This is a genomic window from Streptomyces sp. NPDC047028, from assembly GCF_040644095.1.
GTDB lineage: Bacteria > Actinomycetota > Actinomycetes > Streptomycetales > Streptomycetaceae > Streptomyces.
This window is the reverse complement of sequence record NZ_JBEYVS010000021.1, coordinates 1-57,671: the sequence shown is the minus strand read 5'-3', so window position 1 is coordinate 57,671 and position 57,671 is coordinate 1. Positions and strand designations below refer to the sequence as shown.

Genomic DNA, 57,671 nt, shown 5'->3' with positions numbered 1-57,671 from the left:
GCGGCTCGCTGGCCGACCTGGAGGCCGTCCGCGCGCGCGTGGACATCCCGGTCCTGCGCAAGGACTTCGTCGTCACCTCGTACCAGCTGTGGGAGGCCCGCGCGTACGGCGCCGACCTCGTGCTGCTGATCGTCGCGGCGCTGGAGCAGCCGGCCCTGGAGTCGCTGATCGAGCGGGCCGGGTCCATCGGGCTGACCCCGCTGGTCGAGGTGCACGACGAGGACGAGGTCGAGCGCGCCGTGGACGCGGGCGCCCGGGTGATCGGGGTCAACGCGCGGAACCTGAAGACGCTGGAGGTCGACCGCGGGACGTTCGAGCGGGTCGCCCCGGAGATCCCGGACCACCTGGTGCGGGTCGCCGAGTCGGGGGTGCGGGGACCACACGACCTCATCGCGTACGCCAACGCGGGCGCCGACGCCGTACTGGTGGGCGAGTCCCTCGTCACCGGGCGCGATCCCAAGGCCGCCGTGTCCGACCTGGTCGCCGCCGGTGAGCATCCCGCGCTGCGGCACGGGCGCGGCTGAGCGTTCGGTAGGCTGTCGCCGATGAAGCTTCCGGTCACCTCCCTGGCGCCGCGGGACCCGTATGCCCGCCTCGCCCGGGGCTGCCGGCCCCGCGGCTGCCGGGCTCCCGCACGGCGGGTGCACGGGCGCCGGGTGCGGTATGTGATCGGCGACGAGCCGGGCCAGGTGAACGGGATGCGATGGCGTACGGCCGCGTGCGCGCCCCTCGTGGGGCTCCGCCCCTCGAACCCCCCGGCCTCGCCCACCCACCACCCGACTCGGTCGGCTGAGAGGGCACCGGCCCGGGTTTCCGCCCCGGTCGGCTGAAAGGGCAGCGGCCGGGCACCGCCGCGCACGCGTACCCGCAGTCCATGTTCCGTACGCCCCTGCGAGGTATCCGTATGTCCAGTGAGTTCTTCATCCCCGACCCGGAGGGTCAGGTCCCCACGCCCGAGGGCTACTTCGGCGCGTTCGGCGGCAAGTTCATCCCGGAGGCCCTCGTCGCCGCCGTGGACGAGGTCGCCGTCGAGTACGACAAGGCCAAGTCCGACCCCGAGTTCGCCCGTGAGCTGAACGAGCTGATGGTCGACTACACCGGCCGTCCCAGCGCGCTGACCGAAGTGCCGCGGTTCGCCGGGCACGCCGGCGGCGCCCGGATCTTCCTGAAGCGGGAAGACCTCAACCACACCGGCTCCCACAAGATCAACAACGTCCTCGGCCAGGCCCTGCTCACCAAGCGCATGGGCAAGACCCGGGTCATCGCCGAGACCGGCGCCGGCCAGCACGGCGTGGCGACGGCAACCGCCTGCGCGCTGTTCGGCCTCGACTGCACCATCTACATGGGCGAGATCGACACCGAGCGGCAGGCCCTCAACGTCGCCCGCATGCGCATGCTCGGCGCCGAGGTCGTCGCCGTGAAGTCCGGCAGCCGCACCCTCAAGGACGCCATCAACGAGGCGTTCCGCGACTGGGTCGCCAACGTGGACCACACGCACTACCTGTTCGGCACGGTCGCGGGCCCCCACCCCTTCCCGGCGATGGTCCGCGACTTCCACCGCGTCATCGGCGTCGAGGCGCGCCGGCAGATCCTGGAGCGCGCGGGCCGCCTCCCCGACGCCGCCGTCGCCTGCGTCGGCGGCGGCTCCAACGCCATCGGCCTCTTCCACGCCTTCATCCCCGACGCGGGCGTACGCCTCATCGGCTGCGAACCCGCCGGTCACGGCATCGAGACCGGCGAGCACGCCGCCACCCTCTCGGCCGGCGAGCCCGGCATCCTGCACGGCTCGCGGTCGTACGTCCTCCAGGACGACGAGGGCCAGATCACCGAGCCGTACTCGATCTCGGCCGGCCTGGACTACCCGGGCATCGGCCCGGAGCACTCCTACCTCAAGGACAGCGGCCGCGGCGAGTACCGCGCGGTCACCGACGACGCGGCCATGCAGGCCCTGCGCCTGCTGTCACGCACCGAGGGCATCATCCCGGCCATCGAGAGCGCCCACGCCCTCGCCGGCGCCCTGGAGGTCGGCCGGGAACTGGGACCGGACGGGCTGATCGTCGTCAACCTGTCCGGCCGCGGCGACAAGGACATGGACACAGCCGCCCGGTACTTCGGCCTCTACGACACCGACGCCGAGGTCGCGGCCGACGCGGCCGACACCGCAGAGATCGAGGGGGACGCCAAGTGAGCGGGAACATTCAACTCCTGACCGACACCCTCGCCGCCGCCAAGGCCGAGGGCCGGGCCGCGCTCATCGCCTACCTGCCCGCCGGGTTCCCGACGGTGGACGGCGGCATCGAGGCCGTCAAGGCGGCCTTCGACGGCGGCGCCGACGTCGTCGAGGTGGGCCTGCCGCACAGCGACCCGGTCCTGGACGGCCCGGTCATCCAGACTGCCGACGACATCGCGCTGCGCGGCGGCGTCAGGATCGCGGACGTCATGCGCACCGTCCGGGAGGCCCACGAGGCCACCGGCAAGCCGGTCCTGATCATGACGTACTGGAACCCCATCGACCGCTACGGCGTCGAGCGCTTCACCGCCGAACTCGCCGAGGCCGGCGGCGCCGGCTGCATCCTGCCCGACCTGCCGGTCCAGGAGTCCGCGCTGTGGCGGGAGCACGCCGACAAGCACGGCCTCGCGACCGTGTTCGTCGTCGCCCCCAGCAGCAAGGACCAGCGGCTCGCGCAGATCACCGCGGCCGGCAGCGGCTTCGTCTACGCGGCCTCCCTCATGGGCGTCACCGGCACCCGCGAGTCCGTCGGCGCGCAGGCCCAGGACCTGGTGGAACGCACCCGGGCCACCGGCACCGACGTGCCGGTCTGCGTCGGTCTCGGCGTCTCCAACGCCGCCCAGGCCGCCGAGGTGGCCGGCTTCGCCGACGGCGTGATCGTCGGCTCGGCGTTCGTGAAGCGCATGCTGGACGCCCCCGGCCACGCGGCCGGCCTCGACGCCGTCCGCGCGCTCGCCGGGGACCTGGCGAAGGGCGTGCGCGGACAGGGGTGACGGATATTCGGTCACTCGAACGGGTGGACCTTGGACCGGGGAGGCGCGCTGCGCCTCCCCGGTTCGTTCTGGGGGTGTGAGCGAGAAGAACCGTGACGGAAAGCGCACCGCCCGGGAGCGGCTGGCGGTCGAGCGCGAGAAGCAGAAGTCCGCGGAGAAGCGGCGGCGCACGCTGATCGTGGGCGCGAGCGTGGTCTGCGTCCTCGGCCTCGCGGCGGTGATCGGCGTGGTCGCCGCGAACGCCGGCAAGGACAAGGGCAGCAGCGCCGGACCGGTCGTCGCACCCTCCGGCGCGCAGGGCAAGGACAGCCTCGCGATCCCCGTCGGCAAGGACAGCGCCAAGTCCACGCTCACGGTCTGGGAGGACTTCCGCTGCCCGGCCTGCAAGGCCTTCGAGACGGCGTACCGGCCGACGCTGCACGAGCTGGCGGACTCCGGCAAGCTCAGGATCGAGTACCACCTGGTCCGGCTGATCGACGGCAACACCAACGGCAAGGGCTCCCTGCACGCGGCGAACGCGGCGGCCTGCGCCCAGGACGCCGGAAAGTTCCGCGACTACCACGACGTGCTGTACGAGAACCAGCCCGAGGAGAGCGATGACGCCTTCGCGGACGACGCCAAGCTGATCCAGCTGGCCGGCAAGGTGCCCGGCCTGGACACGCCCACGTTCCGGGCCTGCGTCAAGGACGGCAGGCACAACGCCTGGGTGAACAAGTCGCACCAGGCGTTCGAGGCCGGCAAGTTCGGCGGCACGCCCACGGTGCTGCTCGGCGACAAGAACATCTACCAGGACCAGACGATGACCCCGGCCAAGCTGAAGCAGATGGTGGAGGCGGCCGACCAGGGGTGAGGGAAATCCAGAGGATTCTCATGTCCCTGTTATGGAGCCGTAGCCGGGCTGGTTGTCGTCGCCCCCGCCCGGCACGGTAGCGTCGACCTTGCCATGGAACTTGCCTACATTCCCAGCCCGTCGCACGGGGTGCTGTACCTCGGCCCCATTCCGCTGCGCGGGTACGCCTTCTGCATCATCATCGGCGTCTTCCTCGCCGTCTGGCTCGGCAACAAGCGCTGGGTCGCCCGCGGCGGCCGGGCCGGCACGGTCGCCGACATCGCGGTCTGGGCCGTCCCCTTCGGCCTGGTCGGCGGCCGGCTGTACCACGTGATCACGGACTACGAGCTGTACTTCAGCCCCGGCCGTGACTGGGTGGACGCCTTCAAGGTCTGGCAGGGCGGCCTCGGCATCTGGGGCGCGATCGCGCTCGGCGCGCTCGGCGCGTGGATCGGGGCGCGGCGCCGGGGCATTCCGATGCCCGCGTACGCCGACGCCGTGGCGCCCGGCATCGCCTTCGCGCAGGCCTGCGGCCGCTGGGGCAACTGGTTCAACCAGGAGCTGTACGGGCGCGAGACGCACGTTCCGTGGGCGCTGCACATCACGTCCTCCGAGGGCGGCCGGGTGCCGGGCTACTACCACCCGACCTTCCTGTACGAGTCCCTGTGGTGCATCGGCGTCGGCTTCCTGGTCATCTGGGCCGACCGCCGCTTCAAGCTGGGCCACGGGCGGGCCTTCGCCCTGTACGTCGCGTCCTACTGTGTCGGCCGGGGCTGGATCGAGTACATGCGCGTCGACGACGCCCACCACATCCTCGGCCTCCGCCTGAACGACTGGACCGCGATGATCGTGTTCCTGCTCGCGGTGACGTACATCGTGGTGTCCTCGAAGCTGAGGCCGGGCCGGGAGGCCGTGGTCGAGCCGGGTGCCTCCGGCGGTTCGGCCGAGGGGGCGGATGTCGCCGGCGGTGAGTCCGAGGGTGACTCCGTCGGAAAGGCCGGTGAGGAGCCCGAGTCCGAGTCTGGCTCCGAACCCGAGTCGGAGTCCGATTCGGCAGAGGCCAAGGACGAGGCCGCTTCGGCGCCGAAGAAGAGCTGAGCGCTACTGCTTGCACGACGCTGAGGGCGCCCCGGGTCATCCGGGGCGCCCTCAGCGTTCGCGAGGGGGTGCCGCCGGGTCCGGCACCGCAGGTCCACGCCGCCGTGGCGTGATGAAGGTGGGCGGGGTCGAGGGGGAGGCGGGCGGGGCCGGCCCGGGGGAGAGGGCGCAGGGCGTGGGTCGGCGTGGCGGCTGGGCGGCGCGGTGGGGGAAGCCGGCCGCTCATGATCTGGTGGCCAGGGAGAGGGTGCGGTGGGCTGTGGCCACTACTGCCGCGTCGATGAAGCGGCCGTCGGGGAGGGCTTGGGCGCCCTCGGTTGTCGTCGCCGCCTTGATGATCTCTTCCGCCTGTTCGATCTCGGCAGGGCCGGGGAGGTAGGCCCGGCGGATCACCGGCAGTTGGCGGGGGTGGATCGCCGCCCGGCCCAGGAAGCCGAGGGCGCGGCCGTGGGCGCAGCCGGCGGCGAGGCCGTCGAGGTCGCGGATGTCGGGGTGGACCGACTGGGACGGCGGGGCCAGGCCCGCCGCGCGGGCGGCGACGACCACGCGGGAGCGCGGCCAGTCCAGGCCCGCGTCACCCCGGACGCCCAGGTCGGCCCGCAGGTCGGCCTCGCCGAGCGCGATGCCCCGCACGGCCGGATGGGCGGTGGCGATCGCGTACGCCCGTTCGACGCCGAGGGCCGTCTCCAGCAGCGCGTACAGCGGGAGCGGGGTGGCCACGGCGACCCGCAGCACCTCCTCCGGGGACGTCACCTTCGGCAGCCGTAGCCCGGACACGCCCCGCAGGGACGTCAGGGTGGCCAGTTCCGCCTCGGCCCACGGTGTGCCCAGGGCGTTGAGCCGGACGTGGACCGGGACCTGCTGGGCCTCGCCGAGCAGCTCGGCGGTGGCGGCGCGGGCGTACTCCTTGCGGTCGGGGGCGACAGCGTCCTCCAGGTCGATCACCACCACGTCCGCGCCCGCCGCCAGCGCCTTGGCCACGACGTGCGGGCGGTCGCCGGGGGCGTAGAGCCAGGTCAGCGGGAACGGGGTCACAGGGCGCCCTCCTCGCGCAGGGCGCACAGGTCCGCCGGGGTCAGGCCCAGCTCGCCGAGCACGGCGTCGGTGTCGGCACCGTGCGGCCGGCCGGCCCAGCGGATCGTGCCGGGTGTCGACGACAGCCGGAACAGGACGTTCTGCATGCGCAGCGGGCCCAGCTCGGGGTCGTCGACGGTGGTGACCGTGTGCAGCGCCTGGTACTGCGGGTCGGTCATGACCTCGCGGACGTCCTGGACGGGCGCCACCGCCGCCTCCGCCTTCTCGAACGCCGCCAGCACCTCGGTGCGGGGCCGGGCGGAGACCCACGCGCCGACCGCCTCGTCCAGGACGTCGGCGTGCGCGGCCCGTTCGGCCCCGGTGGCGAACCACGGCTCGTCGATCAGCTCGGGACGCCCCACCAGTCGTAGCACCCGTTCCGCCACCGACTGCGCGGAGGTGGACACGGCGACCCAGTGACCGTCGGCCGTGCGGTAGGTGTTGCGCGGGGCGTTGTTCGCGGACCGGTTGCCGGTGCGTTCCTGGACGTAGCCGAGCTGGTCGTACCAGGTCGGCTGCGGTCCCAGCACGGCGAGGATCGGCTCGATGATCGCCATGTCCACGACCTGTCCCTCGCCGGTGCGCTCCCGGGCGGCCAGCGCGGTCAGCACCGCGTACGCCGTCGCCAGGCCCGCGACGGAGTCGGCGAGACCGAACGGCGGAAGCGTGGGCGGGGCGTCCGGCTCGCCGGTCACCGCCGCGAAGCCGCTCATCGCCTCGGCGAGGGTCCCGAAACCGGGCCGGTGTGCGTAGGGGCCGAACTGGCCGAAGGCCGTGACCCGGGTCAGGACCAGCCGCGGGTTGGCCGCGGACAGCACCTCCCAGCCCAGGTCCCACTTCTCCAGCGTGCCGGGGCGGAAGTTCTCGACGATCACGTCTGCGGTGGCGGCGAGGCGCAGCAGGGTGGCACGGCCGCCCCGCTTCGACAGGTCGAGGGTGATCGCGCGCTTGTTGCGGCCCAGCACCTTCCACCACAGGCCGACACCGTCCTTCGCCGGCCCGTGCCCGCGGGACGGATCCGGCCGCCCCGGATGCTCGACCTTGATCACCTCGGCGCCGAAGTCACCGAGCAGGGTGGCGGCCATCGGCCCGGCGAACAGGGTCGCCAGGTCCAGGACGCGCAGGCCGTCGAGGGGGAGGGGAGCGGATGTGGTCGCGCTCATGCGGTGTACTGCGCCTCGATCTCGGGGCGGTACGGCATCGACGCCGACGCGCCTTCCCGCTGCACGGAGAGAGCCGCCGCGGCCGCCGCCCAGGTCAGCGCCTCCCGCACCGGCTTCTCCTCGGCGAGGGCGACGGCGAGCGCGCCGGCGAAGGTGTCGCCCGCGCCCGTCGAGTCGACGGCGGTCACCTGCCGCGCGGGCACCACCAGCGGCTCCGTTCCCCGGGCCAGGTACAGGCTGCCGGCCTCGCCCAGGGTGACCACCACCTCCGGTACGAGGTCGAGCAGGGCGGCGGCCGCGGCGCGCGGGTCGGTGAGTCCGGTGAGGGTGACCGCCTCGTACTGGTTGGGCACCAACAGATCGGTCACCGCGAGCAGTTCGGGTGGCAGCGGCTGGGTGGGGGCCGGGGTGAGGACCGTACGGACCCCGTGCCGGTGGGCCGCCTGGGCCCCGGCGACGACGGCGGCGAGCGGGATCTCCAGTTGCAGCAGCAGTGCGTCGGCGGACGCGAGGACACCCTCGTCGCCGGGGGAGAGGTGGTCGACCGTGCCGTTCGCGCCGGGGATGACGACGATGGAGTTGCCACCCTCGTCGTCCACCACGATGTGCGCGGTGCCGGACGGGCCCTCGACCGTGCGCAGGAAGTCCGTGTCCACGCCGGAGTGTTCGAGAGTGGCGCGCAGCCGCACGCCGAACGCGTCGTTGCCGACCGCGCCGATCATCGAGACGGTGGCACCGGCGCGGGCGGCGGCGATCGCCTGGTTGGCGCCCTTGCCGCCGGGGACCGTGCGGAACTCCCGTCCCGTCACGGTCTCGCCGCGCTGCGGGGCCTTGGCGACATAGGTGACCAGGTCCATGTTCGTGCTGCCGAGGACGGCGATGTGGGTCATGTGCGGGTCGCCTCCAGGTGGGTGAGGTGGGCGAGGGTGTCGAAGCCGGTGCCGTCGAAGTCGGCGACGGTGGTGGCGAGACGGTTCTTCAGCGGGGTCCGCCAGCGGTCGGGGAGCGCGGTTGGAGTGCCCGCGAGGAGGCCGGCGATACTGCCGGCGGTCGCTCCGTTGGAGTCCGTGTCCCAGCCGCCGGACACCGCACGGCAGATGGAGCCGGTGAAGTCGCCGTTCGCGTGGGTGAGGGCGGCGGTGATCAGGGCGGTGTTGGGGAGGGCGTGCACCCAGTGGTGGGTGCGCGCGTAGGTGGCGTGGAGTGCGTCCACGACGTCGTCGAAGTCGGCCTGACGCTCGGCGAGTCCTACGGCGTGGTCGATCGCCCGCGCCAGCCGGGAGCGGGGCGGGACCACCGCGCGGCCCGCACGGAGGCAGGCGTGGACGTCGTGGGTGCCGGCGGCGGCCGTGGCGATGGTGGCCGCGATGAACATGGCCGCGTAGACGCCGTTGGCGGTGTGGGTGAGGGTGGCGTCCCGGTGCGCCTGCTCGGCGGCGGCCGCCGGGTCGCCCGGGTTCGTCCAGCCGTGCAGGTCGGCGCGGATGAGGGCGCCGATCCACTCCCGGAAGGGGTTGTGGTGGCGGGCGGTGTGCGGGGGTTCGACACCGCTGAGGAGGTTGCGCAGGGCCAGGCGTTCGGCGGTGAAGGTACGGCCGGGCGGGAGTTCGTCGAGCCACAGCGTGGCCACGTCGGTGGTGGTGAACGTCCTTCCGTGGCGCTGGAGGAGGAGAAGGTTGACGAGGGGGTAGTTGAGGTCGTCGTCCTCGGGCATGCCGTCGATGTTCTCGGCGAGGGAGGTGGGGGCCGAGCGGCGGTTCCAGGGGTGGGCGGTGAGGAGTTCGGCGGGGACGCCCCTTGCGGTGAAGTAGGTGGCCAGGGGCCAGTTGCCGGTGGCCTGTGCGAGGGTGCGGATGGCGTGGAGGGGGAGTTTCTCTACCGGTTTGCCGAGGAGGCAGCCGATGGCTCGGCCCAGCCAGGCGGCTTCCAGGGCGGGTTCCGGGGCGGCCGGGGCGGGGGTTGGGCGGGGTGCCGGTTCACTTGCCCGCGCTGGCGGGGTGCCTCCCCCACTCTCGGCTTCGCTCGAGCGGGGGGACCCCCACCGCCCACCCGTGCCGCCCGTTGCGGCACGCCTGCCCGCGGCTGCGGCGGCGGGCCAGTGCGGGCAGGCAGCCCTGATGGTGGGGAGGTCGGTGGGTTCGGATTCCGCCAGTGTGCTGGGGAGGTCGGCCAGTTCGTCCAGGAGGTCTTCCGCGAGTTGGCGGAGGTAGCGGGAGGCCCGGGTGGGGGAGGCGCCCGCTGCGGGTGGGGCGTCGGTGCCGCCTGCCGCTCGCCAGCGCGCCTCGATCCGGGACGGTTCGCGGCCGTCCAGGCGGGCCTGGTTCAGTTCGTGGCCGAGGAGGTCCTCCGGCTGGACCCAGGTCAGTCGGAGCATCTCGGGTCCCCGAGCCGGGCGAACGCCTCCTCGTGGGCGCGGCGCCGTCGTACGTCCCGTGCGAAGATCTCGGCCGTGACCTCGGTCAGGACCCGCGCCGGTTCCCACAGGTCCAGGCGGCTCGCCTCGGCCACCGGCTTCGACCACTCCTCGGGGACGGGCGAGCCCAGGGCTCCCGCGAGGGCACCGGCCATGGTGGCGATGGAGTCGCAGTCGCGACCGTAGTTGACGGCGCCGAGCACCGCGTGCCGGAAGTCGCCGCCGGAGACCAGCAACAGGCCCAGCGCGACGGGGAGTTCCTCGATGGAGTGGAGGCGGGAGGGGCGGCGGGCGCCGAGGGAGGGGGCGCGGTAGTCCGCGCCGACCGTGTCGTAGGGGGTCACCGCCTCGCGCAGCGGGACGAGCGCCGACTCGAAGTCGCCGTGCCGCGCGGCCACTTCGCAGGCCCTCTCGATCGCTGTGCGCGTCCCGTCCTTCGCGAGGGAGAGCGCGGCGGTCACGACCGAGTCCGGGGTCGCGCCGGGTGCCGTGGCCGCCGCGACCGCCGCCGCGAGGACACCGGCCGCCTCCCGGCCGTACGACGACTGGTGCGCGCCGGCGACGTCCAGCGCCTCGGCGTACGCGGCGGGCGGGTTGGCCGCGTTGACCAGGCCGACCGGGGCCATGTACATCGCCGCGCCGCAGTTGACGATGTTGCCGACGCCCGCTTCCCGGGGGTCCACATGCCCGTAGTGCAGCCGGGCCACCAGCCACTTCTCGGCGAGGAAGACGCGGTGCAGGGGGAGCGCCTCGGCCTCCAGTTCGGGGATCCAGCGCGGGTCGGTCATCAGGTCCGGGACGAGATGGTCGGCCACGGCGTAGGCGTCGAGGTGGTCGCGGACGCGGGCGTAGACCCGTACCAGCGCGTGGGTCATCAAGGTGTCGTCGGTGACGTGGCCGTCGCCCTTGTGGTACGGCGCGAGAGGGCGGGCGGTGCGCCAGTCCGCGCCGTGCCAGGGGCCGACGATTCCGTACACCCGGCCCCCGTGGCGTTCGAGGATCTGGTCCGGGGAGTAGCCCTCCACGGGGCCGCCGAGCGCGTCGCCGACGGCGGCTCCGACCAGGGCACCGGTGATCCGTTCGTCGAGCGTGCTCGACGGCAGCGAACCACCGCCACCGGGTCCGCTGTTTTCATCTCTTTTAGGCGTCATGCCCGGAATCATCCTCCCGGTCGGGCCGGTTGTGCGGCTTCCAGGAGTTCGGCGAGTTCCACCAGGTCGGTGCCGGTGAGGCGGGGCAGGGTGCAGCCGGGCAGGGTGCGGCAGGCGTCCCGCCAGCTCTCCGGAATCGCGGCGCCGCCGCCCAGGGCGCCGGTGAGGGCACCGGCCAGGGCGGGGGCGGAGTCGGCGACCCGGGAGAGGCAGGCGGCGGCCGGCACGGCCTCGGCGATGCGGCCCCGCGCGGCCGTGGTCAGGGCGAGGGCCACGGGGACGGTTTCGGCGGCGGCGATGCCGTAGCTGTAGACGTGGTCGACGATCTGGTGTTCCAGGAGGGGGACGAGGGCGAAGGGGGAGGGGCTGTCCTGGGCCAGGGCCATCGCGTTGCGGGCGTTGCGGCCGATCTCCGTCTCCAGGGGGAGTTCGGCGAGCGCCGCGAACACGCAGGCGTCCGTGTCCGCGCCGGAGAGGGCGAGTGCCAGGGCCGCCGCCATCGCCCGGGCGCCGTGGACGCCGTCGCCGTCCTGGGTGTAGCGGGCGTCGAACTCGGCGAGGTCGGCGGCGCGGGCGGGGTCTCCGGGGTGGGCGACGGCGAGGGCGCAGGCGCGGACGCAGGCGGCGTCGTCGAAGTAGTGCGGGTTGTCGTGGCCGGTGGCGGGCGGGCGCAGTCCGGTGGCGAGGTTGCCGAGTCCGGCGCGGACGGAGATGCGGGCGCGCAGCGGGAGGACGGCCGACTCGATCTCGGGGGCGCGGTCCGCCGCCGCGGCGACTTCCGAGGCGACGGCGGTCCAGGTCAGGTCGATGGCGGCGCGCATACGGCGATCCCGGCCGAGGTCGCCGAGGATGCCGTCGTCGCCGGCCCGCAGGACCGCTTCCGCGGCGAAGGCGGCCCATTCGGCGTCGTCGGAGGGGCCGAGGCGGAGGGGTTCCGGGGGCTGGTTGAGGGCGATCGGCACGGGGAGGGTGGTGGTCGCGTTCTGCTCGGCGAAGGTGTCCAGTTCGCGGGTGAGGCGGCGGGTCCACTCGGGCATGCGGGCGGCGCGGTGGCGGGCGGCGGGCCAGCCGGCGGCGTCGCCCGCGGCGAGGCCGAGGAGCAGCCCCTCGATACGACGCGAGCGACCCGGACCGCCGGTCACGACGCCCCCTCACTGTCCCCGTGCCCGGCGTTCCCGGCCCCCACCAGGGGGCTCCGCCCCGCCCGCCCATCACCCGACTCGTTGGGCTGAGAGGTGGGCGCCAGGGGTTCGGTGGGTTGGGAGGCGGCCGTCAGGAACTCGGTCGGCTGGGAAGTGGCGGGCTGCGGCTCGGTGGGATGGGCGGCGGGGGCATCGGAAGCGAGGACGAGGAACTCGCCGGGCTGGGTCCCGGGCGGCAGGAGTCTCGCAGGGGGAGTGGCCGAGGGCCGGGGACCGGTGGGGGAAGCGGCTGAGGGTAGGGGGCCGGTGGGCGGAGTAGCGGGGAACAGGGGGCCGCTGGCGGGAAGAAGGTCGCTGGGCAGCATGGCCCCGGTCGACGAAGCGACGGAAGGGTGGGAGACCGGGGGTGGGGCGGGGGTGGCTGCTGTCCACTTGTCACCCTCCTCCGGGACCAGGAGTTCGGCCACGTCCAGGATGTGGTGGCCGGACATGGAGGGGAGGCAGCGGCCGCGGGCCGGGCCGATCGCGGCGGACCAGTCGGGCGGGATCGCGGACTCGCCCCGGGTCGCGCCGGACAGGGCGCCCGCCACCGCGGCCGTCGTATCGGCGTCGCGGCCCATGTTGACGGCCGTCAGCACCGCTTGCCGGAAGTCGCCGTCGGCCGCCGCGTACGCGCCGAAGGCGAGGGCGACCGCCTCGGGGGCCAGATCGGTCCACGGATAGCCGCCGATGACCACCGCGGAGCGGACCGCGCGTTCGCCGCGGTGGGCGACCGCGGCGGCCCGGCGCAGCGAGCGGGCCGTCCAGGAGTCCTCGGGGATCGCGGCCAGCGCCGAGGCGATCACCACCGGCGGCGGCGCGCCCGTCATCGCCGCCGCCACGCCCGCCGCGACCGCCTGGCCGCCGTAGATGCCCTCGCCCTCGTGGCTGACCGAACCGTCGATCGCCACCAGCCGGGCCGCCTCTCCGGGGCGGCCCGCCGCGAAGACGCCGAACGGCGCCGCCCGCATCGCCAGTCCGTCGCTCCAGGCGTGCCGGTGCTGCGCCGAGATCGGCGCGGCGAGCCCCCGGCGGAGGTTCTCCAGCGTGCCGCGCTCGCTGAAGCCCGCCCCGCGGAACGGCCCCTCCGCCCGGTCGGCGATCCACTCGTGCCACGCGGCCTCCACATGGGCCGGCGTCAGCGCCGAGCCGTGCCGGGCCAGCAGCAGACCCGAGAAGATCGCGTACTCCGTGTCGTCCGTGCCCGACGGCCGCTCGGCGACGTACCCGGTGATGCGCCCCCAGCGCGCCCGGATCTCGGAGGGCTTGAGGTTCTCCGCCGGAGCGCCGAGGGCGTCGCCGACGGCCAGGCCGAGCAGTGCGCCGCGGGCCCGTTCGCGGAGTCCGGCGGCGTCCCCGGGTGCCGGAACCGGGGGGATGCAGGCGATCGATGCCATGGCGGCCTCTCCTTCAGGGCTCCACGACCCTTTGCGGATGTGTCCCACGGCGGCGGGCGCCCCAGCCCGCGCGCCCCCAGCGTCACCCGGTCGGCATCTGAGCATCCATGATCACGTATGAGCATCCAGCGCCCCGGGAGAGGTAAAAGCGCAGGTTAGTGGAGCCTTTCCTTGGTGGCGGCGCACGGATTATCGGCGTAAGTTCAGTGGAGTCGAAAAGTAGAACTCGTCCAAAGTTAGCTTTGGCTAAGCTTCCTGGGGGGGCCGCATGGCCATCATCGAAACCGAGGCCGCGCTCCACGAAGCGCATCGTGACAACCACACGCACCGCGACGTGAACGGCGGCTGGCTGCGCCCCGCCGTGTTCGGCGCCATGGACGGCCTGGTCTCCAACCTCGCCCTGATGACCGGCGTGGCCGGCGGCTCCGTGAGCCAGCAGACCCTTGTCATCACCGGCCTGGCCGGCCTCGCCGCCGGCGCCTTCTCCATGGCCGCCGGCGAGTACACCTCCGTCGCCTCGCAGCGCGAACTCGTGGAGGCCGAACTCGACGTCGAGCGCCGCGAGCTGCGCAAGCACCCGCAGGACGAGGAGGACGAGCTGGCCGCACTCTACGTGTCCCGCGGCGTCGAGCCCGCCCTGGCCCGGGAAGTGGCCCGGCAGCTGTCCCGGGACCCCGAGCAGGCGCTGGAGATACACGCCCGCGAGGAGCTGGGCATCGACCCCGGCGATCTGCCCTCCCCGCTGGTCGCGGCCGTCTCCTCCTTCGGCTCGTTCGCCCTGGGCGCCCTGCTCCCCGTCCTGCCGTTCCTGCTGGGCGCCACCGTCCTGTGGCCGGCCCTGCTCCTCGCCCTCGCCGGACTGTTCGGCTGCGGTGCGGTGGTGGCCAAGGTGACCGCGCGGAGCTGGTGGTTCAGCGGCCTGAGGCAGCTCGCGCTGGGCGGCGCCGCGGCCGGTGTGACGTACGCCCTGGGCACGCTGTTCGGAACGGCCGTAGGATGACGCGACCGGAACCTATGCGTGGAGTCGTATAAGTTCCCATTCCAACGGCTCATTACTCGCTGGTTTCGACTGCGTGACCACCGGGCATGAGCTGTAAGCGCAGTGGGCAATGACGCCTGCCGCGCTCCCCCTGGGGTGAGCGACGACGCTCCTCCCGGCCCTCCTTCCCGGGCCGACGGACACCGATCCGACCGATCTCGTCCGGACCGGTCCACCACATACTTTCCGCCACCGCGCGGAGCCATCGCGCGGAAGCCGCCGTGCGCGCACTACCCCGCACGCACCGTCGCGGCACCCGGCCGCACCCCCGTGCGATGTCCGCATGCTGGAACGGAGTATCCGATTCCCGAGATCCGCTCCATCATGTAACCTGCACCAAATTTCGCACTTCACGCAGAGGGCCAACGTCGTCCCTCGGCACCAGCACATGCCACATGACGACGACGGGAGAGCCGATGCGTACGCCGCGCCAGCCGTCCCAGCACTCCGTGAACGACCGCCCGAGCTGGTCTTTCATGGATGCTCGCCCTGCCGCGCAGGGTATGTACGACCCCCGCGACGAGCACGACGCCTGCGGCGTCGGCTTCGTGGCCACCCTCACCGGTGAGGCGAGCCACGCGCTGGTCGAGCAGGCGCTGACTGTTCTGCGCAACCTCGAACACCGCGGTGCCACGGGCTCCGAGCCCGACTCCGGCGACGGCGCCGGCATCCTCTCCCAGGTCCCCGACGCTTTCTTCCGCGAGGTGGCCGGATTCGAGCTGCCCGTGGCCGGTGCGTACGCCGTCGGTATCGCCTTCCTCCCGGAGGACGGCACCCAGGACGCCATCTCGAAGATCGAGACGATCGCGGCCGAGGAGAACCTCACCGTCCTCGGCTGGCGCGAGGTCCCCGTCGCCCCCGAACTGCTCGGTGCCACCGCCCGCTCCACCATGCCGGCCTTCCGGCAGGTGTTCGTCGGCGACGGTGGGAGCGAGGGCATCGCCCTGGACCGCAAGGCGTTCGTGCTGCGCAAGCGCGCCGAGCGCGAGGCCGGCGTGTACTTCCCGTCGCTCTCCGCCCGCACGATCGTCTACAAGGGCATGCTGACCACCGGCCAGCTGGAGCCCTTCTTCCCGGACCTGTCCGACCGCCGCTTCGGCTCGGCGATCGCGCTCGTGCACTCCCGGTTCTCCACGAACACCTTCCCGTCGTGGCCGCTCGCGCACCCGTACCGGTTCGTCGCGCACAACGGTGAGATCAACACCGTCAAGGGCAACCGCAACTGGATGCGCGCCCGCGAGTCCCAGCTGGTCTCCGACCTGTTCGGCGACAAGAACCTGGACCGCGTCTTCCCGGTCTGCACCCCGGACGCCTCCGACTCCGCCTCCTTCGACGAGGTCCTGGAGCTGCTCCACCTCGGCGGCCGCTCGCTGCCGCACTCCGTGCTGATGATGATCCCGGAGGCGTGGGAGAGCCACCGCTCCCTGGACCCGGCCCGGCGCGCCTTCTACCAGTTCCACTCCACGATGATGGAGCCCTGGGACGGCCCCGCCTGCGTCACCTTCACCGACGGCACCCAGGTCGGCGCCGTCCTCGACCGCAACGGTCTGCGCCCCGGCCGCTACTGGGTCACCGACGACGGCCTCGTCGTCCTCGGCTCCGAGGTCGGCGTCCTGGACATCGACCCCGCCAAGGTCGTCCGCAAGGGCCGCCTGCAGCCCGGCCGCATGTTCCTCGTGGACACCGCCGAGCACCGCATCATCGAGGACGACGAGATCAAGGCCGCCCTCGCCGCCGAGCAGCCGTACGCCGAGTGGCTGGAGGCCGGCGAGATCGAGCTGGGCGACCTGCCCGAGCGCGAGCACATCGTCCACACCCACGCCTCGGTCACCCGCCGCCAGCAGACCTTCGGCTACACCGAGGAGGAACTCCGCGTCCTCCTCGCCCCGATGGCCAAGGCCGGCGCCGAGCCGATCGGCTCCATGGGCACCGACTCGCCGATCGCCGCGCTGTCCGAGCGCCCGCGCCTGCTCTTCGACTACTTCACCCAGCTGTTCGCGCAGGTCACCAACCCGCCGCTGGACGCCATCCGCGAGGAACTGGTCACCTCGCTGCGCTCGTCGCTGGGCCCGCAGGGCAACCTGCTCGACCCGACCGCCGCCTCCTGCCGGTCCGTCGTGCTGCCCTTCCCGGTCATCGACAACGACGAGCTGGCCAAGCTCATCCACATCAACGCCGACGGCGACATGCCTGGCATGAAGGCCGCGACCCTGTCCGGCCTGTACCGGGTCTCCGGCGGCGGCGAGTCGCTGGCCGCGCGCATCGACGAGATCTGCGCCGAGGCCGACGCCGCCATAGAGAACGGCGCCCGCCTCATCGTCCTCTCGGACCGGCACTCCGACGCCGAGCACGCGCCGATCCCCTCGCTGCTGCTCACCGCCGCCGTCCACCACCACCTCATCCGCACCAAGCAGCGCACCCACGTGGGCCTGCTGGTCGAGGCCGGCGACGTCCGCGAGGTCCACCACGTCGCCCTGCTCATCGGCTTCGGCGCCGCCGCCGTCAACCCGTACCTGGCGATGGAGTCCGCCGAGGACCTGCTGCGCGCCGGCACCTTCATCGACGGCATCGAGCCCGAGCAGGCCATCCGGAACCTCATCTACGCCCTCGGTAAGGGCGTCCTGAAGGTCATGTCCAAGATGGGCATCTCCACCGTCGCCTCCTACCGCGGCGCCCAGGTCTTCGAGGCCGTCGGCCTCGACGAGGCCTTCGTCGAGAAGTACTTCAACGGCACCGCCACCAAGATCGGCGGCGTCGGCATCGACGTCATCGCCGAGGAGGTCGCCGCCCGCCACGCCAAGGCCTACCCGGCCTCCGGCATCGCTCCCGCGCACCGCGCGCTGGAGATCGGCGGCGAGTACCAGTGGCGCCGCGAGGGCGAACCGCACCTGTTCGACCCGGACACGGTGTTCCGCCTCCAGCACTCCACGCGCACCGGCCGGTACGACATCTTCAAGAAGTACACCGACCGCGTGAACGAGCAGTCCGAGCGTCTGATGACGCTGCGCGGCCTGTTCGGCTTCACCTCGGACCGCCCCTCTATCCCCGTCGACGAGGTCGAGCCGGTCTCCGAGATCGTCAAGCGCTTCTCCACCGGCGCCATGTCGTACGGCTCCATCTCCCGCGAGGCGCACGAGACCCTCGCCATCGCCATGAACCAGCTGGGCGGCAAGTCCAACACCGGTGAGGGCGGCGAGGACCCGGAGCGCCTCTACGACCCGGCCCGGCGCAGCGCCATCAAGCAGGTCGCCTCCGGCCGCTTCGGCGTCACGTCCGAGTACCTGGTCAACGCGGACGACATCCAGATCAAGATGGCCCAGGGCGCCAAGCCCGGCGAGGGCGGCCAGCTGCCCGGCCACAAGGTGTACCCGTGGGTCGCCAAGACCCGGCACTCGACGCCGGGCGTGGGCCTGATCTCCCCGCCGCCGCACCACGACATCTACTCCATCGAGGACCTGGCCCAGCTGATCCACGACTTGAAGAACGCCAACCCCAAGGCGCGCATTCACGTCAAGCTGGTCTCAGAGGTCGGCGTCGGCACGGTCGCGGCCGGTGTGTCCAAGGCGCACGCGGACGTGGTCCTGATCTCCGGCCACGACGGCGGTACGGGCGCCTCGCCGCTCACCTCGCTGAAGCACGCCGGTGGTCCCTGGGAGCTCGGCCTCGCCGAGACCCAGCAGACCCTGCTGCTCAACGGGCTGCGCGACCGCATCGTCGTCCAGACCGACGGCCAGCTGAAGACCGGCCGCGACGTCGTCATCGCCGCGCTGCTCGGCGCCGAGGAGTTCGGTTTCGCGACCGCGCCGCTCGTCGTCTCCGGCTGCGTCATGATGCGCGTCTGCCACCTCGACACCTGCCCCGTCGGTATCGCCACCCAGAACCCGGTCCTGCGCGACCGCTTCTCCGGCAAGGCCGAATACGTGGTGAACTTCTTCAAGTTCATCGCGGAAGAGGTCCGCGAGCTCCTCGCCGAGCTGGGTTTCCGCTCCATCGAGGAGGCCGTCGGCCACGCCGAGGTGCTGGACGTCGAGCGCGCGGTGAACCACTGGAAGGCGCAGGGCCTGGACCTCAAGCCCCTCTTCCACGTGCCGGACCTGCCCGACGGCGCCGTCCGTCACCAGCTGATCACCCAGGACCACGGCCTGGAGAAGGCCCTGGACAACGAGCTGATCAAGCTCGCCGCCGACGCGCTGGCCGCCTCGGACGCCACCGACGCCCAGCCGGTGCGCGCCCAGGTCGCCATCCGCAACATCAACCGCACCGTCGGCACGATGCTCGGCCACGAGGTGACGAAGAAGTTCGGCGGCGCGGGCCTGCCCGACGACACCATCGACGTCACCTTCACCGGCTCCGCCGGCCAGTCCTTCGGCGCGTTCCTGCCGCGCGGCGTCACGCTGCGCCTGGAGGGTGACGCCAACGACTACGTCGGCAAGGGCCTGTCCGGCGGCCGGATCGTCGTCCGCCCCGACCGGGGCGCCGACCACCTCGCCGAGTACTCGACCATCGCGGGCAACACCATCGGCTACGGCGCCACCGGCGGCGAGCTGTTCCTGCGCGGCCGTACCGGTGAGCGGTTCTGCGTCCGCAACTCCGGCGCCCTGGTCGTCTCCGAGGGCGTGGGCGACCACGGCTGCGAGTACATGACCGGCGGCCACGCCGTCGTCCTCGGCGCGACCGGCCGCAACTTCGCGGCGGGCATGTCCGGCGGTGTCGCCTACGTCGTCGACCTGGACCGCGACAACGTCAACATCGGCAACGTGGACGCCGTCGAGGCGCTGGACGACACGGACAGGCAGTGGCTGCGCGACGTGGTGCGCCGCCACGCCGAGGAGACCGGCTCGACGGTCGCCGAGAAGCTGCTCGCCGACTGGGACACGGCCGTGGAACGGTTCAGCAAGATCATCCCCAGCACGTACAAGGCAGTGCTCGCCGCCAAGGACGCCGCCGAGCGAGCCGGTCTCACCGAGACCGAGATCACCGAGAAGATGATGGAGGCGGCGATCAATGGCTGACCCGAAGGGCTTCCTGAACCACGGCCGTGAGGTCGCCAAGACCCGCCCCGTCGAGAACCGCGTCAAGGACTGGAACGAGGTCTACGTCCCCGGCTCCCTGCTGCCGATCATCAGCAAGCAGGCCAGCCGCTGCATGGACTGCGGCATCCCGTTCTGCCACAACGGCTGCCCGCTCGGGAACCTGATCCCGGAGTGGAACGACTACGCCTACCGTGAGGACTGGTCGGCGGCGCAGGAGCGCCTGCACGCCACCAACAACTTCCCGGAGTTCACCGGTCGTCTCTGCCCGGCCCCCTGCGAGTCGGCGTGTGTGCTCGGCATCAACCAGCAGCCGGTCACCATCAAGAACGTCGAGGTCTCGATCATCGACAAGGCGTGGGAGACCGGGGACGTCGCCCCGCAGATCCCGGAGCGCCTGTCCGGCAAGACCGTCGCCGTCATCGGCTCCGGCCCGGCCGGCCTGGCCGCCGCCCAGCAGCTCACCCGGGCCGGTCACACGGTCGCCGTCTACGAGCGCGCGGACCGCATCGGAGGCCTCCTCCGGTACGGCATCCCCGAGTTCAAGATGGAAAAGCGGCACATCAACCGCCGTATCGAGCAGATGCGCGCGGAGGGCACCCGCTTCCGCACGGGCGTCGAGATCGGCCGGGACCTGTTGGCCACGGACCTGAAGAAGCGGTACGACGCGGTCGTCATCGCCGCCGGTGCCACGACGGCGCGTGACCTGCCGGCGCCGGGCCGCGAGCTCAAGGGCATCTACCAGGCCATGGAGTACCTGCCGTTGTCCAACAAGGTCCAGGAGGGCGACTACGTCGTGTCGCCCATCTCGGCCGAGGGCAAGCACGTCGTCGTCATCGGCGGCGGCGACACCGGCGCGGACTGCGTGGGCACCGCCCACCGCCAGGGCGCGGCCTCGGTCACCCAGCTGGAGATCATGCCCCGCCCCGACGAGGAGCGGCACCCGACGAACCAGCCCTGGCCGACCTTCCCGATCCTGTACAAGGTCACCTCGGCCCACGAGGAGGGCGGCGAGCGGATCTACTCCGCCTCCACCACCCACTTCGAGGGCGACGAGGACGGCAACGTGCAGTGGCTGCACCTGGCCGAGGTGGAGTTCGTCGACGGCAAGCTGACCTCCAAGCCGGGCACCGAGCGCAAGATCCCGGCCCAGCTGGTGACGCTGGCCATGGGCTTCACCGGCACCGACCGCGAGAACGGTCTGGTGGAGCAGTTCGGTCTGGACCTGGACGAGCGCGGTAACATCGCCCGCGACGCCGACTTCCAGACCAACGTGCCGGGTGTGTTCGTCGCCGGTGACGCCGGCCGCGGCCAGTCCCTCATCGTGTGGGCGATCGCGGAGGGCCGCTCGGCCGCCCGTGGAGTCGACCGCCTGCTCGCGGGCGCCAGCGACCTGCCGGCCCCGATCCGCCCGACGGACCGCTCCCTGATGGTCTGACGGCCCCAGATACGTCCCGTACAACGGCGTACGGAACAAAGACGGCGCCTGCCCAACCGTCCCCGACCGGACAACAGGGCAGGCGTCGTCGCATGTCTACGGTGCCCGCGGCGAGGCCCCTCAGGAGCGTGACCCCCAGGCCGACCCGCCCGTCAGCCCCGTCACCTTCATCCAGGCCAGCACCAGCATCACCGCCAGGAGGGCCACGCACACGCCCGCCTGGACGAGGGTGCGGCGGCCGTCCCGGGGCGCGTACGCGTACGCCAGCGTGACCACGCCACCCGCCAGCAGCCCGCCGAGGTGGCCCTGCCAGGACGTCGCCCACGCGGAGAGCACCAGCCACAGCAGCAGACCCGTCATGTACTGGTTGACCGCCCGCATGTCGTAGCCCAGGCGGCGGCCCATCACCCAGTACGCGGCGCCCAGCCCGAAGATGGCACCGGAGGCGCCGACGGCCCGCCCGTCCGGCGAGATCAGCAGCAGCAGGACCGATCCGCCCAGTGCCGACAGCAGGTACAGCGCGAGATAGCGGGCCCGGCCCAGCTGCGCCTCCACGATCCGGCCGACGCCCCACAGCGAGACCATGTTCATCACGATGTGCAGCACACCGATGCCCTGGTCCGGCGGCAGGTGCAGGAACGCGCTGGTCAGCATCCGCTCCCACTGGCCGCCGGCCACGCCCTCGACGTGCATCGACGCGGGATACACGGACTGGTACACGTAGTGCGCGCCGTCCGCCCCCTTGAGCCCGACGCCCTGCATCCCGAACCGGTCCACGATGGACGGCCGGGCCAACTCGGCCAGGTAGACGAGCACGTTGAGCCCGATCAGCACGTACGTCACCAGCGGCACCGCGCTGACCCGCCCGCCGAACGCGGTCCGTGCCTGACGCACGGTCCGGGCCTGCTCCTTCACGCATTCCACGCACTGGTGGCCGACGGCGGCCTCCCGCATGCAGGACGGGCAGATGTACCGGTCGCAACGGGTGCAGCGGACGTGCGACTCCACTCTCGGATGGCGGTAGCAGGTGGTCACGGCGGACTCGGCGGTCACGGCCGGCTCCTCGGGACGTTCGGGGACAGGACGAGCCGGTGGGGACGGCGCCGATCAACATAGCCAACGCCTGTGACAGGAGGGGATGCTGGGGCCTGATCACGTACGCTCGGCCGGGACAGGGGAACGTGGGGGAGGGGCAGGGGCATGGCCGCGATCAGTCTCAGCAAGGTGGAGGAGACAGCGCCCGCGCTCGCCGGCGCCTACCGGTCGGCGGGGATCTCCCTGCGCAAGCACGGCCTGGACGGGCTGCGCGCCGCCGTCTACCTCGTCGTCGACTACTCCGGCTCCATGAAGCCCTACTACCAGGACGGCAGCGTCCAGGCCCTCGCCGACCGGGTGCTGGGCCTGTCCGCGCACCTGGACGACGACGGCCGGGTGCCGGTGGTGTTCTTCTCCACGGACATCGATGCCGTCACCGACATCGAACTCGCCGACCACCAGGGCCGTATCGACCGGATCGTGGCCGGGCTCGGGCACATGGGCAAGACCAGCTACCACCTGGCGATGGACGCCGTCATCGACCACTACCTGGACAGCGGCTCCACCGCGCCCGCGCTGGTCGTCTTCCAGACCGACGGCGGCCCGATCAACAAGCTCGCCGCGGAACGCTACCTGTGCAAGGCGGCGAAGCTCCCGCTGTTCTGGCAGTTCGTCGGCTTCGGCGACCGGCGCAGCAAGCAGTTCGACTTCCTGCGCAAACTGGACGAACTGGCCGTGCCCGGCAAGCGGATCGTGGACAACGCCGGGTTCTTCCACGCGGGCCACGAGCCGCGCCGCCTCTCCGACACCGAGTTGTACGACCGTCTCGTCGGCGAGTTCCCGAGCTGGCTCGCGTCGGCCCGCGCCGCCGGGATCGTCCCGTTCACCGGGAGCTGAGCCCGTCCGCCAGGACCAGGTCCCGGCACTCCTCGGGCGTGCCCCACGCCGCGAGCAGCGCGCGGGCTTTCGTCAGCCACAGCGACAGGCCGTACTCCGCCGTGTACCCGATCGCGCCGTGCAGATGAAGCGCCGTGCGGGCGGTGGTGTACGCCGCCTCGCAGGCCGTCAGCTTGGCGGCGGCCACGTCGGCGGGGCGCATCGTCAGGGCCGCCCCGAAGAGCAGGGGCCGGGCGAACTCCAGCGCGATCTTCGCGTCGGCCAGCCGGTGCTTGACCGCCTGGAACGAGCCGACGGGGACGCCGAACTGGGTGCGCTGCCCGACGTACGCCACGGTCCGGTCGAGGAGGGCGAGCCCCACGCCGAGGGCCTGCGCGGCGGTGGCGAGGCGTATCCAGGTGAGGGCGCGACCGACCGCGGGTGCGGGGGTGAGGAGTTCGCCGCCGGGGGCGAGCGGGGCCAGGCGGCGGGCGGGGTCGAGGGATGCGCGGACCGGGCCGGCACCGGGGGACAGGCGCAGGCCCTCCGCGGTCAGGGACAGCCGCAGGTCCGCCGAGTCGCCGTCCAGGGCGTCCGTGCCGGAAGCCGCCACCGTCGCCAGGGTCCCGCCGGCGGCCAGGCCCGGCAGGAACCGCTTGGCCAGGGCGGGTTCACCGAGCAGCAGCGCGGCGCCGACCGTCTCCGCCAGCGGCCCGGGTACGGCGTGCCGGCCCAGCTCGACGAAGGCGACGGCCACTTCGACGGGCCGGGCGCCCACCCCGCCGTACTCCTCCGGCACCGCGAGCGCGAACACGCCCGCGCCGGCGATACGGCGCCACAGGGCCCGCCCGGGTCCGCGCTCGCCACGGGCCCAAGTCCGGACGACCGGCTCGGTCCGCGCCGCGGTGAGCATGGCGCCGAGCGAGTCCGCGAAGGCGCGCTGCTCGGCATCGAGGAGGAAGCGCATCAGCGGCGTCCCTTCGGCAGGCCGAGGAGGCGCTCGGCGATGATGTCGCGCTGGATCTCGTTGGTGCCGGCGTAGACCGGACCGGCGAGGGAGAACACGTAACCCTCCGCCCAGGGGTTCTCGGCGAGTTCGCCCTCGGTGCCCAGGATGTCGAGCGCCGTCTCGTGCAGCGCCAGGTCGTACTCGGACCAGAACACCTTGTTCATGCTGGACTCCGGACCGAGCGAGGCGCCCTCCAGGACGCGGGAGGCGGCGGCGTAGGTGAACACCTGGTAGGCGCGGGCGCCGATCAGCGCGTCGGCCACCCGCGCGCGGGCGTCCGCCGGGCCGCCCCGCTCCCGCCACAGCTCGTGCAGCCTCGCGGCGGAGGCGAGGAATCGGCCGGGGGAGCGCAGGGTGAGCCCGCGTTCGTCGCCCGCCGTGGCCATCGCGATGCGCCAGCCCTGCCCCGGCTCACCGATCACGTCCGCGTCCGGCACGAACACCTCGTCCAGGAACAGCTCCGCGAACGCCGGCTTGCCGTCGAGGCGGCCGATGGGGCGCACGGTGACGCCGGGCGCCCGCAGGTCGAACATCAGGTACGTCAGGCCCTGATGGGGTCTCGGCGTGTCCGGGTCGCTGCGGAACAGGCCGAAGGCCCGGTCGGCGAAGGCGGCCCGGGAGGACCAGGTCTTCTGGCCGCTCAGGCGCCAGCCGCCGTCCGTCCGCACCGCCCGGGAGGTGAGCGAGGCCAGGTCGGAGCCCGCCTCCGGTTCGGACCAGGCCTGCGCCCAGACCACCTCGCCGCGGGCCATCGGCGGCAGCACCCGCGCACGTTGCTCCGCCGTGCCGTGGGCGAACAGGGTCGGCGCGAGCAGGCTGATCCCGTTCTGCCCGACCCGGCCGGGCGCGCCCGCCGCCCAGTACTCCTCCTCGAAGACCAGCCATGCCAGGAGAGAGGCCGCCCGGCCCCCGAACTCCTCCGGCCAGGACACCACCGACCAGCGGTCCGCGGCCAGTTCGGCCTCCCACGCGCGGTGGGCCGCGAAGCCCTCCTCGGTCTCCAGGGAGGGCAGGGGGGTGCGGGGCACGTGCGCCGCGAGCCAGGCGCGGGCGTCGGCACGGAACTCCTCGTCGGCCCCGGAGTGCAGCAGGTCCACGGTCGCGGTCACCGTCCTTCCCTCTTCACGTCACCGACTTCCCTAACAAGTGTTTGGTAGGTTAGCGTGGCCCTATGACAGGCGTCGAGAGTCCGGCGTACGAGCCCGGACACGGGCTGCTGAAGGGGCGCACCGCCGTCATCACCGCGGCGGCCGGCGCGGGTATCGGCGGGGCGACCGCTAGCCGCTTCCTGGAGGAGGGCGCGCGGGTGCTGATCAGCGACGCCCACACCCGCCGCCTCCGTGAGCACGAGACCGAGCTGGCCCGGCGGTTCCCCGGCGCGGTCACCGCGCTGCCCTGCGACGTCACCGACGAGACCCAGGTACGGGCCCTCTTCGACACAGCAGTTCGGGAGCACGGCCGGCTGGACATCGTGGTCAACAACGCCGGCCTGGGCGGCACCGCCGACCTCGTCGACATGACCGACGACCAGTGGTCCCGGGTCCTGGACGTGACCCTGGGCGGCACCTTCCGCTGCACCCGGGCCGCGCTGCGCGCCCTGCGCCGCACCGGCGGCGGAGTGATCGTCAACAACGCCTCCGTCGTCGGCTGGCGCGCCCAGGCCGGGCAGGCCCACTACGCCGCCGCCAAGGCCGGGGTGATGGCGCTCACCCGCTGCGCGGCCGTAGAGGCCGCCGCCTACGGCGTCCGCGTCAACGCCGTGGCGCCCAGCCTCGCCATGCACCCGCACCTGGCCAAGGTCACCTCCGCCGAACTCCTGGACGAACTGACCGAACGGGAAGCCTTCGGCCGGTACGCCGAGCCCTGGGAGGTGGCCAACGTCATCGTGTTCCTGGCATCCGGCTACTCCTCCTACATGACCGGCGAGGTCGTCGCCGTCAGCAGCCAGCGCGCCTGAGGACGGGCAGACCACAATGGACCCGTGCCGACCAAGAAGAAGCCCCTGGTGACCGCCGCCGCGGAGCGCCGCGGTGAACTCCTCCACACCGCCGCCGAGGTGTTCGCCGAGCAGGGCTACAACGCCACCACCGTCCGGAAGATCGCCGACCAGGCCGGGATGCTCGCGGGCAGCCTCTACTACCACTTCGACTCCAAGGAATCGATGCTGGAGGAGATCCTGCGCACCTTCCTCGACGAACTGTGGAGCGGCTACGACACCGTCCTCGCCGCCGGACTCGGGCCCCGCGAGACGCTGCGGGCCCTCGTCACCGAGTCCTTCCGGGAGATCGACCGGCACCGCGCCGCCGTCGCGATCTACCAGAAGGAGTCCAAACAGCTCGTCGCCCAGGACCGGTTCGCGTTCCTCGCCGAGTCCCAGCGCCGCTTCGAGACGGCGTGGCTGTCCACGCTGGAACGCGGCGTCACCGAGCAGGTCTTCCGTGCCGACCTCGATGTCCGCCTCACCTACCGGTTCGTGCGCGACACCGTGTGGGTCGCCGCTTCCTGGTACCGGCCCGGTGGACAGCACAGCCCGGAGGAGATCGCCCGCCAGTACCTGTCGATGGTGCTGGACGGGATCGCCGTACGCACCTGACCGCATGTCCGGATCCACCCCTTTTCCGTCGAGGGAGTCGCCATGGCCGAGGCCTACATCGTCGAAGCGGTCCGCACACCCGTCGGGCGGCGCGGGGGAGGGCTCGGCGGCGTCCACCCGGCCGACCTCGGCGCGCACGTCCTCACCGCGCTGGTCGAGCGGACCGGCATCGACCCGGCCGCCGTGGAGGACGTCGTCTTCGGCTGCCTGGACGCCGTGGGACCGCAGGCCGGTGACATCGCCCGCACCTGCTGGCTGGCCGCCGGACTGCCCGAGGAGGTGCCGGGCGTGACCGTCGACCGGCAGTGCGGCTCCTCCCAGCAGGCGGTGCACTTCGCCGCCCAGGCCGTCCTCTCCGGCACCCAGGACCTCGTGGTCGCCGGCGGGGTGCAGAACATGTCCCAGATCCCCATCGCCTTCGCCTCCCGGCAGGCCGCCGAACCCCTGGGCCTCACCGACGGACCCTTCCTCGGCAGCACCGGCTGGCGCGCCCGCTACGGCGACCGGCCCGTCAACCAGTTCGCCGGCGCCGAGATGATCGCCGCCAAGTGGGGCATCAGCCGCGAGGACCAGGAACGCTTCGCCCTGCGCTCCCACCAGCGGGCCGTACGCGCCCAGGACGAGGGCCGCTTCAGCCGCGAGACCGTCCCCTACGGCGACGTCACCGCCGACGAGGGCCCGCGCCGCGACACCACCCTTGAGAAGATGGCCGCCCTCAAACCGGTCCTGGACGGCGGCACCGTCACCGCCGCCTGCTCCTCCCAGGTCTCCGACGGCGCAGCAGCCCTCCTCCTCGCTTCCGAACGGGCCGTCCGCGACCACGGGCTCCGCCCGCGCGCCCGTGTCCACCACCTGTCCGTACGCGGCGAGGACCCCATCCGCATGCTGTCCGCGCCCATCCCGGCCACGGCGCACGCCCTGAAGAAGACCGGCCTCACCATCGACGCCATCGACCTCGTCGAGATCAACGAGGCCTTCGCCCCGGTCGTCCTCGCCTGGCTGAAGGAGACCGGCGCCGACCCGGACAAGGTCAACGTCAACGGCGGCGCCATCGCCCTCGGCCACCCCCTCGGCGCGACCGGCGTCCGCCTGATGACGACACTTCTGCACGAACTGGAACGCACCGCCGGCCACTACGGCCTCCAGACGATGTGCGAGGGCGGCGGCCAGGCCAACGTGACGATCATCGAACGCCTGTGAGGTCTGCTCCCGGGGCCGGCATCACCCGGTCCCCGCGGCTCACCCCAGCGCCCGCATCACCTCCTCCGCCTCCTTCACGATCCGGTCCACCAGTTCCGCGCACGACGGCAGGTCGTCGATCAGTCCGGCGACCTGTCCCGAGGCCATCACCCCCGCGTCCGTACGGCCGTCCACCATCGCCGACTTCAGCAGCATCGGCGTGTTCGCGGCCAGCAGGACCTGGCTCCACGACAGGTCCTTGCCGTGCCGCATCGCCAGTCCGTCCCGCACCATCCGTGGCCAGGTGAGCCCCGACAGCCGCCGGAACCTCGCCGCCCGCCGGACCGCGTGGGCCAGCGCCCGGGTCCGCCCCGACCGCTCCAGCGCCGTCACCAGCTCCGAGCGCAGCATCCGGTGCGGCAGCCCGTCGACCGCCCGGGTGACCGTGACGTCCCGGACCGTCGCCGCCAGGTACCGGGCCTTCACCGCGTCCGGCACCGTCGAGTCCGAGGTGAGCAGGAACCGCGTGCCCATCGCCACCCCGGCCGCCCCGTAGGCCAGCGCCGCGACCAGCCCCCGCCCGTCGAAGAAGCCGCCCGCCGCCACGACCGGTATCCGCACCGCGTCCACCACCTGCGGCAGGAGCACCGTCGACGCCACCTCACCGGTGTGCCCGCCGCCCTCACCGCCCTGCACGACGACCGCGTCCGCGCCCCACGCCGCGACCTTCTCCGCGTGCCGCCGCGCCCCGACCGACGGGATCACGACCACCCCGCCCTCCTTCAGCCGGGAGATCAGCTCGGGCGAGGGCGCCAGCGCGAAGGACGCCACCCGCACACCCTCGTCGAGCATGATCTGCACCCTGTCGCCCGCGTCCCCCGCGTCGGCGCGCAGGTTCACCCCGAACGGCGCGTCGGTACGGGACCGCACCTCCCGTATCGCCTCGCGCAGCCGGTCCGGGCTCATCGTCGCCGAGGCCAGGATGCCGAGCGCGCCCGCGTTCGCCGCCGCCGACACCAGCCGGGGGCCGGCCACCCACCCCATCCCGGTCTGCACGATCGGATGGCGGACCCCCACCAGCCGGGTGAGCGCCGTCTCCCTCATCCCCGCACCCCCTCGGGCACCTCACGGGCGCGCGCCCCCGCGGGGTCCAGCACCTCGCGGACCAGCCGCAGTTCCTCCCCGGTGGGCTCCCGGGTGCGCGGCACCTCGTCCGGCACGGCGAGCGCGAAGCCCGTCGCCTCCCGCAGTTGCTCCGCGGACACCCCGGGATGCAGCGAGGCCACCCGCATCGAGTGGTCCGGGGTCGCGAAGTCGAAGACGCCGAGGTCCGAGACGACCAGGGGGATGCGGTGGAAGCGTGCCGTGACGCCGAGGCCGGCCGCCCGGTCGTAGCCCACCCCGCACACCATGTCGACCCGCTCCACGAACACCCGCCGGGAGTGTCTGGGGATCCAGTAACTCGTCGGGTTGTTCAGCGTGTTCAGGGGCGCACCCCGCACCCCCAGCAGTTGCCGGCGCGGCGCGGACCAGTCGCCGATGCACGAGATGTTCTGGTTGCCGTACCGGTCGATCTGGCTCGCGCCCATCATCACGTGCCGGCGCCCTCCCGCCACGAGCGCCAGGTGCTGCCGGTAGGGCAGCCAGCCCTCGGGGGTGCCGTCCGGGCGGACCAGCAGCGCCTCCCCGTCGGTCAGCAGCAGGTCGGGCGCGAAGGTGAGCCGGGCCAGCCGCGCCCCCAGCGACGGGATCAGCCCCATCGGACTCGCCAGGATCTCCCCGGCCCCCCGCCAGGCCTCGGCGCAGGCGATCACGCAATACTCGGCGCGGGTGACCCCACTCGCCCCGCAGGCCCCGTCAGCCGTCCCCTGAGACATCCGTGCCCTCCTTCCGCCCCGCCTGGACCGCTTCCCGGTACGCCTCCTCGTCCCCGTCCAGGAACCGCGCCGCGAACTCGGGCCACGGCGTGGACGCGTACATCCGCTGGAACTCCTCGTCCCGGCCGTAGTCCGGTGCGCAGGAGGTGAAGTGCGCGCCGTTCGGCGCCTCGACCACTCCGGTCACCGCCAGCCGTTTCACCAGCAGGGACTGCGGGGCCGCCGCCTTCGTCAACTCGGCCGTGTCGACGAGCCGTTCGCAAGAGACGTAGGCCGCGTCCGCCGCCTCGCAGAACAGGTCGTCGAAGTACGGGTCGGGGCCCAGATACTGGCCGTTGCCCAGCCGGTCGGCGCGGTTGACGTGCACCAGGGCCGCGTCCAGCCGCAGGGCCGGCATGGCCGCGAACGTCTCCCCGTCCTCGTACGGTGAGGTGACCGTCCGCAGGCCGGGGTTCACCCGCAGCACGTCCGAGCCGAGTCCCGCCCGCACCGGCAGGAACGGCAGCCGGTCCGCCGCCGCGCGCAGCCCCGCCATGAACATCCCCTCGTCCACCTCCGTCAGTTCGAACGCGCCACGCTCGCGGGCCGCCCGGTAGTGCGGCTCCAGCGGGACCGAGTCGAGCGTGACGAAGGCCGTGACCAGTCTGCGGATCCGGCCGGCCGCCGCCAGCATCCCGACGTCCGGGCCGCCGTACGAGACGACCGTGAGGTCTCCGATGTCCGACCTCAGCAGTGCTCTGACCAGGGTCATCGGTTTGCGGCGCGAACCCCAGCCGCCGATCCCGAGGGTCATGCCGCTCGCCAGACGGGAGACCACCTCGTCGGCGGTCATCGACTTGTCGCCCACCTACGCGCCCTCCTTCCCGAACGTGTCCCGGACCCGGTCGGCCAGCCCGCTGAGGTTGGCCTCGAACGTGAAGCCCTGTTCGAAGCGGTAACTGCGGCGCACGTCGACCGGATCGATGCCGTTGATCGCGGACTTGGCCATGCGCAGCAGCTGTCCGTCCTTGGCGGCGATCTCCCGGGCCAGTTCCAGCGCGGCCGCCCGTAACTCACCGCCCGGCACCACCCGCCACACCGAACCGTGCGCGTGCAACTCGGCGGCGCTCGCCGTGCGCCCCGTGTAGTACAGGGCGCGCATCAGGTGCTGCGGGACCAGCCGCGCCAGATGCGTGGCGGCACCCAGCGCGCCCCGGTCCAGTTCGGGCAGCCCGAACCTGGCGTCCTCGCTCGCCACGATCGCGTCCGCGTTGCCCGCCAGCCCTATGCCGCCGCCGAGACAGAACCCCTGCACCGCGGCGACCACGGGGGTCTCGCACTCGTACACCGCCGCGAACGCCTCCGCGCAGCCCCGGTTGGCGCCGATCAGCGCCTCCTGCCCGCACGCCTGTATCTCCTTGATGTCCACGCCCGCGTTGAACCCGCGCCCCTCGGCGGCCAGCACGACGCACCGGACCCGCGGGTCCCGGCCCGCGGAGCGCACGGCCCCCGCCAGTGCGAACCAGCCGTCCACCGGCAGGGCGTTCACCGGCGGGACGTCGATCGTGACGAGCGCGATCCCCTTTTCCGGGATCGAGGTGGAGACACCCATGGAGACATCAGCTACCTTTCCACCAAACATTTGTTAGGTGTGACGCTTCGAAGCTAGCAGCCGCCACGGACAAGCGGGAGGCCCTGTGGACAACTCGGCGGACCAGGCCAACGACCCTGTGGAAAACTCACTGCGGGACCCCTGGCAGGGCTTACCGCGGCACTCCCTGCGCGGCAGGACCGTCGTCGTCACCGGCGGTACCCGCGGGGTCGGCGCGGGCATCACCAGAGCCTTCGCCGAGGCCGGCGCGCACGTCCTCATCTGCGCCCGCCGGCCCCCCGAACACCCGCTGCCCGGCGTCGAGTTCACCCCCCTCGACCTGCGCGACCCGCCAGCCGTCCGGGCCTGGTTCGACGCGCTGCCCGGCCTTGACGTCCTCGTCAACAACGCGGGCGGCACCCCGTACCGGCTCCTCGCAGGGACGTCCGCCGAGCGGCACGCCCGGGTCATCGAGCTGAACCTCGTCACCCCGCTCACCGCGTCCCTCGCCGCCTACGAGCACCTCCGTCGCGCGCGCGGCTCCATCGTCATGATCGGCAGCGTCAGCGGTAGCCGGCCGTCGCCGGGCTCGGCCGCCTACGGAGCCGCCAAGGCCGGCCTCGCCGGCCTCGCCGCCTCCATGGCCGTCGAATGGGCGCCCGAGGTCCGCGTCAACACCCTCGTGGTCGGCATGGTCCGCACCGAACTGTCCGCCCTCCACTACGGGGGCCCCGAAGGCATCGCCGCCGTGGGACGCACGGTCCCGCTCGGCCGGCTCGCCACCCCCTCCGACATCGGTGACGCCGCCGTCTTCCTCGCCTCCGACGCCGCCCGCTACATCAGCGGGGCGAGCCTCCTTGTGCACGGCGGCGGCGAACGGCCCGCCTTCCTGGACGCCGCGACCGTGAACAAGGAGAGCCCCGACCAAGGAGAGCTGACGTGAACGGACTCTGCGCGGGACGCGTCGTGGTCGTCACCGGCGCCGGACGGGGCCTGGGCCGCGCCCACGCCCTCGCCTTCGCCGCCGAGGGCGCCCGGCTCGTCGTCAACGACCTCGGGGTCGGCCTGAACGGGACACCGGACGACGACAGCCCGGCCGCGGCCGTCGCGGCGGAGATCCGGGCCACCGGCGGCGACGCCGTCGCGCACGGCGGCGACATCGCCACCACCGAGGGCGCCGCCTCCCTGATCCGGACCGCCGTCGAGACGTACGGCCGCCTCGACACCCTCGTCAACAACGCGGGCTTCCTGCGCGACCGCATGCTGGTCAACCTCGACGAGGACGACTGGGACGCCGTGATCCGGGTCCACCTCAAGGGCCACTTCCTGCCGCTGCGGCACGCCGCCGCGCACTGGCGGGCCGAGGCCAAGGCCGGACGCGCCCCGGCCGCCCGGATCGTCAACACCAGCAGCGGAGCCGGACTCCTGGGCTCCCTCGGGCAGGGGAACTACAGCGCCGCCAAGGCCGGCATCGTCGGGCTCACGCTGGTCGCGGCGGCCGAACTGGCCCGCTACGGCGTCCAGGTCAACGCCGTCGCGCCCGCCGCGCGGACCCGTATGACCGAACGGAGCTTCGCCGACACCATGGCGGCACCGGCCACCGGATTCGACGCCATGGCCCCCGAGAACGTCTCCCCGCTGGTGGTCTGGCTCGGCTCCGAAGCCAGCGCCGGAGTCACCGGCCGGGTGTTCGAGACGGAGGGCGGCCGGATCACCGTCATGGAGGGCTGGCGCCCGGGCCCCACCGCCGACAGCGGCACCCGCCGCACCCCGTCCGAGGCAGGCGCCACGGCCCTGAAACTCCTGTCCGAAGCGGAGCCCCCGGGCGCGGTGTACGGGGCCTGAGCGACCACCGTGAGCCACCTGAGCCCACCCAGTGCCCCGCTCCCGGGCGGGCGGGCGCGAGGGCCGCGCGGAATCCGCCCGGGGCCCGTTTCCCGGGCAGGATGGACGCCGTGGGCCGCACGGAGTCCGTCTGTGACCCGTTGCCCGGGCGGGGGGCGTGCGGGCCGAGTCCGTCTTGTGACCCGTTGCCCGTGCGGGCGGGCGTGGGGCGAGTTCGCGCTGGGTCCCCTGCCCCGGCCGCGCGGACGTGCAGGCCGCACCTCTCCCGCGCGGCACCCGCCCGCGGGCCCGCTCCTGGGCAGGGCGGCCGTACCGGGCGGGCCGTGCGACCCGGACTCGTTCTCCGGGCGCGGCGGGTGCGGTGGGCCGCCCCAGGATCGCCTGTCCCGACCGGCAGGTGCGGCCTACGTGTCGCACTCCAGCACCGTCCGGCACAGCCCGCACCGCGCCCGGACCCGGCCCCGCACCGGGACCCTGATCCGCTGGTGGCAGGTCGGGCACGGGAAGGACACCCGCAGCGTGCCGTCGCTGTCGGCGCTGAACTCGTAGGGCCCGCCCGGCTGCCCGGCCGGGGCGTGCCGTCGGTCGTGGGCGTAACGGCGCCGGCCCGCCCAGCCCGCCGCCGACAGCGGCGGCTGCCGCTCGTCCTGCCGGGCCAGTGCCATGCCCTTTCCGTACGCGGTGTACGCCTGCGGGCTGGTGAACCACACCGAGGGGTCCTCCTGGAAGAGCAGCGCCCGCTTGGCGAGGACGTAACCGAACTCCTCCGGAGTGAGGTACCCCAGCTTCTGGGAGGAGACCGCGTCCTCCCGGTAGGCGTCCAGCAGCAGCCAGCCCGCGCCGAGGTACGTCGTCACCGTGTCCGTGAGGATCTCGTTGTCCGGCGTCCCCCGGAAGGCCAGGCCGAGGCGGTGCAGATAGACGTGCGCGACCTCGTGGGCGAGCGCCGCGCCGATGTCCCGGCGGTGCGTGCGGAAGCGGTCGTTCAACTCGACGAAGTACTCCGGGCCCGCCGCCAGTTCGACGTTCGCCGCGTGCGTCATCTCCCGGAAGCCGACGATCAGCCGGGCGTCCGGCAGCCGGAAGTGCCGCACCATCTCGTGGGCCACCCGCTGGGCGCCCAGATGCAGGTCGTCGGTGTCGCAGAAGGCCACGTCGGCGGGGGCCACGCTGGTCGAGAAGGTCAGGACGGTGTCGTACGACAGCCGTCTGTACAGCGCGGTGAGGGCCGCCCGCACCGTCTCCAGATGCGGGAAGCCGTGCTGGACCGGTCCGCCGTTCGCCACGTCCGACCCCCAGAAGACGCCGGGAACACCACCCCCACTGTAGGCGCGGCCGCACCCGGATTCCGCCGCCCGGCACTCCCCGCCCGCTCTCCGGGCCTCCCCGTCACCCGGGCGGCAGCGACCGGCACCTCGTTCTCCCCCTCCCGCAGCAGCGGCCCCGGAACATACAGCGACCCCTGCGGCCCCATCGACCAGTAGCGGCCCAGGCAGAACCCATTGACCCAGGCCAACCCGCGCGGCCGGCCCGGAAGTTCGAGCCGCGCGTCACCCGCCCCGCGCACCGCCCCCACACCCCGGTCCCCGGGCGGACGATCGCCCACACCCCGGCCCCGCCGGACCGCGTCCAGGAACCCGCCGTGCCCCACTCCTCCTCGCGCACCCCAAAGGAGCGCAGCGCCCCCGCCGGCAGCCGTACCGGCCGCCCGCCGGCGGGAAGCAAGCCCGGTCCCCCCACCGCCAACTCGCTCATGCGGCCCGGCCCCACCCCTGGCGGCCCCGCGCGCCATGGACGAAGATCGGCGCTGCCTGGACTCCGAACAGCCCGACAGCAGGACCGGGAGCAGCGCCGATGTACCACACCTGGATGCGGTTCTTCAGCCCCGGACCCGCCCACCACCGCCTCGGCCTGGTCTGCCTCGGCGTCGGACTCCAGTACGGCACCCTGCCCACCGTCGGCCCCCGCACCCTCGACCACCACGTGGCCGTCGTGATCGGCACCGGCCGCGGCTGGTACCAGGGCGCCGACGGCCGCCGTACGACCGTCACCGCGCCCGCCCTGCTCTGGCTCACCCCCGGCACACCGCACCACTACGGGCCCGACCCGGACACCGGCTGGGACGAGGGCTTCGTCGACTTCACCGGGCCCGCCACCGCCACCTACACCGACCTCGGCTACATCGAGCCCCACCGGCCCGTCGTCGCCCTCTCCGACGCCTCCGGCCCCCGCGCCGTCGTCGCCCGCATCGCCCGCGCCGCCCGCCGCGGCAACCCCCTGCTGGAGGTGGAGACCGCCGCCGCCGTCCACGAACTCCTCGTCGCCCTGCGCCGCGCCCGCGCCGACCTCGCCCCCGACGGCGACCAGGTCCTCCAGGCCCTGGCCCGCGACGCCTGCACCCCCATGAGCGTCGCCGACCACGCCGTCCGGCACGGCATGACCCCCGCCGAACTGCGCACCGCCGTCCGCCGCGCCGCCGGATGCAGTCCCAAGGACTACCTCCTCGGCATCCGCCTGGGCCGCGCCAAGGACCTCCTCGCCACCACCGACCTGCCCGTCGCCGCCGTCGCCCGCCGCGTCGGCTACGACGACCCCGCCTACTTCTCCCGCCTCTTCACCCGCCGCGTCGGCCTCGCCCCCGTCCGCTTCCGCGCCCAGCAGGGCCGTACCGTCCCCGGCGGCTGGAGCGACCGCGTCCCCGACCCCGACGACCCCCCGATGATCCACTCCCCGGACACACCAGGAGGACCACGCCCCTGACCCCCTAAGGTGGGCGCCCATGACCACCAGCAACACCGGTACCGGTGACGTCGACCCCGCGGTCCGCGAGGAACTGGAGCGGCTGCGCGACAGCATCGACAACATCGACGCGGCCGTCGTCCACATGCTCGCCGAACGCTTCAAGTGCACCCAGCGGGTCGGCCGGCTCAAGGCCCACCACCGGCTCCCGCCCGCCGACCAGGCGCGCGAGGCCCGTCAGATCACCCGGCTGCGCGCCCTCGCCGAGAACGCCAAGCTCGACCCCGCGTTCGCCGAGAAGTTCCTGAACTTCATCATCGCCGAGGTGATCCGGCACCACGAGCGCATCGCCGAGGACACCGTCGGCGGGCGCACGGCCACCCCGGAGCACTGAGGCGCGGCACGCGCGAAGGAGAGGAGACGGGGCGGGAGCGCGGGGAGACGGGGGCGGGGACGCGGGGGAGACGGGGGCGGGGACGCGGGAACGGACATAAGCCGTGTACCGATCCGCCCCTGTCCGCTGTCGGTCCCATCGGGCAGCATGGCCTGCATGTCCGTACTCAGGCGCGACGAAGCGCAGCTCCGAGCAGAGATCCTCGACGTCCACCGCTACACGATCGAACTGGACCTCACCACCGGGGAGGAGACCTTCGACTCCCGCACCGTGATCCGGTTCACCGCACGGTCCGACGGGGACACGTTCGTCGAGCTGAAGCCCGCGAGCCTGCGCACCGTCACGCTCGACGGACAGCCCCTCGACCCCGAGACCCTCGACGGCAACCGGCTCGCCCTGAAGAGCCTCACCGCCGGCGAGCACGAACTCCGCGTCGACGCCGCCATGCGCTACTCCCGCACCGGCGAGGGCATGCACCGCTTCACCGACCCCACCGACGGCGAGACCTACACCTACACCCAGCTGTTCATGGAAGACGTCCAGCGCGTCTTCGCCGCCTTCGACCAGCCCGACCTGAAGGCCGTCTTCGAACTGACGGTGACCGCCCCCGAGGGCTGGACCGTCCTCGCCAACGGCATCACCGAACACGTCGGCGGGGGCCGCTGGCAGGCCGCTCCCACCCCCCTGATCTCCACGTACCTCGTCGCCGTCGCCGCCGGACCCTGGCACTCCGTGCGCACCGAACACCGCGGCCTGCCCTTCGGCATCCACTGCCGCCGCTCCCTCGCCCCCCACCTCGACGCCGACGCCGAGGAGATCCTCACCGTCACGCGCGCGTGCTACGACCGCTACCACGAGAAGTTCGAGGAGCCCTACCCCTTCGACTCCTACGACCAGGCGTTCGTCCCGGAGTTCAACGCCGGCGCCATGGAGAACCCCGGACTCGTCACCTTCCGCGACGACTTCGTCTACCGCTCCGCCGTCACCGACACCGAACGCCAGACCCGCGCCATGGTCATCTCCCACGAGATGGCCCACATGTGGTTCGGCGACCTCGTCACCCTCAAGTGGTGGGACGACATCTGGCTGAACGAGTCCTTCGCCGAGTACATGGGCTACCAGACCTGCGCCGAAGCCACCCGCTTCACCGACACCTGGACCGAGTTCGGCGTCTCCCGCAAGGCCTGGGGCTACGACGCCGACCTGCGCCCCTCCACCCACCCCGTCGCCCCCGAAGCCGTCGACGACACCGCCGCCGCGCTCCTCAACTTCGACGGCATCTCCTACGCCAAGGGCGCCTCCGCCCTGCGCCAGCTCGTCGCCTGGCTCGGCGAGAAGGACTTCCTCGCCGGCATCAACATCCACTTCCAGCGGCACAAGTTCGCCAACGCCACCCTCGCCGACTTCATCGACTCCCTCGCCGCCGCCACCGAACGCGACGTCCACGCGTGGGCCGACGCCTGGCTGCGCACCACCGGCGTCGACACGCTCACCGCGTCCACCGACACCCGCCCCGGCCAGTGGACCCTCACCCTCGACCGCGACGGCCACCGCCCCCACCGCGTCACCGTCGGCGTCTACGACCGCGACCTCGCCGACGGCCGTACCCTGACCCTGCGCGAGCGGTACGAGACCGACGTACCCCAGGACGGCGCCGCCGAGCCGCGCCCCGGCATCCGCCCCGCCCTGGTGGTGCCCAACGACCTCGACCTCACCTACGCCAAGATCCGCCTCGACGAGACCTCCCTCGAGACCGTCCTGCGCGGCCTGTCCGGCATCCCCGACGCGATCACCCGCGCGGTTCTCTGGAACACCCTGCGCGACATGGTCCGCGACGGCGACCTCGCCCCCGGCGACTACCTGGAGACCGTCGCGGCCCACCTGCCCGAGGAGACCGACCTCGCCCTCGTCCAGGGCGTCCTGACCTTCGCCGGCGCCCAGGTCGCCGACCGGTACCTCCACCCCGACCGGCGGCCCGCCGCCCTCAGCACACTCACCGCCCTGTGCCGCGACCTCCTGCGCCGCACCGAGGACGGCGACAACCCGGGCCTGCGCCTGACGGCCGTACGGCACTGCATCGACAGCGCCGCGCACCCCGACACCATCGCCGCCTGGCTCGCCGACGGCACCGTGCCCGGCGGCCCGGAACTCGACCCCGAGCTGCGCTGGCGCATCCTCGGCCGGCTCGCCGTCCTCGACGCCACCGACGAGAGCGCCATCGCCGCCGAACTGGAACGCGACCCCAGCGCCACCGGCCAGGAGGGCGCCGCCCGCTGCCGCGCCGCGCTGCCCGACGCCGACGCCAAACGCACCGCCTGGGACGCGATGTTCGCCGGCGACGAGCTGTCCAACTACCTGTTCACCGCCACCGCCCAGGGCTTCTGGCAGCCCGAACAGGCCGACCTCCTCGCCGACTACGTCCCGCGCTACTACGAGGCCGCGATCGCCCTCGCCGCCCGGCGCGGCCCCGCCATCGCCGAGGCGGCCGGCCGGTGGGCCTTCCCCGCCCACGCCATCGACGCGGACCACCTGCGCCTCGGCGAGGCGTGCCTGCGCGACGGCGACGTACTCCCCGCCCTGCACCGCAAACTCGCCGACCAGCTCGACGATCTGGCCCGCGCCCTGCGCGTCCGCGAGGCGTAGAAACCCCCTTCACGGCCCGCGCCCCGGGTGCGCTTTCGGGTGCGGGCCGGTGGGGCTTCTCGCGCAGTTCCCCGCGCCCCTGAAGGGCGTTGCCCCCACGGCGCCGTGTTCGGGTGCGGGCTCGTCGTGGTCGCGCGGGAGGGGGCGTATACCTGCTGTGCGCGCACACCGCGCCTCTGCCGACGGCACGGCGGCGCAGACACCCCTCTCGCGCACGCGTGGCACTCACCGTCCGCCCGAGCGGCGAGCCGCGGCAGCGCCGTTCCCATTGGGTTTTCCCCGCGCGCATTACCCCCTTTCGGGTGCGATCGTTGGGCTTTTCGGCCGTGTGGCCGCACGTCGGGACAAGCTGGAAGTCTCCCTGGACGTCCCGCCGGTCCGCGCCCCGACAGGAGAGCCCATGAGCACGCCGCACCTCGCCTCAGGACCCGACGGCGCCGGCGCGCTGCGGCCGCTCCTCGACACCGTCCTCGACGCCCTCACCACCGGCGCCCGCGCGCGCGGCGGCCCGCTGCCCGCCGGCGGCCCCGACGCCGTCGCCGCCCGCGTCACCGCCGCCCTCGGCGACGTCCTGCCCGACCACGGCGAGCCCGACGCCCTGCGCACCCTCGTGCACGCCCTCGCCGAAGGCGCCGCCGACCCCGCGGACCCCCGCTGCGCCGCCCACCTGCACTGCCCGCCCCTCGCCGTCGCCACCGCCGCCGACCTGGCCGTCAGCGCCCTCAACCCGTCCCTGGACTCCTGGGACCAGGCCCCCGCCGCCTCCGTCCTGGAAGCCGAGGTCACCCGCGCCCTCGCCCACGAGATCGGCCTCGCCGACGCCCTCGTCACCACCGGCGGCACCGAGGCCAACGAACTCGCCGTCCTCCTCGCCCGCGAGACCCACGGCGCGGGTCTCCGACTCGTGTGCGGCGCCAACGCCCACCACTCCCTGTCCCGCGCCGCCTGGCTGCTCGGCCTGCCCGACCCCGTCGTCGTCCCCACCCCCGGCGGCACCCTCGACCCCGCCGCCCTCCACCGGGCCCTCACCCCGCTCACCGGCCCTCTGCTGGTCGCCGCCACCGCCGGCACCACCGACGCCGGCCTCATCGACCCCCTCCCCGAGATCGCCGGGCTGTGCACCGCCCACGGCGCCCGCCTGCACATCGACGCCGCCTACGGCGCCGCCCTCACCTTCAGCGACCGGCACCGCGACAAACTCGCCGGACTCCAGGCCGCCCACACGGTCACCGTCGACCTGCACAAACTCGGCTGGCAGCCGATCGCCGCCGGCCTCCTCACCGTCGCCCGCCCCCGCGAACTCACCGCCCTCCACCATCGCGCCGACTACCTCAACGCCGCCGACGACACCGACACCGGCCTGCCCGACCTGCTCGGCCGCTCCCTGCGCACCACCCGCCGCCCCGACATCCTCAAGATCGCCGTCACCCTCAAGTCCCTCGGCCGCACCGGCCTCGGCGCCCTCGTCGACCAGGTCTGCGCCCACGCGCGTGACCTCGCCGCACTCGTCCACAACCATCCCGGCTTCGAGCTGTACGGCCGCCCCGTCATCAGCACCGTCCTGTTCCGGCCGGCCCACGCCACCGACGCCGACGTAGCCGCCGTACGACGGCAGTTGCTGCACGACGGCCGCGCCGTCCTCGGCCGGGCCCTCGCCGACGGCCGCCTCTGGCTCAAGGCGACCCTCCTCAACCCCCACACCCGGCCCGAACACCTGGCCGGCCTGCTGAAACTCGTGGAAGGAACCACCCCCCGATGAACCCGACGCCCCTGCCCCCACGCCACGAACCCGACACCCCTCGCGACCTCGTCGGCATCGGCATCGGGCCCTGCAACCTCTCCCTCGCCGCCCTCGCCCACCCCCTCACCGAACTCGACGCCGTCTTCTACGAACAGCGCCCCGCCTTCCAGTGGCACCCCGGACTGCTCATCGACGGCGCCACCATCCAGGTCCCCTTCCTCGCCGACCTGGTCACCCTCGCCGACCCCACCAACCCCTGGAGCTTCCTCAACCACCTCAGAACCCGCGGCCGGCTCTTCCCCTTCTACTTCGCCGAGCACTTCCACATCCAGCGCGCCGAATACGACGCCTACTGCCGCTGGGTCGCCGAGAACCTGCCCGGGCTCCGCTTCAGCCACCAGGTCGACGCCGTCCGCTGGAACCCCGAACGGGACGTCTTCGAAGTCGACTTCACCCAACTCGACAGCGACGGCGAGGCCGAAGCCCTCGGCCGCACCCACACCCGCAACATCGCCCTCGGCATCGGCACCGCCCCTCACGTCCCCGAGCCCCTCAAACCCCTCGCCGACGCACCCGGCGTCGCCGTCCACCACGCCGCCGACTACCTCACCCACCGCGAGGCCCTCCTGAGCGCCGGGCACGTCACCGTCGTCGGCTCCGGACAGTCCGGCGCCGAGATCTTCCTCGACCTGCTCCGCCACCGCCCCGCCGGCCAGGAGAAGCTCCACTGGATCGGCCGCACCGAGGCCTTCGCGCCCATGGAGTACTCCAAGCTCGGCCTCGAACACTTCACCCCCGACTACACCCGCTACTTCCACGCGCTCGCCGAACCCGCCCGCGACCGGCTCGTCGCGGCCCAGTGGCAACTCCACAAGGGCATCGACGCCGGCACCCTCGCCGCCATCCACGACGAGCTGTACCGCCGCACCCTCGACGGCGGCTGGCCCGACGCCGTCCTCACCCCCGGCGTCCGCGTCCGCACCGCCGGCCGGCTCGCCACCACCCGCATCGAACTCCACCTGGAGCACCTCCAGCAGGGCACCCGGTCCCGCCTCAGCACCGACGCCGTCGTCCTCGCCACCGGCTACCGCGACCGCCCCCTCGACCGCCTCCTCGCCGGACTCGACCCCTACCTGCGGCGCGACAGCGGCGAACGCCCCCGCATCGACGAGGACTTCCGGCTCGTCCTCGACCCCTCGGTCACCGGCGCCGTCCACGTCCAGAACGCCGAACTCCACACCCACGGCGTCGGCGCCCCCGACCTCGGCCTCGCCGCCTGGCGCAGCGCCACCATCCTCAACTCCGTCACCGGCAAGGAGCCGTATCCGCTGCCCGCCCGGACCGCCTTCACCACCTTCGGCCTCAACACACCCGAACGCGTGCTGCCCCAGACCCGGCAGACGAGCCGCCTCACCCCGCTGGCCGACACCACCCACTAGAACGCGCCCGCCGCCAACTCCCGCCGCTCAGCCGCAACGCCGTGCCACAGTGGGGCGCATGACCTCACCGTCGACCCCCGCCCACGGCACCCCCGACGCCCCCCTCCTCACGGTCCACGGCGAGGCCGAACTCGACGCCGAGCCCGACACCGCGAGCATCGCCCTCACCCTCACCGCCCGGGGCCGCGACCGCCGCACCACCCTCGACGACCTCACCCACCGCAACACCACCGCCCTCGGCCTTCTCACCTCCTACGGCGACGCCGTCCAGAACCTGTCCACCGGCGCCTTCTCCCTCACCCCCGAACTCACCGAACGCGGCCGCGGCGAACGTGTCCGCAACTACCGGGGCCACGTCCGTATCAGCGCCGAATTCACCGACTTCACCCTCCTCGGTGAACTCACCACCCGGCTGGCCGACCTCGACCTCACCCGGGTCGACGGCCCCTGGTGGACCCTGCGCCCCGACGCGCCCGTCCACGCGGAGGCCCGGCGGCAGGCGGTCCGCGACGCCGTCGGACGGGCCCGGGAGTACGCCGAGGCGCTCGGCACCACCCTCGCCGCCCTCGTCGAACTCGCCGACACAGGCACTGAACCGCCCCGACCCGGCCGGGCGGCCTTCGAACGCGGCGGCCGGCGCATGTCCTTCGCCGGCGCCGGCGAACCCCCCGAACCTTTCGACCTCGAACCACCCCGGCTGCGCGTCACCGCACAGGTGACCGCCCACTTCACCATGGGCCCACCACGGCTGTGAAACAGCTCAAAGGAGCGACCTGCCGCACACTTCAACACTTGTCAATAACGCTTTACGGAAAGGCGGTTGGGCAGTAATCAAGAGCCCCTGTCTACCCACCGGTAAGCCCTAGGCTCGTTGCATGCGCCGAGCAAAGATCGTCTGTACCCTGGGGCCCGCCACCGACTCGTACGACCAGATCAAGGCACTCGTCGAGGCCGGAATGGACGTCGCCCGATTCAACCTCAGCCACGGCAGCCACGCCGAGCACGAGGAGCGCTACCACCGGGTACGGAAGGCCTCCGACGAGACCGGCCGCAGCGTGGGGATCCTCGCCGACCTTCAAGGCCCGAAGATCCGGCTCGGCCACTTCGGCGAAGGCCCCGTACTCCTTGAACGCGGCGACTCCTTCACCCTCACCGTCGAGGACGGCGTCGAAGGCGACCGGCACCGGTGCGGCACCACCTACGCCGGCCTCGCCGCGGACGTCACCCCGGGCGAACGCGTCCTCGTCGACGACGGCAAGGTCTGCCTCGAAGTCACCGCCGTCGACGGCCCCCTCGTCCACACCCGCGTCATCGAGGGCGGGATGGTCTCCGACCACAAGGGCCTCAACCTCCCCGGTGTCGCCGTCTCCGTCCCCGCGCTCTCCGACAAGGACGAGGACGACCTGCGCTGGGCCCTGCGCACCGGCTTCGACGTCATCGCCCTGTCCTTCGTCCGCAGCGGCAAGGACGCCGAGGACGTGCACCGCATCATGGACGAAGAGGACCGGCGCCTCCCCGTCATCGCCAAGGTGGAGAAGCCGCAGGCCGTCGAGAACATCGAGGAGGTCGTGGACGCCTTCGACGGCATCATGGTCGCCCGCGGCGACCTCGGCGTCGAAATGCCCCTGGAACAGGTCCCCATCGTCCAGAAGCGGGCCGTCAAACTCGCCAAGCGCAACGCCAAACCCGTCATCGTGGCGACCCAGATGCTCGAGTCCATGATCGACAACTCCCGCCCGACCCGCGCCGAGGCCTCCGACGTGGCCAACGCCGTCATCGACGGCACGGACGCCGTGATGCTGTCCGGTGAGACGAGCGTGGGCAAGCACCCCGTCGAGACGGTGCGCACGATGGCCCGCATCGTCGAGGCGGCGGAGGAGGACATCCTCGCCAAGGGCCTGCCGCCCCTGACCGAGCGCAACAAGCCCCGCACCCAGGGCGGCGCCGTCGCCCGGGCCGCCGCGGAGACCGGGGACTTCCTCGGTGCCCGGTTCCTGGTCGCCTTCACCCAGTCCGGCGACACCGCCCGCCGCCTCTCCCGCTACCGCTCCCCGATCCCGCTCCTCGCCTTCACCCCCCAACCGGCCACCCGCTCGCAGCTCAGCCTCACCTGGGGCGCCGAGACCTTCCTCGGCCCCTCGGTGGCCTCCACCGACGCGATGGTCGACCAGGTCGACGAACTGCTCCTGAAGTACGGCCGCTGCGACAAGGGCGACGTCGTGATCATCACGGCGGGCTCCCCACCCGGCGTCTCCGGCTCCACGAACATGGTCCGCGTCCACCGCATCGGCGAGGACGACGCCCCGGAGTAGCCGGTCGGCACGGCGCCGGGTACGCCGAAAGGCGGAGGACCACGCGAACGTGTTCCTCCGCCTTTCTCGGTACCGGGTGCGGGATTCGAACCCGCAAGCCCTCACGGGCAGAGGTGTTTGAGACCTCCGTGTATACCGTTCCACCAACCCGGCAGGACTGGCTGGTCGGAAGCATACCGGGTCACCGCGGCCGCCCGCGTCTAGGTAGGCTGCATAAGCAGCAGAACCTGCCCGGCCCGCACCAAGGAGCCCCCGTGACCTCCCCCGAGTCGCCCCAGCCCGTTGACGTGCCTGATGAGGACAAGTCGCACGTGCCTCCGCTGACGACCCGCGTCGTCATCGCCGAGGACGAGGCGCTGATCCGGCTCGACCTGAAAGAGATGCTGGAGGAGGAGGGCTACACGGTCGTCGGTGAGGCCGGGGACGGTGAGCGGGCCGTGGAGCTGGCCCGGGAGCACCGGCCGGACCTGGTGATCCTGGACGTGAAGATGCCCAAGCTGGACGGCATCTCCGCGGCCGAGAAGATCGCCGAGGAGTCCATCGCCCCGGTGCTGATGCTGACCGCCTTCTCGCAGCGCGACCTCGTCGAGCGGGCGCGGGACGCCGGTGCCATGGCGTACCTGGTGAAGCCGTTCAGCAAGAGCGATGTCGTCCCGGCGATCGAGATGGCCGTCTCGCGGTTCACGGAGCTGAAGGAGCTGGAGAAGGAGGTCGCCGACCTCACCCTGCGGCTGGAGACCCGCAAGCTCGTGGACCGAGCGAAGTCGGTCCTGCAGACCGAGTACGGGCTGACCGAGCCGGCCGCGTTCCGCTGGATCCAGAAGACCTCGATGGACCGCCGCATGTCCATGCAGCAGGTCGCCGAGGCGGTCATCGCGGACAGCGAGGAGAAGAAGGCCGCCAAGAAGGACTGAGCCCGGCACGGATGAGGCCCGCACGAGGCCCGCACGGATGAGGCCCGCGCCCCGGAGAAGGGGGCGCGGGCCTCGTCGTGTGCGGCGGGGGTGTTCAGTCCTCGCCGAGGTACGCCTTGCGTACCGATTCGTCGTGCAGCAGGTCCTGGCCGCTGCCCGACAGAACGATGTTGCCGACCTCCATGACATGGCCCTGGTCGGCGAGTGAGAGGGCCGCCTGGGCGTTCTGCTCGACCAGGAGGATGGTCGTGCCCTGGGACTTCAGCTCGGCGATGGTGGACATGATCTTCTGCATCATGATCGGTGACAGACCCATGGAGGGCTCGTCGAGCATGAGCAGTTTGGGCTGGGACATCAGGGCGCGGCCCATGGCGAGCATCTGCTGTTCGCCGCCGGAGAGGGTGCCGGCGGCCTGCTTGCGCCTCTCACCCAGGATGGGGAAGAGGTCGTAGGCGCGCTGGATGTCCTTCTCGATGCCGTCCTTGTCCTTGCGGAGGAAGGCCCCGAGCTGGAGGTTCTCGGCGATGGTCAGCCGCGGGAAGATGTGCCGGCCTTCGGGGGAGTGCGCGAGTCCGAGGGCGACGATCTTGTGCGCGGGGATGCTGGTCAGGGGCTTGCCGTCGAAGACGATCTTCCCCGAGGTGGGCTTGAGGAGGCCCGAGAGGGTGCGCAGGGTGGTCGTCTTGCCGGCGCCGTTGGTGCCGATGAGGGTGACGACCTGGCCGGCCTCGACGCTGAACGAGATGCCCTTGACGGCCTCGATCTTGCCGTAGGCGACCCTGAGGTCCTCGACCTCCAGCAGTGCGGTCACTGGGGCTCTCCCTTGGTGGTGCTGGTGCTCTCCTCGGCGGCCGTCTCGCTCTCGGCGGTGGGCGCGCTGTCGTCGTCGCCGTCGCTGTCGTCGTCACCGTCGGCTTCGGGAGCCGCTGCTTCGGAAGCAGCCTCCGCCTCCGCCGCCTCGACCTCCGCCACCTCCGCCTGCCCGGGCTCGCCCTCGAAGGGCTCGCCGAGGTAGGCGGCGACGACGCGCTCGTCGGCCTGGACGACGTCGGAGGTGCCCTCGATGAGCTTTTCGCCCTGGACGAGGACGGCGACCCGGTCGCACAGGTTGAAGATGAACCGCATGTCGTGCTCGATGACGAGGACGGCGATGCCGCGGTCCCGGATGGCGAAGACGAGTTCCTCGGTGGTCCGGGTCTCCTGCGGGTTCATGCCCGCGGTCGGCTCGTCGAGGAGCAGCAGGCCGGGCTCGGAGGCCAGCGCCCGCGCGATCTCCAGTTTGCGCTGCTCGCCGTAGGGGAGGTTGCGCGCGAGGTGGTCGCGTTTGGCGTCGAGGCCGACGAACTCCAGGAGCTCCATGGCGCGTGCCTCGGAGTCCTTCTCGGCCCTGCGGAAGCCGGGGCCGCGCACGAGTGCGGACCACAGGCCTTCCTTGGTGCGGGTGTGCCGGCCGACGAGGACGTTCTCCAGAACGGTCATGTTGGCGAACAGCCTGATGTTCTGGAAGGTACGGGCGATGCCGGCCTGGGTCACCAGGTGCGGCTTGGGCGGCAGGACCTTGCCCTCGTAGGCGACCGTGCCCTCGGTGGGGACGTACAGGCCGGTGAGGCAGTTGAAGAAGGTCGTCTTTCCGGCGCCGTTGGGGCCGATCAGGCCGACGATCTCGCCGCTGTTGACCGTGAAGTCGACGGATTTGACGGCGGTGAGGCCGCCGAAGCGCATCGTGACGTCACGGGCTTGGAGTACAGGTGTCGTCATGGTTCGTTACGCCCCTGCCTTGGTGCCGGCGGGTTCGTCGGTCAGGGTTTTCTGGTCGGGTACGTCGAGTTGGCCGATCTCGTGGAACTCCAACTGGCGGCGGCGGTTGGCGATGATGCCCTCCGGCCGGAACCGCATGAGCAGGACGAGGGCGAGACCGAAGGCGAGCAGCTCGTAGTTCTGCAGGAACTGGAGCTTCTCGGGGACCAGGTAGAGCACGGCGGCGCCGAGCAGCGGACCGCTGACGGTGCCCATGCCGCCGAGGACGACCGCGGCGAGCAGGAACGCGGAGTTGGGCGGGGCGGCGCCGGCGAACTGGTAGGGCTGCGGGTTGACGCTGAAGTTGACGTGCGCCATGACGGTGCCGGCGAGGCCGGCGAGGGAGGCGCCGAGGGCGAAGGCGACCAGCTTGACGCGGAAGCCGTTGATGCCCATGGCGGTCGCCGCGGTCTCGTCCTCGCGGATGGCGATCCAGGAGCGGCCGATCCGGGAGTCGGCGGCGCGGGTGAAGACGAGGACGACGATCGCGGTGACGATCAGCATCAGGAACAGGTAGTTGGCGAACCGGCCGAGGTGGAATCCGGCGAAGTCGTGGGCGTTGCCGAGCTGGAACCCGAAGATCTCCAGGTCGGGGATCTGGGTGATGCCGTTGGGGCCGCGGGTGACGTTCGGACCGGAGGTGCCGTCGAGGTTGTTGACGGTGATACGGAAGATCTCTCCGAAACCGAGGGTCACGATGGCCAGGTAGTCGCCGCGCAGTCGCAGGGTCGGTGCGCCGATGAGGACACCGAAGACCAGCGAGGCGGCCATGCCGGTGAGCGCGGCGGCCCAGAAGGGGAAGTGCACGCCGGAGACCGGGGAGTACTCGGAGCCGGAGACGATCGCGGCCGCGTAGGCGCCCACGCCGAGGAAGGCGACGTATCCGAGGTCGAGGAGGCCGGTGAGGCCGACGACGATGTTCAGGCCGAGGGCGACGGTCGCGAAGATGAGGATGTTGACGCCGACGTTGGCGTTGTGGTCCTCGCTCTGGGTGAACGGGAAGATCACGGCGGCGACGAAGCCGAGGGTGGCGGCGAAGCCCTTGTGCCGCGCGCACAGGGTGGAGTACCGCTCCAGGAGCCCGGCGTGGGCCAGGGCCCAGGCGCCGAGGCCGATGGCGATGAGGTAGCCGATGAACGTCTCGCTGGCCTGGTTGTCGATGCCGATGCCGTAGGTGAAGACGATCAGCCCGATCCCGGTGCCGACGGTGATGATGATTCGTTCCACCGCGGTCTTGGCGCGGGGCGTGCGGGGGAGCGCGGGTTTGGCTAGCCGCAGGAAGCGGAGCGCGTGGTGGAACACGCCGAGGAGGCGTCGCTGCGCCCAGGACGGCTTGGTGAGGGAGTCCTCGGTCTTGCGGTCGAGGGGGAGGCCGAGCGCGCCGACGGCGAGGAGGAGGGAGCCCACGGCTGCGACGAAACCGCCCGGGTCCACGTTGACCAGGCCGTTCAGGTCGACGGCGATCGCGATGACCGTGTACCAGACGACACCGAAGGTGCCGAGCGCGAAGAGGGCCGGCGTGTTGTTGCTGCCGCTGGGGTTGATGCGCTCCAGTCCGCGGATGTTGTAGCCGGCGAGCGTGTAGGCCAGGGCGATCAGCGCGCTGACCAGGGTGATCACCTGGAGGCCCGCGGGGTAGCCGTAGACGGTCAGGTCACCGGGGAAGTCGGAGGTCCAGGTCCACGACATGAACGTGGACGCGATGGTGACCAGGGCGCCGGCCGCGGCCAGCGGGCGCGCGAGCGCGGACGGCAGCGGGACGACGGGGGTCTTCTCGGTGTCGTTCATGCCGCTCACGCCCTGTCCGCGACGCGTTCGCCCAGCAGACCCTGTGGTCTGAAGAGGAGGACGAGGATGAGGAGGACGAAGGCCCACACCGGCGCCCAGCCCTGGCCGCCGAGCTGGTCCATGCCGGGGATGTTGGAGATGTAGGCGGTGGCCATGGCCTCGGCGATACCGAGGACGAGACCGCCGAGCATGGCGCCGTAGACGTTGCCGATGCCGCCCAGAACGGCCGCGGTGAAGGCCTTCAGACCGGCGATGAAGCCCATGTCGTAGGAGACGGACCCGTACTTGAGGCCGTACGACACACCCGCGACCGCCGCGAAAAGACCGCCGATGGCGAACGCGATGACGATGATGCGGTTGGTGTCGATGCCCATCAGCTGCGCGGTGTCGGGGTCCTGCGAGGTGGCCTGCATGGCGCGGCCGGTGCGGGAGAGCCGGACGAAGAGGGCCAGGATGGCCATGGAGATCGGGGCGGCGATGATCAGGAAGACGTCACCGCTCTGCACGGTGACGGACCCGACGTGGAACGGCCCGAACGGCAGCTGCGGGAAGACCCGGGCGCTCTTGGCGTGCGGGTACCAGTTGAAGACGGCCTGCTGCAGGGCGAGGGAGAGGCCGATGGCGGTGATGAGTGGCGCGAGGCGTGGCGCGCCGCGCAGGGGGCGGTAGGCGAAGCGTTCGGCACCGACGGCGATGAGGACGGAGACGAGTGCGCCGCCGAGGAGCATCGCCGGCAGGGCTATCCACATGGATATGCCGTGCGGGAGGGCGAGGTAGACCGTGAGGGCGCCGAAGCCTCCGGTCATGAAGATCTCGCCGTGGGCGAAGTTGATGAGCTGGACGATGCCGTACACCATCGTGTAGCCGATGGCGATCAGACCGTACATCGAGCCGAGGAACAGCCCGTTGGCCAGCTGCTGCGGCAGGGTGTTCACCGCATGGCCTCCATGTGGTGGGGAGAGTCAAGGGGGTAGAAGGCGGGCCGCGCGGTGACGGTGGTCTGCGCCGCGCGGCCCAAGGTGTTGCGGGTGTTCCGGTGGGTCTACTTCGGGTTGGCGACGCCGCTCTTGACGGACTTCCACTCGCCCTTCGTGACCTGGTAGACGGTCAGCTGCTTGTTCGTCGTGTCGCCGAACTGGTCGAACGAGATCTTGCCGGAGATGCCGTCGAAGGAGGTCTTCTGGACGGCGTCCACGATCTGGGAGCGGGCGTCGGAGGGGACCTTGCCGTCCTTCACGACCTGGCCGACGGCCTTGATGATCGCGGTGGTGGCGTCGTAGGCGTAGGAGCCGTAGGTGCCGTAGTCACCGGGGTACTTCTTGGCCTTGTAGGTGGCCACGAAGTCCTTGGCGGCGGGCAGGGTGTCGACCGGGACGCCGATCGAGGTGGCGAGGTCGCCCTCGGAGGCCTTGCCGGCGGTCTTGATGTAGGTCGGGGTGAACATGCCGTCACCGCCGAACAGCGGGATCTTGGCGCCGGCGTCCTTGAGCTGCTTGGTCAGCACCTGGGACTCGTCGTACTGGCCGCCGTAGTAGAGGATGTCGGCGCCGGAGTTCTTGATCTTGGTGACGAGGGTGGAGAAGTCACGGTCGCCGACGTTGACGTGGTCGGTGCCGATGACCTTGCCGCCCTGCTTGGCGAACTGCTCCTTGAAGATCTTGGAGAGGCCCGCGCCGTAGGTCTGCTTGTCGTCGACGACGAAGGCCTTCTTCTTCTTGAGGCCGTTGTAGGCGTAGTCGGCGGCGAAGGCGCCCTGCAGGGCGTCCGTGGTCGACGTACGGAAGTACGTCTTGAACGGCCGCTTCTTGTCCGTCTGCCAGTCCTTGCCCTGGGTCAGCTCCGGGGCGGTGTTGGACGGGGAGATCTCCACCATGTTGGCGGTGGCGAAGACCTGCTGCATCTGGGTGGCCACACCGGAGTTGAGGGGGCCGACGACACCGAGGACGTCCTTCTCGGCGACGAACTGGCTGGCGTTGGACTGGCCGGTGGCCGGGATGGCCTTGTCGTCCAGGGCCTGGATCTTGAAGGTGACGCCGGGGACGGTCTTGTTCTTGTTGGCGTCGTCGACGGCTATCTGCGCGCCGTACTGGATGCCGAGGCCCGTGGCCGAGTTCTGGCCGGTCAGAGGGGCGTCGACGCCGATCGTGACCGTCACGTTGCCGCTGTCGCCGCTCTTGCTGTCCTTGTCACGGGAGCCGCAGGCGGTGAGAGTCAGAGCTCCGGTGGTCAGCACGGAGGTAAGAATCACCAGAGAACGCTTACGCACAATCGATCCTTTCCGCAGGCACTCCCACCCCGTACGGGGTGCGACGGGTGCCGCGCCGGTACCGAACTCCCGATGGAGCGGTGACTGGCCGTGACTCTAAGCCCGGGGTGGAGGCCTGGGCATCGCTGTGCGCTGGCTTGTGACTTTCTTGTTATGACGACACGGATCACCGACTTCCGGACAGAGGGCTCTCAGCCGTTTTGGCGGAATTTCCGATCGGTCCACATTTTGAGAACCCGCACTTCCGGTCGGCCGTGGGGCCCGAACGGTGCTCTGCCCGGCCGCGGGGCCCGCGAGGGGGCCCGGAAAGGGTCTGGAGGGACTCCAGGGTGGCGGTGGAAACGCCGGTGGTGTATCACGCGTGCGTCACTGAGTGTTACACCCGTAAAGGGAGGGTCGTATTCGCCAATACCGGGCGGTCAGTTTCCGGGAATCCGGTGGGCGTCATCAATGATCGATCATTGCCGGTTTAGGGGTGACGCTGCGCGGACGATGGAATTCCGTTTGTCGGGAAATGCCGTCCGCGGCCCCGGGGCGGACGGCAGGCGGGGAACGCATGGTGAGGGTGCGGCACAACCACCGCTGCTACCAGGGGAGTTGGGCGGCTGTCCGTGGAACAGGGCGGCCCGGGGCCCGGCTTCGGTCCTCGTCTCTCGTTGTCGGGACGACGCCGGCGGACCGGTGCGGCGGTGCCGGGCCGCGCCGGCCCGCGCGAAATCGCCGGGGGCTGACGCGCGGCCGGGGCGGCCAGGTGTGGTGCAGTGACTGCGGGGCAGGACCCAACAGGCAACGCAGAGTCAGGAGTTGGCGTTTCCGCCGGCCTGGGCGCCGTCCGACGCGTTGAGGTCCCGAAGGAGACAGGTCAGCCGGGCGGTGCACACGCGCCGGCCCTCCTCGTCGCTGATCACGATCTCGTACGTCGCGGTCGACCGCCCCCGGTGCACGGGCGTGGCCACACCGGTCACCAGACCGGAGCGGACGCCCCGGTGGTGCGTGCAGTTCAGGTCCACGCCGACCGCGATCTTCGAACTGCCGCCGTGCAGCATGGAGCCGACCGAGCCCAGGGTCTCGGCGAGGACGGCCGAGGCGCCGCCGTGCAGCAGGCCGTAGGGCTGGGTGTTGCCCTCGACGGGCATCGTGCCGACGACCCGGTCCGCGGCGGCCTCCACGATCTGCACGCCCATCCGCGTGCCGAGATGGCCGGCGGAGAACAGGGCGGGGAGGTCGACACCGAGCGCGGCGTACTCGTCGATGACCTCCTGCGGGAACGTCACTTGCTGCTGTTCACCCATGGCCCGGCTCCGTTCGTCGTGCGGCCGGCTGCCGGCCGCCCGTCAGCTGTCTCTGTGCTGAGCAAACGCTCAGTCGGTCGCCGATTGTTCCAGACGGTCTCCCAAACGGCCTTCGAGGCGGACCACGACGGACTTGCTGGCCGGGGTGTTGCTGGTGTCGGCGGTGGCGTCCAGCGGGACGAGCACGTTCGTCTCCGGGTAGTACGCCGCCGCGCAACCGCGGGCCGTCGGATAGTGCACGACACGGAAGCCGGGCGCCCGCCGCTCCACGCCGTCCTTCCACTCGCTCACCAGATCGACGTACGACCCCTCGGCGATCCCCAGTGCCCGCGCGTCCTGCGGGTTGACCAGCACCACCCGGCGGCCGTTGGTGATGCCCCGGTAGCGGTCGTCGAGCCCGTAGATCGTGGTGTTGTACTGGTCGTGCGAACGCAGGGTCTGCAGCAGCAGCCGGCCCTCGGGCAGCTCCGGGTACTCCACCGGCGCGGCCGTGAAGTTGGCCTTGCCCGTGCCCGTCGGGAAGCGCCGCTCGTCGCGCGGGGCGTGGGGGAGCGAGAAACCGCCGGGGCGGGCCACGCGCGCGTTGAAGTCCTCGAAGCCGGGGACCACGCGGGCGATCCGGTCCCGGATGGTCGCGTAGTCCTTCTCGAACTCCTCCCACGGCACCGCGCTGCCCTCGCCGAGCACCCGGCGCGCCAGTCGGCACACGATCGCCGGCTCCGACAGCAGGTGCGGGCTCGCGGGCCGCAGCCGGCCGCGGGAGGCGTGCACCATGCCCATGGAGTCCTCGACGGTGACGAACTGCTCACCGCTGCCCTGCAGATCCCGCTCGGTCCGGCCGAGGGTGGGCAGGATCAGGGCGCGCGCGCCCGTGACGGCGTGCGAACGGTTCAGCTTCGTCGACACGTGCACGGTCAGCCGCGCGCGCCGCATGGCCGCCTCGGTGACGTCGGTGTCGGGGGAGGCGGAGACGAAGTTGCCGCCCATGGCGAAGAAGACCTTCGCCTCGCCGTCGCGCAGCGCGCGGATGGCCCGCACGACGTCGTAGCCGTGCTCGCGCGGGGGCGCGAACCCGAACTCCTTCTCCAGGGCGTCCAGGAAGGCGGGCGCGGGCCGCTCGAAGATGCCCATGGTGCGGTCGCCCTGCACGTTCGAGTGGCCGCGCACCGGGCACACGCCCGCGCCGGGGCGGCCGATGTTGCCCCGCAGCAGGAGGAAGTTGACGACCTCGCGGATGGTCGGGACGGAGTGCTTGTGCTGGGTGAGGCCCATGGCCCAGCAGACGATGGTCCGCTCGGAGGCGAGGACCATCCGCAGCGCCTGCTCGATCTCCGCGCGCGTGAGCCCCGTCGCGGCCAGCGTCTCGTCCCAGCCGGCGGCGCGGGCGGCGGTGACGAACTCGTCGTAGCCGTGAGTGTGTTCGCGGACGAACTCCTCGTCGACGGCGCCTTCCGTGTCCAGGACCAGCTTGTTAAGGAGGCGGAAGAGGGCCTGGTCGCCGCCGATGCGGATCTGCAGGAACAGGTCGGTGAGGGCGGCGCCCTTGAGCATGCCCTGCGGGGTCTGCGGGTTCTTGAACCGCTCCAGGCCGGCCTCGGGCAGCGGGTTGACGCTGATGATCTTCGCGCCGTTGGCCTTGGCCTTCTCCAGCGCGGAGAGCATCCGGGGGTGGTTGGTGCCGGGGTTCTGGCCCGCGACGATGATCAGGTCGGCCTGGTACAGGTCGTCCAGCAGGACGCTGCCCTTGCCGATGCCGATGGTCTCGGAGAGCGCGGAGCCCGAGGACTCGTGGCACATGTTCGAGCAGTCCGGCAGGTTGTTGGTGCCCAGCTCGCGCGCGAACAGCTGGTACAGGAACGCGGCCTCGTTGCCGGTGCGGCCGGAGGTGTAGAAGACGGCCTCGTCCGGCGAGGCGAGGGCGGTGATCTCCTCGGCGATGATGTCGAAGGCCCGCTCCCAGGTCACCGGCTCGTAGTGCTCCCCGCCCTCGGGCAGGTACATGGGGTGCGTGAGCCGGCCCTGCTGGCCCAGCCAGTACCCGCTCCGGGTGGCCAGGTCGGCGACGGGATGCGCGGCGAAGAACTCGGGGGTGACCCGGCGCAGGGTGGCCTCCTCGGCCACCGCCTTGGCGCCGTTCTCGCAGAACTCGGCCTTGTGCCGGTGGTCCGGCTCGGGCCAGGCACAGCCGGGGCAGTCGAAGCCGTCCTTCTGGTTCACCCGCAGCAGGGTCAGCGCGGTGCGCTTCACGCCCATCTGCTGCCTCGCGATGCGCAGGGTGTGCCCGATGGCGGGCAGCCCGGCCGCGGCGTGCTGCGGCTCCGCGACCTGCGGCGCGTCCTGGACCGGATCCCCCTTGGGCGGCTTCGTCGCCATCCCGTGCTCCCCTCCGCCGAGGCATGAAAAGTACGAGACCGATCCTCGCACGGGGCACTGACAGCCAGGCCCGCCGGGCCGCTGTCCGGCCCGTTCCGGGCCCGGCGGGGGAGCCGCCGGTGCCGCCGCGTGTGCTGGGCCGGACACCGTCGCGAGGCCGGCCGGGGCCTGCCGGCCGCGCCGCGCCCGGCCCGCAAGCCGCCCCCCTCTGGTCCGCAAGCCGCCCCGTGCCCGGCCCGTCCGCTGCCCTGCGGCAGACCCGCCGGCCGCCCCGCGCCGGGTCCGGTCGACGAGTGGTCCGGGCCGGAGTGTCAGTGGGCCGTGGCAGGATCGGGGGCGTGGCAGAGACAGCACCGAAGCAGACCGACCAGACCCCCGGCGGGTCCCGTCCCCGGCTGATGCTCATGGACGGGCACTCGCTGGCCTACCGCGCGTTCTTCGCGCTGCCCGCGGAGAACTTCACGACCGCGACGGGCCAGCCGACGAACGCGATCTACGGCTTCGCGTCGATGCTGGCCAACACCCTGCGTGACGAGGCGCCCACGCACTTCGCGGTGGCCTTCGACGTCTCCCGCAAGACCTGGCGCTCCGAGCGCTTCACCGAGTACAAGGCGAACCGCTCCAAGACCCCGGACGAGTTCAAGGGCCAGGTCCAGCTGATCGGTGAGCTGCTCGACGCGATGGGGGCCCAGCGCTTCGCGGTCGACGGCTTCGAGGCGGACGACGTCATCGCCACGCTCGCCACCCAGGCCGAGGCCGCCGGTTTCGAGGTGCTGATCGTCACCGGCGACCGCGACTCCTTCCAGCTGATCACCGACAGCATCACGGTGCTGTACCCGACGAAGGGCGTCTCGGAGCTGACCCGGTTCACCCCGGAGAAGGTTTTCGAGAAGTACGGCTTGACGCCCGCCCAGTACCCGGACTTCGCGGCCCTGCGCGGCGACCCGTCCGACAACCTGCCGGGCATCCCCGGTGTCGGTGAGAAGACCGCCGCGAAGTGGATCAACCAGTTCGGTTCGTTCGCGGAGCTGGTCGAGCGCGCCGAGGAGGTCAAGGGCAAGGCCGGCCAGAACCTCCGGGACCACCTGGAGTCGGTCAAGCTCAACCGTGTGCTGACCGAGCTGGAGCGCGAGGTCGAGCTGCCGAGGACGGTCGCCGACCTGGAGCGCGCGGCGTACGACCGCAAGGCCGTCGCGCTGGTCCTGGACACCCTGGAGATCCGCAACCCGTCCCTGCGGGAGCGCCTCTTCGCCGTCGACCCCGGCGCCGAGGAGGCCGAGGCCACCCCGGTCGTCGCGGAGGGGGTGGAGTTGGACGGCACGGTGCTCGGCACCGGCGAGCTGGCCCCCTGGCTGGCCGAGCACGGCACGGGGACGCTGGGCGTGGCCACCGTCGACACCTGGGCGCTGGGCACCGGCTCGGTCGCCGAGGTCGCGCTCGCCGCCGCCGGGGGAGCGGCCGCCTGGTTCGACCCCGCCGAGCTGGACGAGGCCGACGAGAACGCGTTCTCGGCATGGCTGGCGGACGCCGGCCGGCCCAAGGTGTTCCACAACGCCAAGGGTGCGATGCGGGTCTTCGCGGAGCACCGCTGGAGCATCGACGGCGTCGGCATGGACACCGCGCTCGCCGCCTACCTGGTCAAGCCGGGCCGCCGCTCCTTCGACCTGGACGCACTGTCCCTGGAGTACCTGCACCGCGAGCTGGCCCCCGCCGCCGCGGCCGACGGGCAGCTGGCCTTCGGTGCGGACGACGGCGCCGAGGCCGAGGCGCTGATGATCCAGGCCCGCGCCGTCCTCGACCTGGGCGAGGCCTTCGGCATCCGCCTCCAGGAAGTGGGCGCCGCCGACCTGCTGCGCGACGTGGAGCTGCCCACCTCCGCGCTGCTCGCCCGCCTGGAGCGGTCCGGCATCGCTGCCGACCGCGCCCACCTCGAAGCGATGGAACAGATGTTCGCGGGTGCGGTGCAGCAGGCCGTGAAGGAGGCGCACGCGGCTGCCGGGCACGAATTCAACCTGGGCTCGCCCAAGCAGCTCCAGGAGGTCCTCTTCGGTGAGCTGGCCCTGCCGAAGACGAAGAAGACCAAGACCGGCTACACCACCGACGCGGACGCCCTGGCCTGGCTCGCCACCCAGACGGACAACGAACTGCCTGTGATCATGCTCCGGCACCGGGAGCAGGCCAAGCTCCGCGTCACCGTCGAGGGCCTGATCAAGACCATCGCCGGTGACGGCCGTATCCACACCACCTTCAACCAGACCGTGGCGGCGACCGGACGGCTCTCCTCCACCGACCCGAACCTGCAGAACATCCCGGTCCGCACGGACGAGGGCCGGGCGATCCGCCGCGGGTTCGTGGTCGGTGAGGGCTTCGAATCCCTGATGACCGCCGACTACAGCCAGATCGAGCTGCGCGTGATGGCCCACCTCTCCGAGGACGCCGGCCTGATCGAGGCGTTCACCTCCGGGGAGGACCTGCACACCACGGTCGCCTCGCAGGTGTTCTCCGTCGAGCGGGACGCCGTGGACGCGGAGATGCGCCGCAAGATCAAGGCGATGTCGTACGGCCTGGCCTACGGCCTCTCCGCGTTCGGCCTCTCCCAGCAGCTGAACATCGAGGCGGCCGAGGCACGTGCCCTTATGGACACCTACTTCGAGCGGTTCGGCGGGGTGCGGGACTATCTGCGCCGCGCGGTCGACGAGGCGAGGGCGACCGGGTACACCGCCACCCTCTTCGGGCGCCGGCGCTACCTGCCCGACCTCAACAGCGACAACCGCCAGCGCCGTGAGGCGGCCGAGCGCATGGCCCTGAACGCGCCGATCCAGGGCACGGCGGCCGACATCGTCAAGATCGCCATGCTCAACGTGGACCGCGCCCTGCGCGAGGCGGGTCTCAAGTCCCGCATGCTCCTCCAGGTCCACGACGAAATCGTCCTGGAGATCGCCCCGGGCGAGCGCACCGCCACGGAGGAGATCGTCCGCCGAGAAATGTCCACCGCAGTCCGACTCCGCGCCCCCCTGGACGTCTCGGTAGGCGCAGGCCCCGACTGGGAGTCCGCAGCCCACTGACACAGGCCCCGCGCCCCAAAGGGGCCCGGCAGCAGCTCCGCGGTCTCGCCGTCCAGCTCGCGCATGTCCATGCTCATGTTCGTCTCTCTTTCGGTGTGGTGGTGGTGC

Annotated in this window: 45 protein-coding genes, 1 tRNA gene and 2 pseudogenes (1 of these 48 running past the window's edge); 24 read left to right on the top strand and 24 right to left on the bottom strand. The window is 72.2% G+C overall.

All coding sequences use genetic code 11. The features are described from left to right. The 6 genes from trpC to lgt all read left to right on the top strand — a co-directional run. Positions 1-524, top strand: partial view of an indole-3-glycerol phosphate synthase TrpC gene (gene trpC / locus ABZ854_RS19955; RefSeq protein ID WP_361212366.1) — the 3' portion only. The gene continues 286 nt to the left of window position 1, outside the view; the window shows 524 of its 810 coding nt (coding positions 287-810); its start codon lies off the left edge, out of view; the stop codon is at positions 522-524. A gap of 21 nt (positions 525-545) precedes the next feature. Then, on the top strand, positions 546-830 hold the full coding sequence (locus tag ABZ854_RS19950; protein WP_361212363.1) for a hypothetical protein: 285 nt from the start codon (positions 546-548) through the stop codon (positions 828-830). Positions 831-904: 74 nt separating this feature from the next. Further along, the gene (gene trpB, locus ABZ854_RS19945; protein WP_361212361.1) at positions 905-2,188 is read left to right on the top strand and encodes a tryptophan synthase subunit beta; all 1,284 of its coding nucleotides are present in this window, start codon (positions 905-907) and stop codon (positions 2,186-2,188) included. Continuing rightward, positions 2,185-3,003, top strand: coding sequence for a tryptophan synthase subunit alpha (trpA, locus tag ABZ854_RS19940; protein WP_361212359.1), 819 nt, complete (start codon positions 2,185-2,187; stop codon positions 3,001-3,003). The genes trpB and trpA overlap by 4 nt, the downstream gene beginning before the upstream one ends. Positions 3,004-3,079: 76 nt before the next feature. After that, positions 3,080-3,853 (top strand): thioredoxin domain-containing protein, encoded by a 774-nt coding sequence (locus tag ABZ854_RS19935; protein WP_361212356.1) that lies wholly within the window; start codon positions 3,080-3,082, stop codon positions 3,851-3,853. A 93-nt stretch (positions 3,854-3,946) separates the two neighbouring features. Further along, a complete protein-coding gene (gene lgt / locus ABZ854_RS19930) occupies positions 3,947-4,930 on the top strand; it encodes a prolipoprotein diacylglyceryl transferase (RefSeq protein WP_361212353.1) in 984 nt (327 codons plus the stop codon). Between the two features lie 222 nt (positions 4,931-5,152). Here lgt and ABZ854_RS19925 read toward each other — a convergent pair whose 3' ends face one another. From ABZ854_RS19925 to ABZ854_RS19895, 7 genes and pseudogenes are all read right to left on the bottom strand, one after another. After that, complete coding sequence (locus tag ABZ854_RS19925) at positions 5,153-5,965, bottom strand: CoA ester lyase (protein WP_361212350.1); 813 nt, start codon at positions 5,963-5,965, stop codon at positions 5,153-5,155. Continuing rightward, positions 5,962-7,167, bottom strand: coding sequence for a CoA transferase (locus ABZ854_RS19920; RefSeq protein ID WP_361212347.1), 1,206 nt, complete (start codon positions 7,165-7,167; stop codon positions 5,962-5,964). Before ABZ854_RS19920 ends, ABZ854_RS19925 begins: the two co-directional genes overlap by 4 nt. Next, the gene (rbsK, locus tag ABZ854_RS19915; RefSeq protein WP_361212345.1) at positions 7,164-8,057 is read right to left on the bottom strand and encodes a ribokinase; all 894 of its coding nucleotides are present in this window, start codon (positions 8,055-8,057) and stop codon (positions 7,164-7,166) included. Before rbsK ends, ABZ854_RS19920 begins: the two co-directional genes overlap by 4 nt. Beyond that, on the bottom strand, positions 8,054-9,541 hold the full coding sequence (locus ABZ854_RS19910; protein WP_361212342.1) for an ADP-ribosylglycohydrolase family protein: 1,488 nt from the start codon (positions 9,539-9,541) through the stop codon (positions 8,054-8,056). The genes rbsK and ABZ854_RS19910 overlap by 4 nt, the downstream gene beginning before the upstream one ends. Next, on the bottom strand, positions 9,529-10,731 hold the full coding sequence (locus ABZ854_RS19905; RefSeq protein WP_361212339.1) for an ADP-ribosylglycohydrolase family protein: 1,203 nt from the start codon (positions 10,729-10,731) through the stop codon (positions 9,529-9,531). The genes ABZ854_RS19910 and ABZ854_RS19905 overlap by 13 nt, the downstream gene beginning before the upstream one ends. 8 nt (positions 10,732-10,739) lie before the next feature. After that, positions 10,740-11,873 carry an ADP-ribosylglycohydrolase family protein gene (locus ABZ854_RS19900; RefSeq protein ID WP_361212336.1) on the bottom strand — a complete coding sequence of 378 codons (1,134 nt, stop codon included), beginning with the start codon at positions 11,871-11,873 and terminating at the stop codon, positions 10,740-10,742. A gap of 422 nt (positions 11,874-12,295) precedes the next feature. Further along, positions 12,296-13,309: pseudogene (locus ABZ854_RS19895) on the bottom strand (ADP-ribosylglycohydrolase family protein); the annotation flags it as partial. 268 nt (positions 13,310-13,577) lie between these two features. Between ABZ854_RS19895 and ABZ854_RS19890 the strand changes: the two are divergent. The 3 genes from ABZ854_RS19890 (at position 13,578) to ABZ854_RS19880 (ending at position 20,816) form a co-directional block, all read left to right on the top strand. Next, complete coding sequence (locus ABZ854_RS19890) at positions 13,578-14,309, top strand: VIT1/CCC1 transporter family protein (RefSeq protein WP_361212333.1); 732 nt, start codon at positions 13,578-13,580, stop codon at positions 14,307-14,309. Positions 14,310-14,764: 455 nt separating this feature from the next. Continuing rightward, positions 14,765-19,360 (top strand): glutamate synthase large subunit, encoded by a 4,596-nt coding sequence (gene gltB / locus ABZ854_RS19885; protein ID WP_361212581.1) that lies wholly within the window; start codon positions 14,765-14,767, stop codon positions 19,358-19,360. Beyond that, on the top strand, positions 19,353-20,816 hold the full coding sequence (locus ABZ854_RS19880) for a glutamate synthase subunit beta (protein ID WP_361212330.1): 1,464 nt from the start codon (positions 19,353-19,355) through the stop codon (positions 20,814-20,816). The genes gltB and ABZ854_RS19880 overlap by 8 nt, the downstream gene beginning before the upstream one ends. A gap of 120 nt (positions 20,817-20,936) precedes the next feature. On the opposite strand, the gene ABZ854_RS19875 is transcribed toward ABZ854_RS19880, so the two are convergent. Beyond that, positions 20,937-21,869, bottom strand: coding sequence for a rhomboid family intramembrane serine protease (locus tag ABZ854_RS19875; RefSeq protein WP_361212328.1), 933 nt, complete (start codon positions 21,867-21,869; stop codon positions 20,937-20,939). Positions 21,870-22,016: 147 nt separating this feature from the next. Between ABZ854_RS19875 and ABZ854_RS19870 the strand changes: the two genes are divergently transcribed. Continuing rightward, the gene (locus ABZ854_RS19870; protein ID WP_361212326.1) at positions 22,017-22,748 is read left to right on the top strand and encodes a VWA domain-containing protein; all 732 of its coding nucleotides are present in this window, start codon (positions 22,017-22,019) and stop codon (positions 22,746-22,748) included. Here ABZ854_RS19870 and ABZ854_RS19865 read toward each other — a convergent pair. Continuing rightward, positions 22,735-23,694 (bottom strand): acyl-CoA dehydrogenase family protein, encoded by a 960-nt coding sequence (locus ABZ854_RS19865; RefSeq protein WP_361212323.1) that lies wholly within the window; start codon positions 23,692-23,694, stop codon positions 22,735-22,737. The genes ABZ854_RS19870 and ABZ854_RS19865 overlap by 14 nt on opposite strands. Next, a complete protein-coding gene (locus tag ABZ854_RS19860; protein WP_361212579.1) occupies positions 23,694-24,833 on the bottom strand; it encodes an acyl-CoA dehydrogenase family protein in 1,140 nt (379 codons plus the stop codon). The genes ABZ854_RS19865 and ABZ854_RS19860 overlap by 1 nt, the downstream gene beginning before the upstream one ends. A gap of 74 nt (positions 24,834-24,907) precedes the next feature. Between ABZ854_RS19860 and ABZ854_RS19855 the strand changes: the two genes are divergently transcribed. Genes ABZ854_RS19855 through ABZ854_RS19845 form a run of 3 tightly spaced genes read left to right on the top strand, consistent with a single transcriptional unit; the run spans position 24,908 to position 27,529 of the window. After that, positions 24,908-25,693: an SDR family oxidoreductase gene (locus ABZ854_RS19855; RefSeq protein WP_361212320.1), complete on the top strand. Its 786-nt coding sequence runs from the start codon at positions 24,908-24,910 to the stop codon at positions 25,691-25,693. A 24-nt stretch (positions 25,694-25,717) separates the two neighbouring features. Further along, a complete protein-coding gene (locus ABZ854_RS19850) occupies positions 25,718-26,329 on the top strand; it encodes a TetR/AcrR family transcriptional regulator (protein ID WP_361212317.1) in 612 nt (203 codons plus the stop codon). A 42-nt stretch (positions 26,330-26,371) separates the two neighbouring features. After that, positions 26,372-27,529 (top strand): acetyl-CoA C-acetyltransferase, encoded by a 1,158-nt coding sequence (locus tag ABZ854_RS19845; RefSeq protein WP_361212314.1) that lies wholly within the window; start codon positions 26,372-26,374, stop codon positions 27,527-27,529. 39 nt (positions 27,530-27,568) lie between these two features. Here ABZ854_RS19845 and ABZ854_RS19840 read toward each other — a convergent pair whose 3' ends face one another. From ABZ854_RS19840 to ABZ854_RS19825, 4 genes are read right to left on the bottom strand one after another with little or no spacing between them, the layout of a single operon-like run. Beyond that, the gene (locus tag ABZ854_RS19840; protein WP_361212311.1) at positions 27,569-28,612 is read right to left on the bottom strand and encodes a nitronate monooxygenase; all 1,044 of its coding nucleotides are present in this window, start codon (positions 28,610-28,612) and stop codon (positions 27,569-27,571) included. Beyond that, positions 28,609-29,385 carry a CoA-transferase gene (locus ABZ854_RS19835; RefSeq protein ID WP_361212308.1) on the bottom strand — a complete coding sequence of 259 codons (777 nt, stop codon included), beginning with the start codon at positions 29,383-29,385 and terminating at the stop codon, positions 28,609-28,611. The genes ABZ854_RS19840 and ABZ854_RS19835 overlap by 4 nt, the downstream gene beginning before the upstream one ends. Further along, complete coding sequence (locus ABZ854_RS19830) at positions 29,366-30,232, bottom strand: CoA-transferase (RefSeq protein ID WP_361212305.1); 867 nt, start codon at positions 30,230-30,232, stop codon at positions 29,366-29,368. The genes ABZ854_RS19835 and ABZ854_RS19830 overlap by 20 nt, the downstream gene beginning before the upstream one ends. Then, positions 30,233-30,976 carry an enoyl-CoA hydratase family protein gene (locus tag ABZ854_RS19825; protein ID WP_361212302.1) on the bottom strand — a complete coding sequence of 248 codons (744 nt, stop codon included), beginning with the start codon at positions 30,974-30,976 and terminating at the stop codon, positions 30,233-30,235. Between the two features lie 166 nt (positions 30,977-31,142). On the opposite strand from ABZ854_RS19825, the gene ABZ854_RS19820 reads away from it, so the two are divergent. Together ABZ854_RS19820 and ABZ854_RS19815 are read left to right on the top strand one after the other, a co-directional pair. Continuing rightward, positions 31,143-31,898 (top strand): SDR family oxidoreductase, encoded by a 756-nt coding sequence (locus ABZ854_RS19820; RefSeq protein WP_361212576.1) that lies wholly within the window; start codon positions 31,143-31,145, stop codon positions 31,896-31,898. After that, on the top strand, positions 31,895-32,800 hold the full coding sequence (locus ABZ854_RS19815; RefSeq protein ID WP_361212299.1) for an SDR family oxidoreductase: 906 nt from the start codon (positions 31,895-31,897) through the stop codon (positions 32,798-32,800). Before ABZ854_RS19820 ends, ABZ854_RS19815 begins: the two co-directional genes overlap by 4 nt. A 404-nt stretch (positions 32,801-33,204) precedes the next feature. Here ABZ854_RS19815 and ABZ854_RS19810 read toward each other — a convergent pair whose 3' ends face one another. Next, positions 33,205-34,086 carry a hypothetical protein gene (locus ABZ854_RS19810; RefSeq protein WP_361212296.1) on the bottom strand — a complete coding sequence of 294 codons (882 nt, stop codon included), beginning with the start codon at positions 34,084-34,086 and terminating at the stop codon, positions 33,205-33,207. 119 nt (positions 34,087-34,205) lie between these two features. Further along, a pseudogene (locus tag ABZ854_RS19805) lies at positions 34,206-34,361 on the bottom strand (hypothetical protein); the annotation flags it as partial. Between the two features lie 293 nt (positions 34,362-34,654). Here ABZ854_RS19805 and ABZ854_RS19800 point away from each other — a divergent pair. From ABZ854_RS19800 to pyk, 7 genes are all read left to right on the top strand, one after another. Continuing rightward, on the top strand, positions 34,655-35,560 hold the full coding sequence (locus ABZ854_RS19800) for an AraC family transcriptional regulator (protein ID WP_361212293.1): 906 nt from the start codon (positions 34,655-34,657) through the stop codon (positions 35,558-35,560). A gap of 19 nt (positions 35,561-35,579) precedes the next feature. Beyond that, positions 35,580-35,933: a chorismate mutase gene (locus ABZ854_RS19795; RefSeq protein WP_129309689.1), complete on the top strand. Its 354-nt coding sequence runs from the start codon at positions 35,580-35,582 to the stop codon at positions 35,931-35,933. Positions 35,934-36,080: 147 nt separating this feature from the next. Beyond that, entirely contained in the window at positions 36,081-38,576 is a 2,496-nt protein-coding gene (gene pepN / locus ABZ854_RS19790; protein WP_361212290.1) for an aminopeptidase N, read from the top strand. Between the two features lie 400 nt (positions 38,577-38,976). After that, entirely contained in the window at positions 38,977-40,335 is a 1,359-nt protein-coding gene (locus ABZ854_RS19785) for an aminotransferase class V-fold PLP-dependent enzyme (protein ID WP_361212287.1), read from the top strand. Further along, on the top strand, positions 40,332-41,756 hold the full coding sequence (locus ABZ854_RS19780) for a SidA/IucD/PvdA family monooxygenase (RefSeq protein ID WP_361212284.1): 1,425 nt from the start codon (positions 40,332-40,334) through the stop codon (positions 41,754-41,756). Before ABZ854_RS19785 ends, ABZ854_RS19780 begins: the two co-directional genes overlap by 4 nt. Positions 41,757-41,814: 58 nt before the next feature. Beyond that, positions 41,815-42,510 carry an SIMPL domain-containing protein gene (locus ABZ854_RS19775; RefSeq protein ID WP_361212281.1) on the top strand — a complete coding sequence of 232 codons (696 nt, stop codon included), beginning with the start codon at positions 41,815-41,817 and terminating at the stop codon, positions 42,508-42,510. Between the two features lie 121 nt (positions 42,511-42,631). Next, positions 42,632-44,068 carry a pyruvate kinase gene (gene pyk / locus ABZ854_RS19770; protein ID WP_361212278.1) on the top strand — a complete coding sequence of 479 codons (1,437 nt, stop codon included), beginning with the start codon at positions 42,632-42,634 and terminating at the stop codon, positions 44,066-44,068. Positions 44,069-44,138: 70 nt separating this feature from the next. On the opposite strand, the gene ABZ854_RS19765 is transcribed toward pyk, so the two are convergent. Beyond that, positions 44,139-44,221: transfer RNA gene (locus ABZ854_RS19765), tRNA-Leu, on the bottom strand. Positions 44,222-44,322: 101 nt separating this feature from the next. On the opposite strand from ABZ854_RS19765, the gene ABZ854_RS19760 reads away from it, so the two are divergent. Further along, positions 44,323-44,982 carry a response regulator gene (locus tag ABZ854_RS19760; RefSeq protein WP_129309695.1) on the top strand — a complete coding sequence of 220 codons (660 nt, stop codon included), beginning with the start codon at positions 44,323-44,325 and terminating at the stop codon, positions 44,980-44,982. Between the two features lie 94 nt (positions 44,983-45,076). Here ABZ854_RS19760 and ABZ854_RS19755 read toward each other — a convergent pair whose 3' ends face one another. From ABZ854_RS19755 to ABZ854_RS19725, 7 genes are all read right to left on the bottom strand, one after another. Further along, positions 45,077-45,793, bottom strand: coding sequence for an ABC transporter ATP-binding protein (locus ABZ854_RS19755; protein ID WP_129309696.1), 717 nt, complete (start codon positions 45,791-45,793; stop codon positions 45,077-45,079). After that, positions 45,790-46,740, bottom strand: coding sequence for an ABC transporter ATP-binding protein (locus ABZ854_RS19750; protein WP_361212274.1), 951 nt, complete (start codon positions 46,738-46,740; stop codon positions 45,790-45,792). Before ABZ854_RS19750 ends, ABZ854_RS19755 begins: the two co-directional genes overlap by 4 nt. Before the next feature lie 6 nt (positions 46,741-46,746). Continuing rightward, a complete protein-coding gene (locus ABZ854_RS19745) occupies positions 46,747-48,567 on the bottom strand; it encodes a branched-chain amino acid ABC transporter permease (RefSeq protein WP_361212271.1) in 1,821 nt (606 codons plus the stop codon). Positions 48,568-48,572: 5 nt separating this feature from the next. Further along, positions 48,573-49,502: a branched-chain amino acid ABC transporter permease gene (locus ABZ854_RS19740; RefSeq protein ID WP_361212268.1), complete on the bottom strand. Its 930-nt coding sequence runs from the start codon at positions 49,500-49,502 to the stop codon at positions 48,573-48,575. Positions 49,503-49,609: 107 nt separating this feature from the next. Beyond that, entirely contained in the window at positions 49,610-50,818 is a 1,209-nt protein-coding gene (locus ABZ854_RS19735) for a branched-chain amino acid ABC transporter substrate-binding protein (RefSeq protein ID WP_361212574.1), read from the bottom strand. A gap of 812 nt (positions 50,819-51,630) precedes the next feature. Next, a complete protein-coding gene (locus ABZ854_RS19730; RefSeq protein ID WP_361212265.1) occupies positions 51,631-52,125 on the bottom strand; it encodes a hotdog fold thioesterase in 495 nt (164 codons plus the stop codon). Between the two features lie 69 nt (positions 52,126-52,194). After that, positions 52,195-54,498, bottom strand: coding sequence for an FdhF/YdeP family oxidoreductase (locus tag ABZ854_RS19725; RefSeq protein WP_361212262.1), 2,304 nt, complete (start codon positions 54,496-54,498; stop codon positions 52,195-52,197). Between the two features lie 338 nt (positions 54,499-54,836). Between ABZ854_RS19725 and polA the strand changes: the two genes are divergently transcribed. Further along, positions 54,837-57,563, top strand: coding sequence for a DNA polymerase I (polA, locus tag ABZ854_RS19720; protein WP_361212259.1), 2,727 nt, complete (start codon positions 54,837-54,839; stop codon positions 57,561-57,563). Positions 57,564-57,671 lie beyond the last annotated feature (108 nt).

Bases quoted from the DNA above. Each gene is read 5' to 3' on its own strand.
- ABZ854_RS19950 (WP_361212363.1), top strand. From the start codon at position 546: ATGAAGCTTCCGGTCACCTCCCTGGCGCCGCGGGACCCGTATGCCCGC.
- trpB (WP_361212361.1), top strand. From the start codon at position 905: ATGTCCAGTGAGTTCTTCATCCCCGACCCGGAGGGTCAGGTCCCCACG.
- lgt (WP_361212353.1), top strand. From the start codon at position 3,947: ATGGAACTTGCCTACATTCCCAGCCCGTCGCACGGGGTGCTGTACCTC.
- ABZ854_RS19920 (WP_361212347.1), bottom strand. From the start codon at position 7,167: ATGAGCGCGACCACATCCGCTCCCCTCCCCCTCGACGGCCTGCGCGTC.
- rbsK (WP_361212345.1), bottom strand. From the start codon at position 8,057: ATGACCCACATCGCCGTCCTCGGCAGCACGAACATGGACCTGGTCACC.
- ABZ854_RS19910 (WP_361212342.1), bottom strand. From the start codon at position 9,541: ATGCTCCGACTGACCTGGGTCCAGCCGGAGGACCTCCTCGGCCACGAA.
- ABZ854_RS19905 (WP_361212339.1), bottom strand. From the start codon at position 10,731: ATGACGCCTAAAAGAGATGAAAACAGCGGACCCGGTGGCGGTGGTTCG.
- ABZ854_RS19890 (WP_361212333.1), top strand. From the start codon at position 13,578: ATGGCCATCATCGAAACCGAGGCCGCGCTCCACGAAGCGCATCGTGAC.
- gltB (WP_361212581.1), top strand. From the start codon at position 14,765: ATGCGTACGCCGCGCCAGCCGTCCCAGCACTCCGTGAACGACCGCCCG.
- ABZ854_RS19880 (WP_361212330.1), top strand. From the start codon at position 19,353: ATGGCTGACCCGAAGGGCTTCCTGAACCACGGCCGTGAGGTCGCCAAG.
- ABZ854_RS19870 (WP_361212326.1), top strand. From the start codon at position 22,017: ATGGCCGCGATCAGTCTCAGCAAGGTGGAGGAGACAGCGCCCGCGCTC.
- ABZ854_RS19865 (WP_361212323.1), bottom strand. From the start codon at position 23,694: ATGCGCTTCCTCCTCGATGCCGAGCAGCGCGCCTTCGCGGACTCGCTC.
- ABZ854_RS19855 (WP_361212320.1), top strand. From the start codon at position 24,908: ATGACAGGCGTCGAGAGTCCGGCGTACGAGCCCGGACACGGGCTGCTG.
- ABZ854_RS19845 (WP_361212314.1), top strand. From the start codon at position 26,372: ATGGCCGAGGCCTACATCGTCGAAGCGGTCCGCACACCCGTCGGGCGG.
- ABZ854_RS19840 (WP_361212311.1), bottom strand. From the start codon at position 28,612: ATGAGGGAGACGGCGCTCACCCGGCTGGTGGGGGTCCGCCATCCGATC.
- ABZ854_RS19835 (WP_361212308.1), bottom strand. From the start codon at position 29,385: ATGTCTCAGGGGACGGCTGACGGGGCCTGCGGGGCGAGTGGGGTCACC.
- ABZ854_RS19825 (WP_361212302.1), bottom strand. From the start codon at position 30,976: ATGGGTGTCTCCACCTCGATCCCGGAAAAGGGGATCGCGCTCGTCACG.
- ABZ854_RS19800 (WP_361212293.1), top strand. From the start codon at position 34,655: ATGTACCACACCTGGATGCGGTTCTTCAGCCCCGGACCCGCCCACCAC.
- ABZ854_RS19795 (WP_129309689.1), top strand. From the start codon at position 35,580: ATGACCACCAGCAACACCGGTACCGGTGACGTCGACCCCGCGGTCCGC.
- pepN (WP_361212290.1), top strand. From the start codon at position 36,081: ATGGCCTGCATGTCCGTACTCAGGCGCGACGAAGCGCAGCTCCGAGCA.
- ABZ854_RS19785 (WP_361212287.1), top strand. From the start codon at position 38,977: ATGAGCACGCCGCACCTCGCCTCAGGACCCGACGGCGCCGGCGCGCTG.
- ABZ854_RS19780 (WP_361212284.1), top strand. From the start codon at position 40,332: ATGAACCCGACGCCCCTGCCCCCACGCCACGAACCCGACACCCCTCGC.
- ABZ854_RS19775 (WP_361212281.1), top strand. From the start codon at position 41,815: ATGACCTCACCGTCGACCCCCGCCCACGGCACCCCCGACGCCCCCCTC.
- pyk (WP_361212278.1), top strand. From the start codon at position 42,632: ATGCGCCGAGCAAAGATCGTCTGTACCCTGGGGCCCGCCACCGACTCG.
- ABZ854_RS19750 (WP_361212274.1), bottom strand. From the start codon at position 46,740: ATGACGACACCTGTACTCCAAGCCCGTGACGTCACGATGCGCTTCGGC.
- ABZ854_RS19745 (WP_361212271.1), bottom strand. From the start codon at position 48,567: ATGAACGACACCGAGAAGACCCCCGTCGTCCCGCTGCCGTCCGCGCTC.
- ABZ854_RS19730 (WP_361212265.1), bottom strand. From the start codon at position 52,125: ATGGGTGAACAGCAGCAAGTGACGTTCCCGCAGGAGGTCATCGACGAG.
- ABZ854_RS19725 (WP_361212262.1), bottom strand. From the start codon at position 54,498: ATGGCGACGAAGCCGCCCAAGGGGGATCCGGTCCAGGACGCGCCGCAG.